A 54,625-nucleotide genomic window follows, 5' to 3' on the forward strand; every position below is an offset into this window, starting at 1 on the left:
CTGCTGCCCCCGCCGAGCCACCCCGATCGTGCAGGCCATCCTCGCCCTCCAAGCCGCCGAGGACGCCCGCTACCCACGATGAAAATGGCTCAATAGACACAGCCTCGGTATCGATTCGCATGTCTGCGGCTGGCAGGTGAAGCGTTTCCTCGACAGGCCCGACGGGGACGGTCGACCTAGACGCCGTTGTTGCGCAGGAGGTGGAGGCGCACATCAGAGAGGTTGGGCCGACCACCGGCCGCGCTGGACGATGGTCGGACCGCAGGAGCCGTCAGAGCCGGACCAGGCCGGACAGCAGCGCCGCGGCCTCACCGGGTCGGACCAGCACCGCGGCGTGGCTGACGTCGAGGGACCGCACGTCGAACGGGTTGTCGGGGGTGAGCGCGTCGGCGTCGGCGATGAACCGGTCCTGCAGCGTGATCGGGACCGCCCGGTCGGCAGTGAGCCGGACGTAGGTGCGGGGGATGCGACCCCAGGTGCCGGCGTCGGCCCGCTCCTCGCCGGCGTCCAGGCTCTCGTCCGGCTCCAGGGTGTTCAGGTAACCGTGGAACTCGTCGTCGGTGCCGTCGGCCAGGACCGCCGCTCGGAGCGTGGCGAGCAGGGTGGGGTCGGCGGTGCGCCAGTTGAAGCGCAGCGCGCCGAGTTCCATCGGGTTCGCGGCCAGCAGGGCGCCGATGTCGTTCAGGGCGCTCGACGCGTTCTCCGCCGACGCCTGGTAGCCGGCCGGGGTGTCGGCGGCGCAGCACCACGCCGAGATGTAGACCAGCCGGTCCAGCAGCTCCGGGGCGGCGTTGGCGACCCCGGTCAGGGTGAGCCCGGCCCGGCTGTGCCCGACCAGGATCACCGGTCCGTGCTCGCGTACCCGCCTCACGACGTCCAGGACGTGCGCCACGTTGTCGGCGTGGCCGATGCCGACCATCGCGCTCGGCGTCGCCGCCAGGGCGGCGAGGTCCTGCGGGGCCTGGTACGCCGCCGGGAACGTCGCGCCGAAGCCGTGCCCGGGCAGGTCGACGGCCAGCGAGCGGTGCCCCCGCAGGGCCAACTCCCGCTGCATGGGCGCCCAGGTGAACGAGTTGCTGCCGGCGCCGTGCACGAGAACGAAGGTGGGAGCTGTCATTCGATCATGATAGGCGCGCCCGGGGCCGGGTCACGACACGGAGGGTCGGCGGGATCCGGCCCAGCCGGGTGCGGTACGAAGGCATCGTGACCGATGCCAGCCTGACGCCCGCCCTGCCCGCCGTCGAGGCGCCCGACCCGGCTCCGTCGCCGACCTGCCTGGACGACGTCCTCTGCAAGAGCGTCTACGACATGACCGGCTCGGTGTGGTTCGCCGAGGGCAGCTACTGGATCCTGCTCAAGCCCCTGCGCATCGTGATGATCCTGCTGCTGGCCGTCGCCGCCCGGTGGCTGGTGCACCGTACGATCCGGCGGCTGGTGCGCACCACCACCGACGCGGGCGTGCCGACCATGCTGCGCCCGCTGCGCGAGCGGATCCCCACCGCCGCCGTCGACCCCGGCGAGTTCGTCCCGGAGCGACGCCGGCAGCGGGCCGAGGCGATCGGTTCGGTGCTGCGCAGCCTGAGCACCGCGTTCATCTTCGGCATCGCGCTGCTGATGATCCTCAAGGAGTTCAGCTTCGACCTGGCCCCGCTGCTGGCCAGCGCCGGCATCGCGGGCGTGGCCCTCGGCTTCGGCGCGCAGAGCCTGGTCAAGGACCTGATCGCCGGCCTGTTCATGCTGATCGAGGACCAGTACGGCGTGGGCGACACCGTGGACCTCGGCGAGGCGACCGGCGTGGTGGAGTCGGTCGGGCTGCGGGTCACCACGGTCCGCGACGGGCGGGGCGTGCTCTGGTACATCCGCAACGGCGAGATCGTCCGGGTGGGCAACAAGAGCCAGGGTTGGGCCCTGGTGGTGGTCGACCTGCCGATCGGCTTCGCCGGCACGGAGGAGGCCACGGCCGTGCTGCGCACCGCCGCCGCCTCGGTGGCGATCGACCCCGACCTGGCGCCGGAGATCGTCGAGGCCCCGGAGGTGCTGGGGGTCGAGCAGATGACGGTCGACGGGGCGGTCATCCGTACGGTGGTCAAGACGACCGCGGACGGGCAGTTCGCCGTCGGCCGGGAGCTGCGTCGCCGGCTCGCCGAGGCGTTGGAGAACTCCGGCATCACCGCGAAGATCGCCGCCGCCCGGTTCTACCCCGGCATGCCGGTCCGCGCCCCCGGCGAGACCGGGCAGGGCGGCGCCACCTGAGGCGCCCGAACGCCGGGCGGCGGGGGTCGCGAGCCGGGCGGCCCCTCGGGTATCGTCCGTTCGTTCAGTCGGGGATGCGACGATCAACCCCTTCGCCCTAGCCAGTCGTCGGACGATCGGGCAAAATCCGGTGCACGCGCTCCCCGGAGCGTGATCACGTCCTCGCTGATCCGCGGATCTGACGACGGTTCCCGGGCCGTCCATCACGAGTGGCCCGCCCAGGGGAACGATGGAGGCGACGGTGCCTGACCAGCGACCATCCCCGGAAGGGCCCGCTACCTTCCGCGAGGTGTTCGCCAATCGCGAGTACGGCGCCGTCTTCACGGCGAGCGCTCTCTCCTGGATCGGCGACTACATCGCCAAGGCCGCGGTGACCCTGCTGGTCTACGAGGAGACCCGCTCCGTCGCGCTCTCGGCCGCCGCCTTCGCGGTGAGCTACCTGCCCTGGCTGGTCGGCGGTCCCCTGCTCGCCACGCTCGCGGAGCGGCACCGCTACCGGCAGGTCATGGTGATCTGCGACGTCGTCCGGATGCTGCTGATGGTGTGCATCGCCATCCCGGGCGTGCCCGTCGCGGCGATCCTGGCCCTGCTCTTCGCCACCACGCTGGCCAACCCACCGAGCCAGGCCGCGAAGTCGGCGCTGATCCCGCTGATCCTCACCGGGGACCGCCTCGTGGTCGGGCTGTCGATGATCAGCAGCGTCGGCCAGGCCGCCCAGGTCGTCGGCTACCTGGCGGGGGCGGCCATCGCCGCGTTCGACCCGACCGCCGCGCTCCTGGTCAACGCCGCGACGTTCGCCCTGTCGGCCACGCTGGTCCGCTTCGGCGTGACCGACCGGCCCACGGCCATGACCGCCGCGCACCGCAGTCACCTGCTGCGGGAGACCGCGCAGGGCTTCCAGATCGTGTTCGGCACCCCGGTGCTGCGGGCCATCGCCGTGCTGGTCTTCGCCGCCATGCTCTTCTCGGTGGTGCCGGAGGGCCTCGCCGCCGCCTGGGCGAGCGAGCATGCCGGCCAACTCGACGCCGGCGCCGCCCAGGCCATCATCATGGCGGCGAACCCCGTCGGTTTCATCCTCGGTGGCCTGATCGTCAGCCGGGCGTTCGGGCCGGACCGCCGGCTGAGCCTGATGCGGCCACTGGCGGTGCTCTCCCCGCTGGCCCTGGTGCCCGCCCTGCTCGACCCGCCGCCGCTGGTGGTGGCGCTGCTCGCCGCCGCCTGCGGGTTCGCCGTCGCCGGCATGCTGCCGGTGGCCAACGGGCTCTTCGTGCGCGCCCTGCCCGCCGGTTTCCGGGCCCGCGCCTTCGGCGTGATGGCGACCGGCGTCCAGGTCATCCAGGGGCTGGCCGTCCTGGTCACCGGGCTGCTGGCCGAGCGGTACTCCATCCCCCTCGTGGTCGGGGTGTGGAGCGCCGTCGGGGTGCTGCTCATGACGCTCGCCGCCCTGCGCTGGCCGAGCCGCGCGACGATCGAGTCGGCCATCGAGGCGGCCGGGCAGGCGGGCGAACCCACCCCCCGGCAACCGGACGTGGCGGCCGAACCCGACGCTCCGGCGAGCGCGTCGGGGCGGTCCGGGCAGGAGGGGCCCGGCGGCCCGGCGGGCCGCTGGGCGGTGGCTCCGGCGAGGCACGACAGCAGCGGCACCCGGTGACCCGACGCACAGCCGGCACCCCCGGGCCGCCCCGGGCGGCACCTGGCAGGATGGAACGGTGAATGCCGCAGGTGAGTCAGACCGTCCCGGTGCGTCGACGACCCTCTTCGAAGCGGTCGGTGGCGAGCCCACCTTCCGCAAGCTCGTGGACGAGTTCTACGCCGGGGTCGCCACCGACCCGCTGCTGCGCCCCATGTATCCCGAGGAGGACCTGGGCCCGGCCGCGGACCGGTTGACCCTGTTCCTCATGCAGTACTGGGGCGGCCCCAACACGTACTCGGCCCAGCGGGGGCACCCGCGGCTGCGGATGCGCCACGCGCCGTACCGGATCGGCGCCGCCGAGCGGGACGCGTGGTTGCTCCACATGCGCCGCGCCGTCGACCGTCTCGACCTGCCGCCGGAGATCGCCACCGCGCTGTGGGACTACCTGGAGCGGGCCGCCTACTTCATGGTCAACGCCATGGAGGACCCGGCGGGGCCGGCCTGACCCGGCTCGCCGGCTGGGCTGCCTGGCTCGCCGGTTGACCTGACCCGCCGGCCTGGCCGCCGCCCGCGGTCCGGGCGGCGGGCGGCTCAGAGCAGGGCACCCTCGTCGTGCAGCCAGTCCACGAAGCTGGTGGCGACCGCGGCGCCACAGTCGAGCATCTCGACCAGCAGCGCGTCGTGTGCCCCGGCACCGAACGGCACCTGCAGCTCCGCGTAGATCGGCAACTGGCCGCGCTCGGTGGGGTCACCGATGTAGGCCTTGCAGAAGCGGCGGGTGTGGTTCCACTCGTTGACCACCCGGTAGGCACGGTCGGCCCAGTCCGGCGGCACGGTCGCGTGTGGACGCGCCCGCATCACCAGGATCTCGTCCTCCGGACCCTCCAGGGTGACCAGCACGGCGTGCCGCTCCCACATGGCCAGCAGGTTGCCGTCGCCGTCGGCCAGATAACGCACGTCGAGCATGTCGAGCGCGTCACGGAGGCGGCGCAGGGTGACCGGCTCGACCGTCGCGGGCATGTCCGCGATCACGGCTCGCTCCGTCGGTGGGCAGTCGTCTCCCGGCTTACGCGGGGTCGGTGGCCCGACCCGGACGGTGCTCTCCACTGTGATCCCGCTCCGCCTTTCCGAGTCTCCGCCGCCGTTGGCGGGACCGGGGCGCCATGACCACCACGGCATCGCTCGCGCACCTCACTCCCCAGCGGATCCAATCGCCTACGGTGCGTTGGACCCGAGGATGGACGGTACCCGGACAGCCGGGTTGAAGCACCCCCCCAACGGCAGCCCCAGGACAGAAGAATGACGACGGGTCATCCGAAAGGATGAACTCAGGCCGGCCGCATGACCAGATCCGTGGCCTTCTGCGACCAGATCGCTCCGTACGGTCCCACCAGACCGACCCATCGGCCGGCCGTTCTCACCTGGACGTCGCCCCCGCCGCCCGTCCCGGTGGGCTCCCCGGCGGCCCCCAGGAAACCCATCCGGACCAACCCCTGGACCATCCGCTGGGTCACCTCGACCGGCTCGCCGGGCGGGTCGTCGGGGGTGACCACCACCGGCACGTGGTCGAGCAGCGCGTCGCGCAGCGCCCGCTGCCCCACCGCGCGCCCGCCGACGCCGTGGGCGCTGGCGTCCCGCAGGGCTCCCGCCGCCGCGGCCGCGATCCGCCGCAGTTCCCCGGCAGGCAGGGTCTCCACCCGGCGGCTCGCCGCGGGCGGCAGCGGCCACCGCCACTGCTCGTCCCGCCGCGTCGGCAACCCCGTGCCGCCGGCCGACAGCTCGGCCAGCAGTTCGCCGGCCGCCACCGTGGCGTCACCGGGCCCGTCGCCGGCCACCGTCCGGACGACCAGCACACCCCACGGCAGACGGCCCCAGAGGGCCGTACGGCCCGCCGCGCCGCTCGACCGGAGGCGGACCGGCGCCGCGCGTTCCAGCCGGACGAGGCGGGCCAGGAAGGCCCCCGCGTCGGCGGCGTCGGAGATCCCGTGCCCGCCACCGGCCCCCGCCGGCGACCCGGGCCCGTCGGTCGCCGTCACGCCACCGGCTCCTGTGGCGCGTACGTCAGCAGGAACGTCCGCTCCTCCGGGGTGATCCGCCGGGGCCGCTGCCGGGTCAGGTCGAAGGGCACCAGCACCGAGCGGGCGCGGCTGGCCAGGACCTCGCCGTCGAAGAGTTCGTAGGCGACGGTGAAGGACGCCCGGCGGATCTCCTCCACCCACAGCTCGATGCGCACCGTGGGGGCGGCCTCCGCGGTGGCCCGGCCGAGGGCGTACTCGACCGGGCGCAGGTAGTCGATCTCGTGCCGACTGATCACGACGCCGTCGGCGAACGAGCCCACCCCCCACGCCCGGCCACCGGCGAACATCAACGCCACCCGCGCCTCCTCGTAGAGGGTGAGGAAGCGCGAGTTGTTGATGTGGCCGTACGCGTCGAGGTCGGACCAGCGCAGGGTGCAGTGGTACACGAAACGATCACTCATGATCGGCAGCGGTCCCCGCTCTCAGTCACGGGTCAGCTTGCGGTAGGTCACCCGGTGCGGGCGGGCCGCCTCCGCGCCGAGGCGGTCGACCTTGTTCTTCTCGTACGCCTCGAAGTTGCCCTCGAACCAGAACCACTTCGCGGGGTCCTCGTCGTCGCCCTCCCAGGCCAGGATGTGCGTGGCGACCCGGTCCAGGAACATCCGGTCGTGGGAGATGACCACGGCGCAGCCGGGGAACTCCAGCAGCGCGTTCTCCAGGCTGGAGAGCGTCTCCACGTCCAGGTCGTTGGTGGGCTCGTCGAGCAGGATCACGTTGCCGCCGATCTTCAGCGTCAGCGCGAGGTTGAGCCGGTTGCGCTCGCCGCCGGAGAGCACCTTGGTCGGCTTCTGCTGGTCCGGCCCCTTGAACCCGAACGCCGCGATGTACGCCCGCGACGGCATCTCGACCTTGCCGACCATCAGGTGGTCGAGCCCGTCGGAGACGACCTCCCACACCGTCTTGTCCCCGGCCAGGCCCTGCCGGTTCTGGTCGACGTACGACAGCGAGACCGTCTCGCCGACCTTGACCTCGCCGCTCGTCGGCTGCTCCAGCCCGACGATGGTCTTGAACAGCGTGGTCTTGCCGACGCCGTTGGGGCCGATGATGCCGACGATGCCGTTGCGCGGCAGCGAGAACGACAGATTGTCGATGAGCACCCGGTCGCCGAAGCCCTTGGTCAGGTTGTGCGCCTCGATCACCGTGTTGCCCAGGCGCGGGCCCGGCGGGATCTGGATCTCCTCGAAGTCCAGCTTGCGGGTCTTCTCCGCCTCGGTGGCCATCTCCTCGTAGCGGTCGAGGCGGGCCTTCGACTTGGTCTGCCGCGCCTTGGCGTTGGAGCGGACCCACTCCAGCTCCTCGGTGAGGCGCTTCTTCATCTTGGCGTCGCGGCGGCCCTCGACGGCCAGCCGGGCGGCCTTCTTCTCCAGGTAGGTGGAGTAGTTGCCCTCGTAGCCGACGGCCCGGCCGCGGTCCAGCTCCAGGATCCAGCCGGCCACGTTGTCGAGGAAGTACCGGTCGTGGGTGATCGCCATGACGGTGCCGGCGTACTTGGCCAGGTGCTGCTCCAGCCAGGAGACGCTCTCCGCGTCCAGGTGGTTGGTGGGCTCGTCGAGCAGCAGCAGGTCGGGGGCCTCCAGCAGCAGCTTGCACAGCGCCACCCGGCGCCGCTCGCCCCCGGAGAGCTGGGTGACGTCGGCGTCCGGCGGCGGGCACCGCAGCGCGTCCATCGCCAGCTCGAGCTTGGAGTCGATGTCCCACGCGTCGGCGTGGTCCAGCTCCTCCTGGAGCTTGCCCATCTCCTCCATCAGCTCGTCGGAGTAGTCGGTGGCCATCTGCTCGGCGATCTTGTTGAACCGCTCCAGCTTGGCCTTGGTCTCGGCCACCGCCTCCTCGACGTTGCCGAGCACGGTCTTGGCGTCGTTGAGCGGGGGCTCCTGGGCGAGCAGGCCGACGGTGTAGCCGGGCATGAGCCGGGCCTCGCCGTTGCTCGGCCGGTCCAGGCCTGCCATGATCTTGAGGAGGCTGGACTTACCGGCGCCGTTGGGGCCGACCACACCGATCTTGGCCCCCGGGAGGAAGCTCAGCGTCACGTTGTCGAGCACGACCTTGTCGCCGTGCGCCTTGCGCGCCTTTTCCAGGACGTAGATGTACTGGGCCACGGTGCGGGCTACCTCCGTAGGTTGCGACTGGGGTCGGCGGGCGCGGGCGCGGGCTGCGGTTTCCGCCCGCCACCGCCGGCCGGCGGCCGGCCGCACGCACGCCGTCGTCAATCCTGACAGGTTCGCGGCGCCGCCCCCACATCACCCCGCCTCCGACGCTCCGCCCGTGCCGCGCCACCCCTGCTTCCGAGCAGGGGTATCGACAAGATCACGCCAGGGGTTGGACCATCGTGGGAAGGGTAGGTGACTCCGGCACGGGGCCCCAGAAGCCGCAGCTACGCTCAGTACGCTCATTCGCGGTTGACCCGTCAGCACCCGGAGGTGGCCGAACGTGACCGTCCGCAGCTCCTTTGTCGTAGTGGCGAACCGGCTACCCGTCGACGAGGTGAGCACCCCCGAAGGACGGCAGTGGCGTCGCAGCCCAGGAGGGCTGGTGACCGCACTGCACCCCGTCCTCGCCGAGCACCAGGGCACCTGGGTCGGCTGGGCCGGCGGCACCGGCGCCGCCCCCGAGCCCTTCGACCTGGAGGGCATCCGGCTGCACCCGGTGCCGCTGAGCGCGGAGGAGCTGGAGCGCTACTACGAGGGCCAGTCCAACGCGACGATCTGGCCGCTCTACCACGACGCGGTGGAGACGCCGGCGTACAAGCGTCGCTGGCGCGAGGCGTACCGCCTGGTCAACGCCCGCTTCGCGGAGGCCGCCGCGGAGGTCGCGGCCGAGGGCGCGACGGTCTGGGTGCAGGACTACCAGCTCCAGCTCGTCCCCGCGATGCTCCGCGAACTGCGGCCCGACCTGCGGATCGGTTTCTTCCTGCACATCCCGTTCCCGCCCATCGAGCTGTTCATGCAGATGCCGTTCCGCACCGAGATCCTGCGCGGCCTGCTCGGCGCCGACCTGGTCGGGTTCCAGCAGCGCCTCGCCGCGCAGAACTTCGTCCGGCTGGCCCGGCACCTGCTCGGGCTGCGCTACGAGGGGCAGATGATCCAGGTCGACGGCCGCCAGGTGAAGGCCGGCGCGTTCCCGATCTCCATCGACACCAAGGAGATGGAGCGGCTGGCCGCCGACCCGGGGATCCAGGCCCGGGCCAAGGAGATCCGCGAGGAGCTCGGCAACCCGAAGACGATCATCCTGGGCGTCGACCGGCTGGATTACACCAAGGGCATCGAGTTGCGGTTGAAGGCCTTCCGCGAACTGCTCGCTGACGGAAAGTTGACAGTTCCCGACGCGGTCATGGTGCAGGTCGCCACGCCCAGCCGCGAGCGCGTGGAGCACTACCAGGCACTACGCGTGAAGGTGGAGCGGGAGGTCGGCCGCATCAACGGCGAGTTCGGCAGGGTCGGCGTGCCGGCGGTGCATTACCTGCATCAGTCGTACAGTCGCACTGAACTGGCCGCGATGTACGCCGCCGCCGACGTGATGATGGTGACCCCGTTGCGAGACGGAATGAATCTGGTAGCCAAGGAGTACGTCGCATCGCGCGCCGACCAGGGCGGTGCACTCGTGCTCAGCGAGTTCGCCGGCGCCGCCACCGAGCTGCGTCAGGCGTTCCTGTGTAACCCGCACGACCCTGACGCGGTCAAGGACGCCCTGCTGAGGGCCGTGCATGTCGAGAAGCCGGAGGCCCGCCGCAGAATGCGGACAATGCAACGCCATCTACGCACCCACGATGTGGGGCACTGGGCGAAGTCCTTTCTCACCGAGCTCGGTGTGCCACAAGCGGAGGTCGCGTGAACGCCGCCAGCGAGATCGTCACCCCGGCGGCCGGCACGATGGACCCGGAACTGCGCGCCGCCATCGGCCGCATCGCCCGGGTGCCCCAGCTTCTGATCGCCTGTGACTACGACGGCACCCTCGCGCCGATCGTGGAGGACCCGAGCAAGGCCGTGCCGCTGCCGGAATCGGTGGCGGCCGTCCGGGCGCTGGCCGCCCTGCCCCAGACCACCGTGGCGGTGGTCTCCGGGCGGGCCCTACGCGACCTGGCCGCGCTCTCCCGGCTGCCCAGCGAGGTCCACCTCGTCGGCAGCCACGGCTCCGAGTTCGACATCGGCTTCGTCGAGCGGCTCTCCCCCGAGCTGATCGCGGTCCGCACCCGGCTGCGCGACGCGCTGCGCGAGATCGCCGCGGCCCACCCGGGCATCCGGCTGGAGCGCAAGCCCGCGAGCGTCGCGGTGCACACCCGCGGGGTCGCCCCCGAGGTCGCGGCCGCCGCCGTCGAGGCGGTCCGCAACGGCCCCGCCACCTGGGACGACGTGACGGTCACCCAGGGCAAGGAGGTCTTCGAGCTGTCGGTGGTCGCCACCCACAAGGGCACGGCCGTCGACCAGCTGCGCACCCAGCTCTCCGCCAGCGCGGTGCTCTTCATCGGCGACGACGTCACCGACGAGAACGCCTTCGGCAACCTGCACGGGCCGGACGTCGGCATCAAGATCGGCCCCGGTGAGACCAGGGCCGGCTACCGGGTCGCCGAGCCGATCGAGGCCGCCCGCGCCCTGGGCCTGCTGCTGGAGACCCGCCGGCACTGGCTCTTCGGCGAGCGGGCCGTGCCGATCGAGCGGCACTCGATGCTGGCCAACGGGCGGACGGTGGCCCTGCTCACCCCCGAGGCCAAGGTCACCTGGCTCTGCCACCCCAAGCCGGACTCGGCGGCGATCTTCGCCGACCTGGTCGGCGGCAGCCCGGCCGGGCACTTCAGCGTGGCGCCGGAGCGCGGCGGCATCCCGCTCGGCCAGCGCTACCGCTCGGGCACGATGACCGTCGAGACCCGGTGGTCGGGACTGACCGTCACCGACTGGCTGGACAAGCCGGCCAGGGAGACCACGCCCGACGGCCCGGCCGTCATCACCGGCGACTCGACCCTGGTCCGGGTGCTGACCGGCTCGGGCCGGGCCCGGCTGGAGTTCGCGCCCCGGCCCGAGTTCGGCCAGGTCGCGGTGCAGTTGCAGCCGATCGGCGACGGCCTGCTGGTGCTCGGCTCCAACGAGCCGGTCGCGCTCTACTCCCCCGGGGTCGAGTGGCAGGTCAGCAACGACGGCGGCTACGAGACGGCCAAGGCCCTCGTCGACCTCTCCGCCGCCGGCGGGCAGGTCGTGCTGGAGCTGCGCTTCGGCACGCACAGCCTGGAACACCACCGGCTGCCGGTCCACGAGCGGCAGGCCCTGGCCGAGCAGCCGTGGAAGGACTGGGTGGCCACCCTGCGGCTGCCGAGCACCGCCCGGGACCTGGTGGTCCGCAGCGCGCTGACCCTGCGCGGGCTCTGCCACGAGGCCACCGGCTCGATCCTGGCCGCCGCGACCACGTCGCTGCCGGAGGAGCTGGGCGGCGTCCGCAACTGGGACTACCGCTACTGCTGGCTGCGGGACGCGGCGATGACCGCGCGGTCCCTGGTCGACCTGGGCTCGATCGAGGAGGCCGAGGCGCTGCTGCGCTGGGTCGACGGGTGCATCGAGCGCACCGGCGGGCACCCGGAGCGGCTGCACCCGCTCTACACGGTGGACGGCTACGAGCTGGGCGCCGAGGCGGTCATCGACACCCTGCCCGGTTACGCCGGCTCCCGGCCGGTGCGGGTCGGCAACCTCGCCAACCACCAGCTCCAGCTCGACGTCTTCGGCCCGATCGCGGACCTGATCGCGGCCGTGGCCGACGCCCGCGGCTCCGTACGCGAGGACGAGTGGCGGGTGCTCGACAACATGGTCGAGGCCGTCCGCCGCCGCTGGCACGAGCCCGACCACGGCATCTGGGAGGCCCGCCTCCCCCCGCGGCACCACATCTTCTCGAAGGTGATGTGCTGGATGACCGTCGACCGGGCGCTGCACGTCATGCGCCAGCACGGCGGCGAGGACCGGCCGGAGTGGGTGGAGCTGCGCGACCGCATCGGCGCCAACGTGCTGGAGTACGGCTGGCACGAGACCGTCGAGGCCTACAGCGTGGCGTACGGGGACGAGGACATGGACGCCTCGTCGCTGTGGATCGGGCTCTCCGGCCTGCTCCCCGGCGACGATCCGCGCTTCCTCTCCACCGTCCTGCGGATCGAGGCGGATCTGCGCAGCGGTCCGGTCGTCTACCGCTACCACTGGGACGACGGCCTGCCCGGGCGCGAGGGCGGCTTCCACATCTGCACGGCGTGGCTCATCGAGGCGTACCTGCGCACCGGGCGGCGTACCGACGCCGAGGAGCTGTTCTCGCAGATGGTGGACACCGCCGGCCCGACGGGTCTGCTGCCCGAGCAGTACGACCCGCTGGCCGAGCGCGGGCTGGGCAACCACCCGCAGGCGTACAGCCACCTCGGTCTGATCCGCTGCGCTCTGCTGCTGGACAACATGCTCAAGCAGTGACCTGACCAGCGAAAGACGGCGGCCGGAGATCCCTTCTCCGGCCGCCGTCGCGTGTGTGGCGGCGACCCCCTACCGACTACTCTCACGACCCCAGTTGCGGCATCTTCCATTGATCGACTTCGGTATTTCTGTTTAGCTGCCACCGATGGCGTCGAATAGACGCAGTCAAATTTGTCTCGGTATTCCGGACGGAGATGTCGTAGTGAACAGAATGACGAGAACCCTGCGCCGGGCGGGCGCGACGATCAGTGCCCTGCTGGTGGCCGTCGGGGTCGTGGTCGTCGCACCGACGCCCGCCTCGGCCGTGGACTACTACTACGAGCTGCCCTATCCGGCAGGCGAGTCCTACCGGGTCACCCAGGGCCCGGAGGGCACCTACTCGCACGTCGGCCCCTACAACGAGTACGCCTGGGACTTCGGGCTCCCGGCCTGGTACGAGGTCTCCGCCGTGCAGGCCGGCACCGTCCTCGTCTCGAACTGGTCGGTGTACCCGGGCAACGGCATCGAGGTGATAATCCGACACTCGAATGGCCAGTGCAGCCACTACATCCACCTGAACCAGGCGATCTACAACACCGGGGACTGGGTCCCGCAGGGCCGGGTCATCGGCTCGTCGGGCGCCACCGGGAACGCCACCGGGGCGCACCTGCACTTCCAGATCATCAACTGCAACACCCGGGTGGGCATCCCCGCCACCCTCCAGGGCTGGACGCCGCACACCGGCTCCTGGCCGCAGAGCGTCAACACGCGCGCCTGACGCCACCGACCCGCCCGTCGGCTCAGCCGTCGAGCGTCCCCACCACGTCGCCGACGACCACCACGGCAGGGGGCCGGATCCCCTCGGCGACCACGTCGGCGGCCACCGCCCCGAGCGTCGACCGGAGCACCCGCTGCCCACCGGTCGTGCCCTCCTGCACCACGGCGGCCGGGGTCTGCGCCGGACGGCCGTGCGCGATCAGCGTCGCGGTGATCGCGGCGAGGTTCTTCAGCCCCATCAGGACGACCAGCGTGCCGCGCAGCCCGGCCAGCGCGTCCCAGCGGACCAGGGAGGCCGGCGAGTCGGGTGCGACGTGCCCGGAGACCACCGTGAACTCGTGGGCCACCCCCCGGTGGGTGACCGGGATGCCCGCCACGGCCGGGGCCGCGATCGAGCTGGTCACGCCGGGCACCACGGTCACCGGCACGCCGGCCGCCGCGCAGGCCAGCAGTTCCTCGCCACCCCGGCCGAAGACGTACGGGTCGCCGCCCTTGAGCCGGACCACGAACCGGCCGGCCAGGGCCCGGTCCACCAGGATCCGGTTGATCTCCTCCTGCGTACGGGACGGACCGTAGGGGATCTTGGAGGCGTCCACGAGTTCGACGTCGGCGCGCAGCTCGTCGAGGAGCAGCCCGGGGGTGAGCCGGTCGGCGACCACCACGTCCGCCTCGGTGAGCAGCCGCCAGCCCCTGACGGTGATCAGCTCCGGGTCGCCCGGCCCGGCGCCGACCAGCGCGACCCGCCCGGGCCGGGTGCCCGGCGGGGTCCCCTCCCGCCCCGTGGGCGCCGACGGGGTGCCCTCCCGCACCTCCAGCAGGGCCCGGACGGCGTCGCGGACGGCCATCGCCCGGCGCGGGTCGCCCCCGCCGAGCACCGCCACGGTCACGGGCCCGTGCCGGGTCACCGCCGGCGTCCAGGCGGTGGCCGCGGCGCGGTCGTCGGCGCGTACGCAGAAGATGCGGCGCTCGGCGGCGGCGGCGCTGACCGACGCGGCGGCGAGCGGGTCGTCGATCGCGACCTGGACCAGCCACGCGCCGTCGAGGTCGTCGGGGGCGAACCGGCGCGGCGCCCAGTGCAGCCGTCCCGCGTCGACGTGCGCGCGCAGCGCCGGGGTCAGCTCCGGCGCGACGAGCAGCACGTGCGCGCCGGCGTCGAGCAGCGCCGGCACCCGCCGGGTCGCCACCACTCCCCCGCCCACCACGACCACCCGTCGGCCGGCGAGCCGCAGGCCGAGCGGGTACGGGCTGCCGCTCACGCCACCGCCCCGCCGCCCGGTGCGCCGGTTCGTCCGCTCACTTCTCGGCCACCCCCGCCGAGTCGAAGGTGGCGACCTCGTGCAGCACCCGGACCGCGCCGGTGACCACCGGCAGCGCGAGCAGCGCGCCGGTGCCCTCGCCCAGGCGCAGCCCGAGGTCGATCAGCGGCTCCAGGCCCAGCCGGCGCAGCGCGACCGTGGCCCCCGGCTCGGCGGAGCGGTGCCCGGCCACCATCGCGGCCACGGCGTGCGGGGCGAAGGCCGCCGCGGCGAGCGCCGCGGCGACCGCGATGACCCCGTCCAGCAGCACCGGCGTGCGGCGGGCGGCGGCGCCCAGGATCAGCCCGGCCAGCGCGGCGTGCTCCAGGCCGCCGACGGCGGCCAGCACGCCCAGCGGGTCGGCCGGGTCGGGGGCGTGCCGGCGCAGCGCGGCCCGCACGACCGCCACCTTGCGGGCGTACGTCGGGTCGTCGACCCCGGTGCCCCGGCCGGTCGTCTCCGCCGGGTCGATGCCGGCGAACGCGGCGATCAGGGCGGCGGCCGGCGTGGTGTTGCCGATGCCCATGTCGCCGGTGAGCAGGATGCCCGCCCCGGCGTCGATCAGCTCGTCGGCCACCCGGATGCCGGTCTCCACCGCCGCGCGGGCCTCGTCCCGGGTGAGCGCGGCGGTCACCGCAAGGTCCCGGGTGCCGGGGCGGACGTTCGCCGCGACCAGCCGGGGCGCGTCGCGGGTCGGCGGGGCGCCGGCGGCCTCCTCGCCCGGCGCGGCGGCCGGGATCGGGGTGGCCACGCCGACGTCGACCACGGTGACCGAGGCGCCGGCCTGCCGGGCGAACGCGTTGACCACCGCGCCGCCGGCCAGGAAGTTGCCGATCATCTGCGCCGTGACCTCCTGCGGCCAGGGCGTCACCCCCTGGGCGTGCACGCCGTGGTCACCGGCGAAGATCGCGACGGCGGCCGGCTCGGGCAGCGGCGGCGGGCAGTGCCCGGCCAGGCCGGCGAGGCGTACGGAGAGTTCCTCCAGGGCGCCGAGGGAGCCGGCGGGCTTGGTGAGCCGGCCCTGCAACTCGCGGGCGGCGGCCATCGCCGACTCGTCCGGCGGTCGGATCGCCGCGATCGTGGTCTGCACCGTCATGCCTCCAGGACCTCCGCCAGTACCTCGGTGAACGCGTCGGTGGTGGCCGGGTCTCGGACGGCGACGCGCAGCCAGTCCGGGCCGAGGCCGGGGAACGTGTCGCCGCGGCGCACCGCCCAGCCGCGCCGCCGCAGGGCGAGCCGCACGTCGGCGGCCCCGGGGACGTGCACCAGCACGAACGCGCTGGCGGGACGGCCGGCGACGCGTACGCCCGGCAGGGCCGACAGGCGGGCGACCAGGTGCTCGCGGTCGGCGGCGAGTCGGGCGGCGATGGCGCGCTCGGCCTCGACCGCGACGGGCGTGGCGCAGGCCGACGCGGCGGCCAGGGCCGGGGTGGAGACGGCCCAGAGCGGCTGGGCGGCGGCCAGCCGCTGAAGCAGCGCGGCCTCGCCGAGCAGGTAGCCGATGCGCAGGCCGGCCAGGCCCCAGGTCTTGGTGAGGCTGCGGACCACCAGCAGGCCGGGCAGGTCCCGCCGGGCGGCCAGCGACTCCGGTTCGCCGGCCACACCGGGGGCCACGGTGGTGTCGGCGAACGCCTCGTCGACCACCAGCACCCGGCCGGGGCGGGCGAGGGCGGCCAGGTCGGCGGCGGGGTGCAGCACCGACGTGGGGTTGGTCGGGTTGCCGATCACCACGAGGTCGGCGTCGTCGGGCACCAGGGCCGGATCCAGCCGGAAGTCGTCGTCCGCGTCGAGCAGCACCCGCTCCACCCGGTGCCCGGCGGCGCGCAACGCGGCCTCGGGCTCGGTGAACTGCGGGTGCACGACCACCGGCCGGCGCACGTCGGTCAGCGCCCGGGCGAGCAGCACGAAGCCCTCGGCCGCGCCGGCGGTCAGCAGCACCTCGGCGGGCGGGCGACCGTGCCGGGCGGCGACCGCCGCGCGCGCCGGCCCCGGGTCGGGGTAGGCGGCGAGGTCGCCGAGCGCGGCGGTGACCGGATCGGCCAGCCAGTCCGGCATCGGGTCGCGGCGCACGTTGACGGCAAGGTCGACCAGGCCCGGCCCCACCTCGGCGTCCCCGTGGTGGGTGAGGTCGGGCCCGGAGGCCTCGGCCCCGGGGCCGGGTTCGGCTTCGGGTCCGGGTTCGGCTTCGGGTTCGGCCCTGGGTCCGGGTCCGGGTTCGGGTTCGGGCCCGGCTCCCGGGAGGCTCTCGGTCGGCTGACCACGCATGTCCGCGATCCTGCCGGGAACGTGGCGCGCGGGACAGCAGATCCCGGCGTGGGCCGCGTCACCACACGGGTGTTCATGAATATTTCTCAGGTGTGAATCGGAAATGTCATAACTTGAGGCAGTGAGCAATCGACCCCTTGCTGCCGCTGGTCGTCTCGTTCCCCTCCTGCGCGCCGGACTCATCGCCGGCATCGTGGTCGCCGCCGTGGCGTACCCGGTCGCCGCCGCCACCGGCCTCGGCGCCAAGGTCACGGCGCACGCCATGGAACACAAGACCAAGATCCTCACCACCGCCCTGCCGGCCGAGACGTCGTACGTCTACGCGCCGGACGGAAAGACGGTGCTGACGATGTTCTACGAGGAGTACCGGCAGTACACGAAGCTGGCCGACATCTCGCCGCACATGCAGCAGGCGATCGTCGCCGCCGAGGACAACCGCTTCCACCAGCACCGCGGCGTCGACCCAAAGGGCGTCGCCCGCGCCTTCGTGGCGAACGCCCGCTCCAGCGGCGTCTCCCAGGGCGCCTCCACGCTCACCATGCAGTACGTGCGGATGGCGCTGCGGGACAGCGCGAAGACGCCGAAGGAGGTGCAGGAGGCCACCCAGCAGACCAGCGTGCGCAAGATCCGGGAGATGCGGATGGCGATGGACCTGGAGAAGGAGCTGAGCAAGGAGCAGATCCTGGAGCGCTACCTCAACTCCGCGTACTTCGGCCACCGCGCGTACGGCATCTACGCGGCCAGCGAGATCTTCTTCTCCAAGGCCCCCAAGGACCTCAGCCCCGTCGAGGCCGCCACCCTCGCCGGGCTGGTCAAGTCCCCGTCCGAGTACGACCCGGCCAGCTCCGACCAGAAGGACGCCACCGGCCGGCGCAACTACGTGCTGGACCGGATGACCGACCTCGGCTACCTCTCGCCGGACGCCGCCGCCCGGGCGAAGACCGAACCGATCCGGCTGAAGCTGACCTATCCGCCCAACGACTGCGCCTCCGTGCCCGAGAAGTGGAACAGCTGGGGCTTCGCCTGCGACTACCTGAAGAACTGGTGGAGCACGCAGCCCGCGTTCGGGGAGAACCGGCTGGAGCGGATGGACAAGCTGCGCCGGGGCGGCTACCGGATCGTGCTCAGCCTGGACCCGAAGATCCAGGAGGCGGCCGAGAAGAACGTCGGCGCCAAGGAGAACACCGGTAGCCCGTTCGCCAACGGCATCGTGGTCTCCGAGCCCGGCACCGGGCGGGTCAAGGCGATGGCGGTGAACCGGACGTACTCACTGAACCTGAGCGAGAACGGGCAGAGCTCCAATCCCGAGGCCGGGCCGAAGGTGAAGGCGAACTACCCGAACACCGTGGCGCCCCTGCTCGGCGGCGGCGACCTGCCGGGCTACCAGGCCGGCTCGACGTTCAAGATGTTCCCGATGCTGGCCGCGCTCAACGCGGGCATGCCGCTGTCCACCTCGTTCAACGCCCCGCACCGGTACCGCTCCGAGGTCTACGACGGCTGGGCGCCGTCCAACGCCAGCGGCGCGATGAGCGGCAACCAGACCATGTGGTCCGGCTTCGGCAAGTCGGTCAACACGTACTTCGTGTGGCTGGAGGAGCAGGTCGGCGCCGACAAGGCGGTCCACCTCGCCGAGCAGCTCGGGCTGCGCTGGCGCACCGACGTCGACAAGGAACAGGCTTCCCCGGCCAAGGTGAAGAAGTGGGGCGCGTTCACCCTCGGCGTCTCCGACGCCACACCCCTGGAGATGGCCAACGCGTACGCCGCGATCGCCGCGGACGGCCGCTACTGCGAGGCGATCCCGGTGCAGGCGATCTACGACCGCGACGGCACGCCGACCACCTGGAAAACCGCCTCCGGGATCGAACGCGAGGTCGCCAAGCCCCGCTGCCGACAGGTGGTGAACGCCGACGCCGCCCGCGCCGCCACCGACGCCGCCCGCTGCCCGACCGGCGACAGGCCGGCGCGCGGGAGCTGCGGCGGCTGGTCGACCGCCGACAGCGTGCGCGGCACCGTCGGCCGCCCCGTCGCGGGCAAGACGGGCACCACCGACAGCACCCGGTCGGCGTGGTTCGTCGGCTACACCCCGGAACTGGCGGCGGCGAGCTTCATCTCCGACCCGGACAACCCGTTCAACGCCGTCGGCGACGGCCAGTCGCAGATCCCGATCAAGGCGGTGGCGCAGACCCTCCGCGACGGCCTCAAGGGCCAGCCCACCCGCCAGTTCACCCCGCCCTCGGACCGCATGGTCGGCTGACCGGTTCCGCGCTGACCGGATGCATCGGCGCGGGCCGGGCGGAGCCAGCGCGGGCCGGGCGGGTCGGGCGGGTCGGGCGGGTCAGCGGAGATCGGCGGAGACCAGGGACCAGACCTCCAGGTCCACCCGGCCGCCCCGCACGAAGCCCGCGTTGCGGAGCAGGCCCTCGTAGCTGAAGCCGGCCTTCTCGGCGACCCGGCGGGAGGCCAGGTTGCCCGGGGCGACCCGCAGCTCGACGCGCTGGAAGCCGTGTTCGAGGATCAGCGCGATGGCGAGCGCGTCGACCGCCTCGGCCGCCAGGCCGAAGCCCCGCGCGTGTGCCGCCATCGCGTAGGAGACCTCGGTGCACCGGGCACCCCAGTCGGTGCGCCGGGTCCACAGGCAGCCCACCACCCGGTCGTCCTCGCGACGCACCACCGCGTAGTGGTCGCCGTCGCCGCTGTCGCGCCGCTGCCGGGCCAGGTCGGTGCACCAGGCGAGCCCGTCGATCTGGCCGGAGGTGTCGGCCAGCGGCAGCCAGCGCCGGGTCTGCCGGTCGGCGAAGACCTCGTCGGCCGCCGCCGCGTCCGCGCGGGTCAGCGCGCGTACCTCGGTGCGGGGAGTGGAGACCGTCAGCGGCGGGAAGCGACGGACCGCCACCTGACCGATCACGCGGGCACCCCGTCGGGCCGGGCGGTCGCGGGATCCGCCGCCACCGCCGCGTCCACGAGGCGGGCCGCGAGCCGCGGGTACGCCGCCCAGTGCAGGGTGAGCTGCGAGGCGTGCACGCCCCGCCAGACGAAGCCCTCGGGCGCCCCGCCGTCCCAGCTCCACGCCGGCCGCGCCCCGGCGCGCGGGGTGAGCACGGCGTGGTGCTCCTTGTGCCCGGCCACCACCGTGCCCACCGGTCCCACGAGGCTCTCGCTCAGCGCGGTCGCCTCCCGGTAGCCCGCCACCAGGCCCTCGCGGCGCGTGCCCACCGCGTCGAGCACGCCGCACATCGGCAGCCCGTCCAGCTCCCGCGCCAGCCAGAGCAGGCCCGCCCCCTCGGCGACGACCGGCCGCCCGGTGCGGGCCAGCTCGGCGACCGCGATGCAGAGCCGGCGGTTGGCGGAGAGCTGCCCGGCGTACGACTCGGGCAGCCCGCCGCCGACGACCAGCGCGCCGGTGCCGGCGGGCAGCGCCTCGTCGTGCAGCGGGTCGACCGTCACCACCTCGGCGCCGGCCGCCCGCAGCAGCTCGGCGGTCTCGGCGTGGCTGTAGCTGCCGCCCGGCGCCCCGGCGACGGCGACCACCGGACGCGGCCCGACGGTCTCCCGGCCGGCCTCCGGCGCCCACGCCGGCGCGGGCAGCGGCGGGGCGGAGCGGGCCAGGGCCAGCAACCGGTCCAGCTCGACGGTGGCGGCGACCGCCTCGCCGAGCCGGCGGACCGCGCGGGTGGCCTCGTCGGTGCGGGCCAGCGCGGGCACCGCCCCGTAGCGGCGGGCCGGCAGCACCGACGGCAGGTCCTGGCGGCGCAGCGCGCCGTAGACCGGCACCCCGATGTCGTCGAGCGCCTCGCGCAGCAGCTCCTCGTGCCGGGCGGAGGCCACCCGGTTGAGGATCACCCCGCCGAGCCAGAGCTGCTCGTCGTACGACCGGAAGCCGTGCACCAGGGCCGCCACCGACTGCCCCGTCGCGGCCACGTCGACCACCAGCACGACCGGGCTGCGCAACGCGGTGGCCACGGCGGCCGTCGACTCGGTCTCGGGGCGGCCGGTGAGGCTGTCGTACAGGCCCATGCTGCCCTGCACCAGCGCGAGCCCGGCGCCGGCCGCGCCGTGCCCGACGAGCGGGGCGACGCGGTCGACGCCGACCAGCCGGGGGTCGAGGGTGCGACCGGGGCGGCCGGCGGCCAGCCCGAGGTACGCGGCGTCGACGCGGTCGGGGCCGACCTTGAACCCGGCGACGTCGACGCCCCGGTCGGCGAACGCGGCGAGCAGCCCGATCGCGAGCGCGTTCTTGCCGTGGCCGGAGGACGGCGCGCTGAGCACCAGGCGCGGCACGACGGTCATCATCGACTCCCTGCGGGGCGGCGTGGGACCTGCGACGGGCCGACGGCGCGGTCCGCCCGCGTGACGATAGCCCAACCGACCGGCGGGTGGCCGCCGCCGAACGGCCCCTGTCGGCGGTGTCGGCGTGCGGCCGGGCGGACCCGACGGCGGTGTCGGCGCGCGGCCGGACGGGCCCGGCGGCGGTCCGTCCGGGACCGGAAGGGGGGTTGTCGAAGCGAGTGCCTCCGGTCACAGGGGTAGCCTCGTGGGCGTGTACCGGTTCCTGCTGACGCCGCGCTGGCTGGGCATTCTCGCGCTGACCCTGGTCGCCGCGGCGGTGATGGTGCTGCTCGGCAACTGGCAGCTGGACCGCTACCGCGGCCGCACGGCGATCAACGAGAGGATCGACGCCGGGCTGCGGATGGACCCGGTGCCGCTGCGTGACGTGCTGCCCGCCCCGACCGGTGGCAGCGGCACGGCCGGCCCCGCCCCCACCGCCGAGAGGGCCTGGACCAAGGTCACCGTGACGGGCCGCTACGACCCGGCGAACGTGGTCCTGGTCCGGGGGCGCTCGGTGGACCGCACGGTCGGCTTCGAGGTCGTCACCCCGCTGGTGCTGGCCGACGGCACGGCCGTGCTCGTGGACCGGGGCTGGATCCCGCCGGCCCGCGGCGGCGACGCGACCGTCCAGCCGGACGTGCCGGCGCTGCCGCCCGGCGAGGTCACCGTGACGGGGCGGGTGCACCTGAGCGAGAGCGGCTCGGTCGCCGTGACCCGGCGCGCCGGCAAGCTGGAGACGCGACGGATCGGCGTGCCCCGGCTGGCCAGGGAGCTGCCCTACCCGGTGCACGGGGCGTACCTGCTGCTGGACGGGCAGAGCCCGGCGGCCGACCCGGTCTTCAAGGACGTGCCGGTCGGATACACCAACAACTGGCAGAACTTCGGCTACGTCGTGCAGTGGTGGATCTTCGCCGTGATGACCCTGTTCGGCTACGGCTGGGTGGCCCGCCGGGAGGCCCGCCGGCTGGCGGGCGTCCAGCCGCGGCGTCCCGTCGACCGGGCCGCCGAGCCCGCCCCGCAGGGCGCCGCCTGACGCTCGGCGCCGGCCGCCCGGCCGACCCGAGGAGTGTGGCGCGGCCGGCTCAGCCGGTCACGCGGCCGGCGTGGATGGCGCGTACGGCGTCGATGGTGTCGGCCTGCGCCGCCGTCTTGTCGTCGCGGTAGCGCACCACCCGGGCGAAGCGCAGCGCCATCCCGCCCGGGTAGCGGGAGCTGGTCTGCACCCCGTCGAACGCGATCTCGACCACCTGCTCGGGACGGACCCGCACCACCCAGTCGCCGCGCTCCACGGCGAGACCGAGGAAACGCTCGGTCTGCCAGCGCAGCAGCTCGTCGGTGAGGCCCTTGAACGTCTTGCCGAGCATGACGAAGTCGCCCGTGCGGGGGTCGCGGGCGCCGAGGTGCAGGTTGGACAGCCATCCCTGGCGCCGCCCACTGCCCCACTCCACGGCCAGCACCACCAGGTCCAGGGTGTGCCGGGGCTTCACCTTCACCCAGGCGGCGCCCCGACGGCCGGCGTCGTAGGGGGCGTCGGGCGCCTTGACCACGACCCCCTCCTGGCCGGCGTCGATCGCGGCGGCGAACGCCTCGCCGGCCCGCTCGGGGCCGTCGGCCTCCATCCGGCCGACCAGCAGCGAGGCGTCGACGGCGGCGTCGAGCGCGGCCCAGCGTTCCCGGCCCGGCCGGTCGACCAGGTCGTCGCCGTCGAGGTGCAGCAGGTCGAAGAAGTAGGGCGTCAGCACCGTCTCGCCGGTGGCCGCGGCGGCGGCGCGCACGGCCGGGGCGACCGGGGGGCGGTCGGTGCCGCTCGCCGTGGCGCGCCGCGCCGCCCGACTCGACGTCTGCTGGAAGGGCAGCGGTCGGCCGGTCTGGTCGAGCCCGATCGCCTCCCCGTCGAGCACCAGCTCGCGGGCGGGCAACGCCCGCACGGCGGCGACCACCTCCGGCACCCGGGCGGTGATGTCGTCCAGGCTGCGGGTGAACACGGCGATGTCGTCACCGGAGCGGTGGACCTGGATCCGGATGCCGTCGAGCTTGACGTCGACCACGGCGGGGACGCCGGTGGCCGCGAGCGCCTCGTCCACCGAGGGCGCGCTCTGGGCGAGCATCGGCGCGAGCGGACGGCCGACCTGGAGGCCGAACGCCGACAGCGCCGCCGCGCCTCCGTCGAGCGCGGCGACCGCGACCGCGCGCAGGTCGCCGGCGAGCAGCAGCGCCCGGCGTACGGCGGCGACCGGCACGTCGGCGGCCCGTGCCACCGCGTCGGCGAGCAGCCCCGCCTGCGCGCCCTGGCGCAGCTCGCCGCTGAACAGCCCGGTCAGCAGCCGTTGCTCCTCGACGGTGGCGGCGGCGAAGAGCGCGCCGAGCAGCTCCCGGCGGCGGGTCTGGGAACCCGGCCCGTGCACGGAGGCGATCTCGTCGATGGCCGCGTCGACGGCGGCCACGGTCAGGGTCGCCTCGGCGGCCGGCGGCGGGAGGTCACGCAGGCTCGCCCAGCCCACCCCGGTCTGCCGCTGGCGCAGCTCGCCGGCCAGCCAGCCGGCACCCGCCGGAACCTCGGGCGGGTCGAGCGCCCGCAACGCGGCGGCGAGCAGCTCCACCTTGGCCTTCCGGGCCCGGGTGGCGCCGACGGCGGCGGAGGTGGCTGCCAGGTCGAGGAACCGCACGGGCTCCATCCTGCCAGCCACCCCCGACACGACCCGGGCATTGCCGTGCCCGGCCGTCGCGAACCGCCCGCCCCGCCCGGGGTGGGCGGGTCAGGCGGAGACGGGTTCCTCGATGCGCAGCCCGCGGGCCCGGATCTCCTCGGCGACCCGGGAGAGCCCTCGGTCGAGCGCGACCAGCGCGGCGGACAGGTCGCCGAGCTGTTCCTTGAGCGTGTCCTCGGACCACGCGGAGACGTCGACGTCCCCCAGTGCGCTGACGGCGGCCTCGAGCCGACCCATCACCTCGTTCGTACGCATGTTCGAGAGGCTATAACAACCCCACCGTCGACACACCGCAAACTCCCACATCGACCGCGAAGTTACGGTTCCGACACCTAACGCCCGTCGACGCCCGCCTCGGCGACCTTCTTCAGCAGCAGCGCCTCCGCCAGGCAGACCCGGGCGAACTCCCCGAGGTGCAGGCTCTCGTTCGGGCCGTGCGCGCGGGCGTGCGGGTCCTCCACGCCGGTGACCAGGATCGCCGCCTGCGGGAACATCTCCTGGAAGGTGGCGATGAACGGGATCGAGCCACCGATGCCGAGGTCCACCGGGTCGGTGCCGTCCCAGGCGGTCCGGAACGCCGAGCGGGCCGCGTCGAACATCGGGCCGGAGGCGTCGATGACGCACGGTTCGCCGTCGTGCTCGAAGGTGACACCCACCCGCGCGCCCCACGGCGCGTGCTTCTCCAGGTGCGCGCGCAGGGCCGCGTACGCCCGCTTCGGGTCGTCGCCCGGCGCCAGCCGTACGCTCAGCTTGGCCTTCGCGGCCGGCACCAGGGCGTTCGGCGCCTCGCCGGTGGCCGGGGCGTCGATCCCCAGCACCGCGAGGGCCGGCTTGGTCCAGAGCCGGTCGGTGATCCGCCCGGTGCCGATCAGGCTCACGCCCTCGGCCAGCCCGGCCTCGGCGCGGAACCGGTCCTGCGGATAGTCGACGCTCGCGCCCTCCCGGGCGACGAGCCCGTCCACCGCCACGTCGCCGGCCTCGGTGTGCAGGGTGGCCAGCAACCGCGCCAGGGCGGTCAGCGCATCCGGCACCGCGCCGCCGTACATGCCGCTGTGCACGGCGTGGTCGAGGGTGCGCACCTCCACGAAGCAGTTGACGATGCCGCGCAGCGAGGTGGTCAGCGCCGGTACGCCGATGTCCCAGTTGGCGGAGTCGGCGATCACGATGACGTCCGAGGCGATCTCGTCGCGGTGTTCGGCGAGCAGCCGCTCCAACGAGTCGGAGCCGTACTCCTCCTCGCCCTCGATGAAGAGCACCACGCCGACCGGCAGCGCGTCACCGAAGGCGCGCAGCGCCGCCACGTGCGCCATGATGCCGGCCTTGTCGTCGGCGGCGCCCCGGCCGTAGAGCCGGCCGTCCCGCTCCACCGGCTCGAACGGATCCGACTCCCACAGCGACAGGTCGCCGACCGGCTGCACGTCGTGGTGGGCGTAGAGCAGCACCGTCGGCGCCCCGGGCGGGGCCGCCCTCCTGCCGATGACCGCCGGCTGGCCACCGGAGCGCACGATCCTCACGTCGAGGCCGCAGCCGCGCAGCAGCTCGGCCACCGCCTCGGCGGAACGCTCCACGTGCGAGTGGTCGAAGCCCTCGAACGCGATGCCGGGGATGCGGACGAGGCGTTCCAGGTCGGCCCGGACCCCGGGCAGTTCCCGCTCGACGGCGGCCCGGACCTCGGACTCGGACATGATCGGTGTGGTCATGACCGGCATCGTATGCCGGCCTTACCGACCGCACCGCCCGAGCCCGCAGCGACGGGTCGGTCCCGGCCGGCCCCGACGGCCCTCAGCGGCGGCGCACGTAGTAACGGTCGGCGTCGTGCGGCAGACCCGGGGCGCCGTCGACCACCAGGTCCGCCCGCGCCTCGGTGCCGTCGGCGGCGAAGTGCGCCCGTTCCCCGAGGTGCCAGCGGCGCAGCTCCGGCAGGATGCCCGGGCCGTCGCGCTCCAGCGCCCGGGCCAGCCGCAACGCCTGCGGGGCGGTGACGAAGACGGCCAGGGTGAGGTCCGCGGCGACGGCGGCCCGCGCGGCGCTCACCCCCTCGACGAGGAGCACCGGCGCGACCGGGACCGGCACCGGGCGCGGCAGGAAGGCCCCACGGACCCAGCTGTACCGGCGGTACGCCCCCGGCCGTCCGGCGCGCAGCGGCCCGAGCACGCACTCCTGCAACCGCGGCCAGAAGGTGAGCTGGTCCTCCCAGCCGTCGAGCAGGTCGTCGGTGTGCACCACCGGCGGCGGGCGGGCGCCGGGCAGGGCGGCGAGGGCGTCCGCGAGTCGCGCCGCGAACGCGCTCTTGCCCGCGCCGCTCGGCCCGTCCACCGCCACCAGCCGGGTCCGCCCCAACCGCGCCGGCCCGGCCAGGACCCGCCGGGCCAGCCGGTCGTACGCCTCGACCACCGCCACCGCCACATGGCCGACCGTAGCCAGGCCGGTCCCCGTCCGTACGCGCGCCCCCGTCTTCCGGCCCGCTCCCACGGGCCGCCCGCCCTGCCGCGGGGGCGGGCCGCGCGGTCGCTCCGATCGGGGGTCGCCCGAACGAGCGGTCGTCGGGCGGGCCGGGGCGTTCGTCGGGCGGAGCCCGGGACGGGACGCGATGATCTGCTGGTGTCCCACAGCGTGATGAGTCCGGGCGTTGACGCCCTCCTGGAACAGGCCCGCGCCGGGGTACGCCGGCTGACCCCGCACCAGACCGTCGAGGCGGTCCGTACCGGGGCGTTGCTGGTGGACACCCGTACCGACGTGCAGCGACGGGAGCAGGGTGACCTCCCCGGCGCCATCGTGATCGATCGTACGGTGCTGGAGTGGCGGCTCGACCCGGCGAGCGCGTGGCGGATCCCGGAGGCGACCGGGTACGACCTGCGGATCGTGGTGGTGTGCCGGCAGGGCTACAGCTCCAGTCTCGCCGTGGCGAGCCTGCGGGCGCTCGGTCTGCACCGCGCGACCGACATGATCGGCGGCGTGCAGGCGTGGCGTGAGGCGGGGCTGCCGATGTCCGACCGCCCCGCCGATGTCCGCCCCTGACCCGCCCCCGACCCACTGCGGGCGCGACGGGGTGGCAGCTCCCTCGGGTGGGGCGCGCGGTCGGTGGGATCAGGGGAGCTTCGGGGCACCGGGTGGGATGAAGGGGAGGCCGGCGGACGGGCCGGACTCGACGAGGCGCCAGAGGGCGTCGGTGTCGAGGTGCTCCTCGACCAGGTCACCGAGCAGGTCCAGGCTGCGCTCGCGCACGGCGGCGAACGCGGTGTCCGGGGCCACCGTGAAGCCGGTCCGGCCGGCGAGCCGGGCCACCTCGGTCAGGAAACGGCGGCGGAACCCGTCGGACTCGAAGGCGCCGTGCCAGTGGGTGCCGTGCACGGCACCGGCCACCGCGCCCTCGCCGCTGCCGTCGGCACAGGTCAGCAGCGGGGCCAGTGCCGGGTCGGCGTGTGAGACGTACCCGTGGTGGATCTCGTAACCGCGGACCGGGACGTCGCCACCGGCGGTGCCGGTCGACTGGCGGACGGTCTTGCGCGGGTCGAAGGTTACCTCGATCGGCAGCAGGCCCAGCCCCGGCACGCTCCCCTGCCGGCTCTCCACCGGGTCGTGGATCGTCCGGGCCAGCATCTGGAAGCCGCCGCAGATGCCGAGCAGCGGCCTGCCCGCCGCCGCGTGCGCCAGGACGGCGTCGGCCAGGCCGGTCTGCCGCAGCCAGGCCAGGTCGGCCACGGTCGACTTCGAGCCGGGCAGTACGACCAGGTCGGCGGCGGCCAGCTCGGCCGGCTCGACGGTCAGCCGGACCCGTACGCCCGGCTCGGTGGCAAGCGCCTCGACGTCGGTGGCGTTGCTGATCCGGGGCAGCCGCACCACGGCCACGTCCAGCCAGTCGGTGCCGCGTGGGGCGGCGGGTCGACCGAGCACCCGGCCGTACGCGAGCGAGTCCTCCGCGTCGAGCCAGAGGTCGAGCGCCCAGGGCAGCACCCCGTACGTGGGGCGGCCGGTGACCTGGCGCAGCATGTCCAGCCCCGGCCGGAGGAGCCCGAGGTCGCCCCGGAACTTGTTGATCACGAAGCCGGCGACCAGCGCTTGGTCGGCCGGGTCCAGCAGGGCGAGGGTGCCGAACATCGAGGCGAAGACCCCGCCCCGGTCGATGTCGCCGACCACGATCGCGGGCAGTCCCGCGTGCCGGGCCAGGCCCATGTTCACGTAGTCGCCGGACCGCAGGTTGATCTCCGCCGGGCTGCCGGCGCCCTCGCAGATCACGACGTCGTACGCGGCCCGCAGTTCGGCGAGCGCCGCGTACGCGGTCTCGGCGAGGCGGGGACGCAGCTCACGGAAGTTGCCCGCGGTGACCGTGTCGACCGCCTCGCCGAGCAGCACCACCTGGCTGGCCAGGTCGCTGCCGGGCTTGAGCAGCACCGGGTTGAACCGCAGGTCGGGGGCGAGACCACAGGCGGCGGCCTGCATCGCCTGCGCCCGCCCGATCTCGCCGCCCCGGCCGTCGGGGCCGACGACGACGGCGGAGTTGTTGGACATGTTCTGCGCCTTGAACGGCGCGACCTTCACGCCCCGGCGGTGCAGCCAGCGGCAGATGCCGGCCGTCAGCACGCTCTTGCCGGCGTCGGAGGTGGTGCCGGCGACCAGCAGGCCGCCGCTCACCGGCGGCTCCCCCGCCCTACCAGGGCCGCGACGCCGCGGTGGACGGCCCGCCGGCCGACGGCGCCCACCAGGCGGCCGAGGGTGAGGGGGTACGCGGCGGCCAACCCGAGCGCGGCCAGCCCGACCGCGCCCGAGATCCGGGCGGCCCGCTTGAGGTGCCGCGCCTCGGGGCGGGGGCCGTCGCCAAGGAACGGACGCACCTCGGACCGCCCGAAGTAGACGTTGCGCCCACCCAGCCGTACGCCGAGGGCGCCGGCCATCGCCGCCTCGCACTGCCCGGCGTTCGGGCTGGGGTGGTCGTTGCGGTCCCGCCGCCACACGTGCAGCGCCCGCTCGCGGTCGCCGTGCGCGACCGGGGCGACGGCGATGGTGAGCAGGCCCGTCAGCCGCGCGGGCACGAGGTTGAGCAGGTCGTCGAGGCGGGCGGCCGGGGTGCCGAACCGGGCGTGCCGGGGGGAGCGGTGGCCCACCATCGCGTCGAGGGTGTTCGCCGCGCGGTAGCCGAGCAGGCCGGGCAGCCCCGCGACGGCGCCCCACAGCAGCGGGGCGACGACCGCGTCCGAGGTGTTCTCGGCGAGCGATTCCACGGTGGCGCGGGCCAGTTCGGGCTCGTCCAGCGCCGACGGGTTCCGGCCGCAGAGGTGGCCGAGCCGCCGCCGGGCGGCCGGGAGGTCGCCGCCGCGCAGCGCGCGCCCCATCACGGTGGCCTCGTGCCGCAGCGTGCGCCCGCCCAGCACCGTCCAGGTGCCGGCGGCGACCAGGGCGGCCCGGGCCACCGGTCGGCGTCGGGTGGCGAGCGTGGCGGCCGCCCCGAGCAGCACCGGCGCACCGACCGCCAGCGCGGTGAACGCCGCTCCGGCAAGCCGGTCCGGGCGGTACGTCCGCCGCTCCAGCGCCCCGGCGACGCGGCCGAAGCCGGCCACGGGGTGGTAGCGGCGGGGGTCACCGAGGAGCGCGTCGAGGGCGTACCCCGCGACCAGTCCCGCCGCGGTCGCCACCGGCGTCGCCTGTCGCACCCGCCACCACCTCCGGCCGGCCAGCCTAGCCGAGCGCCCACCCCCTCCCCGGCCGAACACCCGACCACCCGCGCCCCGGCGACCGTCGTCCCCGATCGCCCGCCCCGCGCCAGCCACTTCACCTCCCCCGATGGCCCGACGGTCCGGCCGCCCGACCGGGCGACCGGGCGGGGGCCGCGCCGCCCGTGATCGTTTGACGTCGCCCCGGGCACAACGACGGTGGACGCCCGGGTGCCGTGCAAATGATCACCCGTACCCCGCCACGGTCGGACAGCACCGCCCGCCGCGACAGCGCCGCTCACCAGAACGACCCCCCGGAGCGTCCCGGGCGACACGCGGGGTGACGACGGCACCGCCGGCGCCACCCCGCCCCCGTCGTGTCACCCGGGCGCGGGCGGTCACGCGGGCTGCGACACCCGCCCCCGGCCCCGGCGGCCACGACCGGCCGGGGAGACGCCCGCCTCGGCCTCCTCCGCCGACGGGCCCGGCTCCCCCGCCGCCGCGTCACGCCGGCCGTCCCGGGCACCCGACGCGTCCTCGGACGGGCCGGGTGCCGGCGTCGGGCCGTCGGGCTGCGGCTCCGGGCCCTCAAACTCCTCGCCGTGGGGATCGTCCGCCGGGTCGTCGAAGGGGTCGAGGGAGTCGGCGGCGTCGTCGGCCGCCGCACCACGGCCGGCGGCGAACGCGCCGAAGTCGGGCGCGAAGTCGTCGTCGAGCGGGCGGTGGTCCGGCAGGACGGGGGCCTCCTCGTCCGGCACCGGCTCGGTCGCCTCGCCGCGCACCCGGTGCTCGGCCTCGGTGTCCTCGACGGTGCTGGTCGTCATCGTCGGCCGGTTGCGCTGGAAGCGGCTGCGGCCCCGGGACAGGTCGTGGCCGACGGCCACCGCCTCCAGCTCATAGAGCGAGCGGTGGTTGCCCGCGTCGTCGGTCCAGTCGCGGGTGTAGAGCCGGCCGCAGACCACCACCGGGTCGCCGACCATCACCGAGGCGGCCACCCCCTCGGCGAGCTTGCGCCAGCAGTTGACCCGTACGCGCAGGCTGTTGCCGTCGACCCAGCGCCCGCTGTCGCGGTCGAGCCGGCGGGCGGTCGAGGCGACCTTGAAGTTGGCCACCAGGGTGTTGCTCTGGGTGGTACGACGCCACTCCGGCGCGGTCAGCACGTTGCCCACGATCGTGACGTAGGTGTCGAACATCGTCCCTCCAGGGGAGATCGGGCTTGCCATCGTGAGTCGACTCGGTGCCGAGCCTGTGCCCTCGGCACGGGCGCCGCCAGCACCGGACGTCGGCCTGTGGACAACCGGACCGTCTGTGGACGACGACCCGATCAAGGTCCCGGTGTGCTAGGGCCGGGCGGCCCTGGGAAGCCCGCACGATCGGCTCGATGATCAGGAGGCCGGACGCGCTCGTGGCGGCGGCCACGGACGGGGCGACATGTCACGTTCCGGGCGGGGCGCGACGGGGTATGGATTCGATCAACCGCACCGCCGACAGCACGACGAACGAGAGGTCAGCGATCATGAAGATGACCAGCACCGCAGTCACCATCGTCCCGGGCCAGGTGCGGCGATGAGCGCCGTCGCCAACCCGGCCACCGTGGCGGAGTGCCTGCGGGTCGGCGCGGGGTTCTCCCAGGGTGACCGGAACTGGATCGCGGAGCAGTTCGCGACGCTCGACTCCCGGCTGGCCGGCTTCCACGCCGACGCCACCGAGCTGGAGGTCTCGGTCAAGGACCGGGAGGCCAGGGGGCAGAAGGTCACCCTGGAGTGCTGGATCGCCGGGCGCCAGAAGATCGTGACCACCTCCGCCGAGGAGGACCTGCACGCGGCGCTCAACGACGTCCGCGACGACCTGCGGCGGCGGCTCAACGACGCGAAGACCAAGCAGGAGCCGCGGCACAACAAGCACCTGCGCGACGTGCCCCCGCCGGCCGCCGACGTCGAGCCCGACACGGACCCCGTCCGCGCCGAGGCCGAGACGGTCTGACGCCCACGCCTGAGACCCCGTCCGCCGGGTGCGGGCGGACGGGGTCGGGCACACCCGGGGGCTACCGCCCGGTAGCTTCCCGGCGTACCGTCGGTGACGTGGAACCGGACGTGCTGGGCCCGCCGTACGAGCGGCAGACCATCGACCTGGGCACCGACGACGAGGGACCGGTGTTCGCCACCCTGGTCCGTCGCCGGGCCGACCGCCCGACGGGGCGGGCCGTGCTCTACGTGCACGGCTTCACCGACTACTTCTTCCAGGGCCACCTCGGCGACTTCTTCGCCGAGCGAGGGTGGGACTTCTACGCCCTCGACCTGCGCAAGTACGGACGCAGCCTGCGGCCCCACCAGACGCCGAACTTCTGCCGGGACCTCAGCGACTACTTCCCCGAGCTGGACGCGGCCGCGAGGATCATCCGCGAGGACGACGGGCACGACACGCTGCTCGCGATGGGCCACTCCACCGGCGGGCTGGTCCTGCCGCTCTGGGCGCACGCCCGCCGCGACGCCGGGATCATCGACGGGCTCTTCCTGAACAGCCCCTTCTTCGACATCAACGCCCCGTGGCTGGTGCGCCGCCCCCTCGTGGCCGCCGCCGGGCGGTTGGGGCGGCGGGCGCCGCGCCGGGTGCTGCCGTTCGGGCTGGGCACGGTCTACAGCCAGAGCATCCACGCCGAGCACCACGGCGAGTGGAACTACGACCTGACCTGGAAGCCGCTCGCCGGGTTCCCCGTACGCGCGGGCTGGCTGAACGCCATCCGCACCGCCCAGCGGCAGCTCCGCGCCGGCCTGGACATCCAGGTGCCGGTGCTGCTCGCCTGCTCGACCCGCTCGTTCAAGGGCACGAAGTGGCACGAGTCGGCCGCCCTCGCCGACGCCGTCCTGGACGTCGAGCACATGGTCCGCTGGGCGCCCCGCCTCGGCCGGCACGTCACCCTGGCGCGCTTCGACGGCGGCATGCACGACCTCACGCTCTCCGGCCCCGCCGTACGCGAAAGGGTCTTCGAGGAGGTCGGCCGCTGGGCCGACGCGTTCTTCGACGCCGGGCCGACGGTGCGCGCCGGGGAGAGCCCGCCCCCGAGCCGACAGCCGGCCGACGAGCCCGACCCGGCGGGCGTCCCCGCACGGAACGGCTGACCGCCACCGGCCGGCCGCGCGCCGCACCGCCGGCCTCACGCCGCGTCGACGGCCTCCCGGATGCGGTCGAAGGTGGCGAGCGGGTGGCCACCGTCGCGCGCCGGCAGCACCAGACCCAGGCACCGCAGCCCCGGCCCGTCGTCGCCGGCCTGCACGCCGAAGACCGGCGCGCCGACGTAGCCGGCAGGCAGCTCCGTCAGGAGGCGTACGGCGCCGTCCACGCGCGCCACCCGCTCGACCGCCACCTCGAGCGGCCGGCCGCCGCCCTCGCCGACGCCGTGGGCGAGCACGACGGCCGAGCCCGGCTCCACGCCGATCCGGGCAATCGCGTCCCGATCGGCCGCGACGGCGTCCGGCACCTGTTGGGTACGCCACCGCCAGCCCTGTCCGGCGGCGTGCTCGTGCAGCGCGACGGCGGGCAGGACGGCGACGCCGAGATCCTCGTGCTGCCGCCACCGGTCAGCGAGGTCGGGCAGGGCCACGGCGTCGGCGGCCACCCCGGCGGGCTCGGTCACGCTCGCCCGCAACCCGATCTCCCCCGCCCCGTCGCGGGTGAGCGCGTCGGCGGTCAGCAGGTACTCGCGCCCCCGCCCGGTGAAGAGGAACGCGGTGCCCTCGCCCCCGGCACCGGCCTGCACCCCGGCGTCGGTGCGACGAAGGGGCAGGATCGCGCGGCCGAGGAGCTGGCACAGCTCGTAGGCGACGTCGTTCTCGGTATCGGGGTCAAGCAGCACCAGCCGAGGGTACGACCCGCCGCTCGCCGCCGTGCGGGCGGCGGAACCGGGGTGACGGCGCCGGGGGACGCATGCGACCCTGGTCTGCGACGTGGAACGCGACCCACCCGTTCCACCGGTCACCCGATGGTCGGCGGTACCCTTCTCGCGCGACACGCACGCGCGCGCCCGTAGCTCAGCGGATAGAGCAGGGGACTTCTAATCCCAAGGCCGCAGGTTCGAATCCTGCCGGGCGCACCACCATCGCAGCAGTCCAGTGGTTTGCCACTCCCTCAGGGAACGAGGCGCGCAGAGGCGCGACGCGCAGCCTCAGGTGGACGAACCGTACGGCGCGTACTGGACGATGCGGGACCGGCGACGCCAGGCGGGCAGCGGGAGGCAGCCCGCCGGGCCCTCGTACCCGATATGGGTCTCGACCGTCCCATCGGGCATCTCCACCTCGATGAGGGAGCGTCCCCGCGCAAGAACCTCCCGGACGCGTCCCGCGGCGATCGAACGAGCAACGTCGTCGAGGAAGGCCAGGTCCTCGGGCACCGGTCGGAGTTCCCATCTGCCGCCGTACTCGCCGACCTGCAGGACGATCTCGTCCCCGAAGTCGGCCCATCCGAAGGCGCGAGCGTGGGGATTCGTCGGCGCGATCACCACAGAGAGGCCCCATTGGAGGTTCTCGATCGTTACCTCTGCTGCGCCGGCCAACTCGTGCGCCCACCGGGTAGCCAGGCCCAGCGTCGCCGCGGCTGCCGAACCAAGTCCGCCAGGCAGGCCCTGCGAGTTGGTGTTGCTCATGCGCGGCGACTGTACAGCCATCCGGACAGCCCGAGTCCGCCTGCGAGCGTCGACGCTGCCCGACGGTGACGGACACCAAGCGCCAGCGCGGCGAGATCGAACCCTTGCCCGGTGGGTCACCGACCCGCGGCGGACGAAAGGCGCTCGACGGGCCGGCGGGAGGCGCCTCCCGCCGTCGGGGTGCGTCCTACCGGACGTGGGTTCGTGGTACCGGGAGAGAACTGACTCGGCCCAGCGACCACGTTGCTGCGATCGCCGTCATCACCAGAGCGGGACCCGCCACGATCTCCGTCACGACGGCCCACGCCGGAAACGAGCCACCGTCGTTCGGAACGCTGACGAGGAGGCAGCCGTACGCCGATCGGACGAGGATCGGGCAGATCCACACATGAAGCAGGGCACGGCCGGGCCTGGGCCGACGACGAACCAGCAGCCCACCGGCGACGAACAGAACGGCCGCGCCGGTCGCCGAGGTGACCACCAGCATCAGCAGCAGGACGGCATCCATTCCGCCGCCGTACATCGCCTCCGCGTCGATCGCGTCGCGCAGGACGATACGGGCTCCACTTGCTGACTGCGCGAGGCTCAACGCGCCACTGGCGAACAGCAGCAGGGAAGGACGCACGGGGCACGGTATCAAGCCGGACCGGGAGCATCGAGAAGCTTCGACTCTCCCTTACGGCCTGGGACGATCCTCGGTGACGGGTCACCGAGGATCACCCGAGCGCGTCACGGACCTTCGTCAGGGCGTGTACGGCGTGTCCGTGTGGCTGACCTCGACGAGCCGGCTGCCGCTGAGCCGGTAGACGGCCGTACGCCGGACGGCGACCTCGGCGGAGGACGCGTCCTCGGGCCGGGTCAGGTAGACGACCGTCGCCTGTCGGGAGCTGATCGAGATCGACTCGACCGGCGTGCGGTCGCCGATGTCGACCATGGTGACGTAGACGGGCTGACCGTCGATGTTGCCGTACATCACGACCTGCCAGAACTTGCCGGTGCCGCCGCCGTCCATCAGCACGGGGGCCAGCGCGTCCGCCGCCTCATCTCCGGTGAGGTCGCCGATCGCGCAGGGCTGTTGCAGGTGGACGACGGTGCCGTCCTCCCCGGACCACATGCCGTCGACCAGCCGGATCGGATCGGCGTAGCCGTTGTAGCGCTCGGTCCCGTTGCCGAGCGGGGCGGTCCTGAGCTGCTCGCAGGTGAGCGCCCGCAGCGTGGCGGGGGCGTCGGTCGGGTCAGCCGCGGCCGGCTTCGCGGGGGTCGGCTCCGCCGTGTCGTCGTCGACGCTGCTGCTGGCCGGTGGCTGTCCGGGGACCGTCGGGTCCACGGCGGTCGGCGGCGCGGTGACGGTGATGCATCCGCTCAGCGTCGCCGCGAGAGCGATTGTCACGACGGGCAGCAGGGGCTTGCGCATTGATGATCCCTTTCGGTCAGGTGGCCCCGGAGCGTAGTGCGCCACCGCCACCGTCACGACCGCCCCACCACCACGACCGCCACCCGCCGTTGCCGTCGGCGACCACCGCCGCCACCGTCACCGACCGCCGCCACCGGCGCCACCCGTCACCGGTGGCCGGGGCACGAGACGGTCAGCGGAGCCGGACGTCGAGGTTCGGGAAGTCGTACCAGCTCAGCTCGAAGGAGGAGCCGGTCTCCGGCACCAGCGGGAACACTGCCCAGCTCTCCACGCGCTCGCCGGGCGCGATGCTGAACGACTCGTCGGGCCGCGTCGTGGCGCACCAGGTGGACTCGGGACGCGCGCTCCGGCCGTCCGACAGGACGACCTCGGAGGAGGTCCGGTCGACCTCCACGGTCGGGCAGCTCACCGGCCACGGCGCCGCCGAGCCGTTACGGTACGTCAGGTTGAGCCTCAGTTTGCCGCCGGTGGTCTCGGCGCTGACGAGCGTGACGGTCAGGTCCGCCTGGCTGTAGACCAACTGGTCGAGCTGGTACGTCCGCCCCGCGGGCTGAGCCTTGGTCGGCGACGCGCCGGTGGCCGGAGAGCCCGGCGACGCGCCGCCGACGGCGCCGGTGGTGGCGGCGACCCGCGCGGACGGCGTGGGGTCGGACGGCCCGGATGCGCCACGGTCGGCCAGGTACCAGCCGCCGAGGGTTCCGACGACGGCGAGACACGCCGTCACGGCGACGACAGCGAGCAGGCCGGCGTTACTTCTCGTCACGGTGGGCTCCCGGCGGCGGTGAGGGGCGGCGACGGCGCGAAGGTAGCATCGCCGTCCAATTTCGTCGGTACGTCGGAGGTGGGGCGTAGCGTCGCGGGCATGGACGTCGACTGGAACGGTGAGCTGTTCGAACAGCTCGACTGGCACTGGCGGCGGCAGGCCCGCCCGCGTCTCGACGGGCTGACCGACGCCGAATACCACTGGGAGCCCGTCCCGGACGCGTGGGGCGTCCGGCCACGCGGGCGCAGCACCGCCCCGATCGCGGTCGGGCAGGGCGACCACGTGATCGAGTTCGCGATGCCGCAGCCCGAGCCCGCGCCCGTCACCACCATCGCCTGGCGACTCGGGCACCTCGTCGTGGGGGTGTTCGGCGCCCGCGTCGCCGCCCACTTCGGCGGGCCCCCGATGGACTACGGCTCCTTCGCGTACGCCGGCACGGCCGACGCGGCGCTGGCGCAGCTCGACGAGGCCTACGACCGGTGGGTCGCCGGGGTGCGCGGCCTCGGCCAGGAGGGCCTGGCCCGGCCGTGCGGCCCGGCGGAGGGACCCTACGCGGACCGCTCGCTGGCGACGCTCGTGCTGCACATCAACCGGGAGGCCATCCACCACCTCGCCGAGATCGCGTTGCTGCGCGACCTGCACCTGCGACTCGGCTGACCCGGCATGCCCGACGCCGCTCCACGCGGCGCGAAGGGCGGGTATCGCGGCCGGGGCCGCCCCGGTCAGGGCCGCACCCACTCCCCCGCAACCCCCGCGGGCATCCTGGTCGATGGCGGGTGCCATATGCTGCGCCGGTTGTCACGGGGGCACGGGGAGGACCACATGCGACGCTGGTTGGGCGTCACGGCTTCGGCTGCGCTGGTCGCGGCGGCGGTGAGCGGGTGCGGCACGCCGGCCGGCACGGACGGGGACCTGACCGACGACTGGCGGCCGGTGGCCGAGGCCCGCCAGTTCGTGCCGCAGGCCGGCGAGTGCCACGTGGTCGCCGAACCGACCGCCTATCTCACGAGCCACCAGCCGGTCGACTGCGCCAAGGCGCACCTGGTCGAGACGTTCCACATCGGCACGTTCACCGGCGACCTGGCCGCCCGTCCGATCCCGCCCCGCGTCGGGTCGGCGGCGATGCGCCCCGCGTTCGCCGAGTGCGACGCCAGGGCCAGGGAGTTCGTCGGCGGCGACTGGCGCGACGCCCGCCTGTCGGTGCAGGTGGCCCCCACGTCGCCGGCCGGCTGGGCGGGCGGCAGCCGGTGGTACCGGTGCGACCTGTTCGAGCTCGACGCCATGGACGGCGTCAACGGCGAGAACGACGCGGCCGTCAACCGGGCGGGCAGCCTGCGGGGGGTGCTGAAGGCGGCCACCCCGCTCAGGTACGGCTGCGCCGAGGCGGACGAGTGGGACCACCTGCTGGCGGTGCCGTGCACGAAGGTCCACCGCTACGAGTACGTCGGCATCTGGACCTCACCCGACGTGTCCTACGCGGACGCGGGGAAGGAAGAGGCCACGATCCACACGAAGTGCCGGGCGGTCATCGCCCGCTACGCGAAGGTGCCGGTTGACGGGATGCTCCGCTACCGCACGGGCAGCGCGTACCGGTTCCCGTCGGCGCAGGCGTGGGCGCGCGGCGACCGGGGGGTCCGCTGCTGGTACTGGTCCAGCGGAAAGAAGCTGACCCGGTCGATCGCCGGCGGTGGGACGAAGGTCCTGCCGATCAACTGACCGGGCTCCCCGCGGGGGCGAACGGGCTGACGGACCGGCAACACGGCGCGTACCGAGGGTGATCGCGGGCGGGTGCTCGTGCTATTCTCCGGCGTCGATCTCGCCGTACGGACCCGGATCGGGTCGTTGTCGCAGAAGGACGCCTCTCCCCCGATGCCGGTCGTCGCCGCCCCGCACACGTCGCCGACCGCGCTGGACACCCCCGCCGGTGGCGCGTTCACCCTCATCTTCACCCGGCTGCCGGCGCTGCTGCGGCTGGCCTGTGGTCTCGTCGGCGCGGTGGTCGCCCTGTCGGTGCGCACCCCGCCCGTCGAGCCGGCGCTGCTGGTTCCGGCCGTCGCGGGCCTGACCGCCTGGTCGATCTGGTACGCGTTCCGCGCGCTGCGCCACGGCATCGGCGGTCCGCTGGTGCTCGGCGACGTGGCCGTGACCACCGCCGCGTGCCTGGCGATGCCGGTGCTGGTGGCTCCGGAAGTGCTGCCCGGCGAGGCGAGCTGGATCGCGGTGCTCGCCAGCACCACGGTCCTCAACGCGCAGGCGAACGCCCCGGTCCGGTGGTCGGTCCCGGCGGGGCTGCTGGTGACCGCCGCCTACGCGGTCGGCGCGCACGCCGCCGGTCAGCCCGACGAGGCCACCGCGCACGCGGCGACGCTGCTGGTGCAGACGGCCTGTGCCGCGCTGATCACCGCCATCATGCGGCAGCGGATCGGCCGGGCCGACGACGCCTTCCTCGCGCACCAGCGGCTCACCCGGGAGTCGCTGGTGGCCCGGACCGCGCGCGACGCGGAGCGGCGGCAGAACCGGGACCTGCACGACACCGTGCTGGCCACGCTGACGATGGTCGGGCTGGGCGCGGTCACCGGTCCGTCCTCCGCGCTGCGCGAACGGTGCGCCGCCGACCTGCGTACCCTCACCGCGCTGGCCGACGCACGGTCGGCCCCCGACGAGGGGCCGGTGCCGCTGGACGCGCGGCTGCGGGCGGTGCGCGACCGGCTGCCCGAGTTGCCGGTCACCACCGACCTGGCCCCCTGCGTCGTGCCGGCGCCGGTGGCGGAGGCGCTCGCCGAGAGCGCGTACGCCGCGCTGTCCAACGTGGCCCGGCACGCTCCGGGCGCGTCCGCCGCGCTGCGGCTGGTCCGGGTCGCGGACACCGTCGTGGTCGAGCTGACCGACGACGGTCCCGGCTTCGACCCGGCGGCCGTCCCCGCGCACCGCTACGGACTGCGCGAGTCGGTACGGGGCCGGATGTCCACCGTCGGCGGGCGCGCGGAGATCGACTCGCGCCCCGGCGCCGGCACCCGGATCAGGTTGGAGTGGCCCGGTGCCGACTGAGACGACGGTCCCGCCCGCGACGGCGGCGCCGGCAGCCCGTACGCCCGACGGAGACCGGCGCCCGGCCGACCCGGCGGCGGCCGTGGCCGACGCCTCCGACCGCGGCGCCCGGATCGTGGCGGTGGTCATCGCGCTGGCCTGGCACGCGGCGATCGCGCTGCCCGCGGCGCTGGCCGCCCGGGCGGAGTTCACCGCGCCGGCGGTGGTCCTCGCCGGCTGGCTGCTCGTGGCGGCGATCGGGGTGCTGGCCGGCCTCCGGCTGCTGCGCGGCGCGCCCCTGCCGGCCTGGCCGCTGGCCGCGTTGCTGCTGGTGGTCGACGGGACGGTGTTCGCGGCGGCCGGTGAGCGGCAGCTCTTCACGGCCGCGAACTGGGTGTGGGGCACCCTCGGCTGGTTCTTCGTGGTGGTGCTGTGGGGCCGGCGGGCCTCCGGACTGGTCGCGTTGCTGGGCGTGCACGCGCTGATCGCGCTGGCCGGGGTGCTCGGTCACGGCGCGACCGCCCCCGCCGACCTCGCCCGCTACGCCATGTATGTCTACGCCACGTCCACGCTGCAGGTGGCGGTCTTCGTGGGCGGCACGGCGATCGCGAGGCTGGCCCGGGAGCGGGCCGGCGCGGCGGCCGCGGCCCACGCGGCGGAGGCCGAACGGGACGCCGCCGAACGGGCCCGGCGGGAGCGGCGCGCCCGCCTCACGCTGGCCAGCGGCGCCGCCGAGGAGGTGCTCGCGGAGCTGGCCGACGGCCGGGCCGACCCGGCCGACCCGGCGGTGCAGCGGCGGGCCGTGCTGGCCGCCGCCCGGCTGCGCCGGCTCATCGCCGAGTCCGACGACGTGCCCGACCCGCTCCTGCACGAGCTGCGGGCCGCCGCCGACCTGGCGGAGCGCAACGGGCTGCCGATCGACCTGGTGACCATCGGCGAGCCGCCGCCGCTGCCGGTGCAGGTGCGCCGCCGGCTGGCCGACCCGCTCACCGCGCTGTTGGCCGACGCCCGGGGCTGGGCCCGGCTGACCGTGGTCGCCCGTCCCGACGAGGTGGTGGTCGGCCTGGTCACGCCCGACCGGGCCGGTCCCGACAGCGCCGGACCGCCGGGTGACGACGGGCGGGTGGAGTACCTCTACGAACGGGACGGGGAGATCAGATGGGCGCAGACCCGGTGGCGGGGGTGACCGGCGGCCGGCCGGTCGGGGTGGCGATCGTCGACGACCACCCGGTCGTCGTCGAGGGGGTCCGCGTCTGGCTGGCCGCCGAGCCTCGGCTGCGGGTGCTGGCGACCGGTGACGATCCCGACACCGTGCTGCGGGCCGCCCCCGACGCCGACGTGGTCCTGCTCGACCTGCGGCTGCACGGTCGGATGGCCCTGGACAAGCTCGCCGAGCTGAGCGCGGCCGGCCGGCGGGTGGTGGTCTACTCGGAGCACACCGACCCCGGCACGATGCTCGCCGCCCTGGACGCCGGGGCGGTCGCGTTCCTGGCCAAGCACGAGGGACGGGAGCACTGCGTGGCCACCGTGCTGGCCGCGGCCAGCGACCGCCCGTACGTGCCGCCGGCGCTCGCCGGGGCGATCGCGGGTGATCCCCGCCCGGACCGGCCCGCCCTGTCGGACAAGGAACGCGAGGCGCTGCTGCTGTGGTTCCAGTCGATGTCGAAGGCGTCGGTGGCCCGTCGGATGCGGATCAGCGAGCACACCGTGAAGCAGTACGTCGACCGTGCGCGGATCAAATACACCCGAGCGGGGCGGCCCGCCGCCACCAAGGCGGCTCTGCTCGCCCGGGCGATCGAGGACGGCCTAGTCCGGCCGGAGGAGATCGGCATCTACCGGTCGCAGGCGTCCTACGACCGGCCGACCCCCTAACGGGCGTCATGACAGCCGACCACAGGTCGGCAACGCTCGTGGTGAGATGGCGTCGGCAGCGGAGGTCATGACGATGCACGATGACGCGTCCCCCTTCTTCATCGCTCCGCACCGCTTCGACGCGGACGACGACGTGGCCCCGGCGCTGGACCGGCGACACGAACTGGTCATCGAGGGCGGCGAGCGGGTGCTCGCCCGACACCGGCTGCACGCGTCGGGGCATCTGCTCGGCCCGACGGAGGCGCGGCAGCGGTGGACGCTGCCCGAGCCGGTGGCGGTGACCGTCACCGACCGGCGGATCGCGTACGTCGGCGGCGGCCCGCAGCTCGCCCTGGTCGACGGGACCGGTGGCGGCGCACGGCACCGCCGGGCCATGCGGCTGCCCGGGCTGGTCAGTGGTCAGATCCGCTGGCAGTGGCCGTCCCGGCTGGAGCTGCTGTCGACGGTCCCCGCGGAGCGGGCCCGCCTGCTGGTGGTCTGCGACGCGTTGCGCACCATCCAGCAGCCGGCCCTCGGCCTCACCGGCCCCGCCGAGGAGATCATCGCGCTGACCCGCCGGGTACGCCGGGCGGTGGCCGGGTTCCGGCTGGCCCACCCCGAGATGGTGGACCTGTCGCCGCCGGAGCGGGACGTGCTGGCGGTGCGGGCCGGTGCCGGGCCGGGCGCCGGCGAGGCCTGGATCACCCTGCCCGGGTCGCTGCCGGTCGAGTTCCACTCGCGGGACGACTACTACCGGGGACACTCCGGGAGTGGTTGGCGCGGGACCGCAGCCGGCGCAGCATCCGGGCATCGGTGAAGCCCACGGTCCGGGCCGCCGCCTCCACCGTGGAGCCGTGCCCGATGAGGTGCTCGGCGCGTTCCACCCGCAGCAGCTGCTGGTAGCCGAGCGGGGTCAGCCCGGTGGCCCGCCGGAACAGCCGGGTCAGCGTCCGCTCGGCCACCCCACCGGCCGCGGCCAGGTCGGCCAGCGGCAGCGGCTCGGCGAACCGGTGGTCGATCAGGTCCTGCACCCGGTGCACGGCGTCCGAGAGGTGGGACCGGTGCCGCATCATGGCTCCGGCCTGCGGCTCGTGACCGTTGCGCCGGGAGTGCACGACGAGGGCGCGGGCGATCCCCGCCGCCGCCGCCGGCCCGTGCCGGGTGGCCACCAGGTGCAGCGCCACGTCGATACCGCTGGCGATACCGGCGGAGGTGACCACCCGCTCGTCGACCACGTAGAGCACGTCGCGGACCACCCGCGCCGCCGGGAACCTGCGGGCCAGTTCGTCCTGCACGTCGTGGTGGGTGGTGCAGCGGCGGCCGTCGAGCAGGCCGGCCCGGCCGAGGGCGTACGCGCCGGCGCAGACGCTGGCCACCGTGCCGCCGCCGGCGTGGTGCTCGGCCAGCCGCCGCAGGTCGTCCGGCCCGACCGGCCCCTGCGGTCCGTGCGCACGCAGCCGCCATCCGGGTACGACCACCAGGTCGTCGCGGCTCAGCTCGGGCCACCGGAGCGCGGCCACCAGCGGTACGCCCTGCACGGTCGGCACGATTTCCCGGTCGGCGACGTAGTGCAGCCGGTAGTCGTACCCGAGGTCGGCGGCGGTGGAGAAGACCTGGGCCGGGCCGGCGAGGTCCAGCAGGTGCACCTGCGGGACGAGCAGGAAGACGACCCGGGCCATCGACTCAGCCCCGCGCGCCGGCCGGCACCGCGCCGGTCAGCTCCGCCACGGTGCGGATGGTGGCGAAGCGGCCGGCGAGGGCGTACTCGGTGCGGGCGGTCATCTCCTCGGTCGACAGGGTGCGCGGGTCGGCGACGATCTCCTCCGCCGTGGCCGTGGCGGGCAGGTCCCGGTGCGGGGTCGGGAAGGTGACCGTCGCGTCCGTCACGAAGGTCACCTGGTAGCCCAGGTCGCAGCCGACCCGGGCGGTCGTCTCGACGCACTGTTCGGTGCGGATGCCGCAGACGACGATCTCGCGGACGCCCGCCGTCGTCAGCACCTGCTGCAGGTTGGTGGTGGTGAAGGCGTTGTGCGACGTCTTCACCAGCGTCGGTTCCCCCGGACCGGCCGACAGCCCTTCGATCAGGCGGACGTGCCCGTTGGCCGGGTCGAACACCCCGCCGGTGCCCGGCTCGGCGTGCAGGACCCAGACGACCAGGTCGCCGCGTCGGCGGGCGGCGTCGACGAGCCGGTCGATCCGGCCGACGATGTCGGGTCGGGAGGCGTACGCCCAGCCGGGGCGCCGACGGAAGGACTCCTGGACGTCGATGACGACGAGTGCCGCTCTGCTCATGGGGGAATCCTCGCCGGTCGCGCGCCGGGGCGGCAGGCACCATCCCGTCCCGCTGCGGAACGATCCGGCCATGCCCGCCCGGTCGGCTCAGGCGTCGGGGTCGGCGGCGGCGGCCCGGCGGCGGACCTCCAGCTCGGCGGCCTCCTCCAGGCTCGGCGCGGTGCCGCCGAGGTGCGCGGGGAGCCACCAGGTGTCGTCCGGGCCGGCGGGCGCGTCGGGGTAGTCCCGCTGGGCCCGGTCCACCAGCACGGTCAGCCGCTCCTTCAGGTCGACCGTCATCGCGTTGGCGTCCGGGTAGTCGGTCGGGTGCATCGGCTCGCCGATGAGGATGGTGATCGGGATGTGCCGGCGGTTGAGGGTGCGCGGCCGGCCCTTGGTCCAGAGCCGCTGGGTGCCCCAGATCGCCACCGGCAGCACCGGCACCCCGGCCTCGGACGCCATCCGGGTTGTCCCGCTCTTGAGTCCCTTGACCGTGAACGACCGGCTGATCGTGGCCTCGGGGAAGACGCCGACCACCTCGCCGCGCTTCAGGGCGCTGACCGCCGTCGCGTACGACCCCGCGCCCGCCCGCCGGTCCACCGGGATGTGCCGCATGCCGCGCATCAGCGGGCCGGACACCTTGTGCGTGAAGACCGACTTCTTGGCCATGAACCGCACCAGCCGCTTCGACTCCTGCGCGCCCAGCCCGCAGAAGATGAAGTCGAGGTAACTGACGTGGTTGCTGGCCAGGACCGCCCCGCCCGTACGCGGCACGTGATGGGCGCCCTCGATCGTGATCTTCAGGTCGAGGACCCGGAACATCGTCTTGGCGGCGGCGATCACGGGCGGGTACACGAGTTCCGGCATGGCGCGAACTTACCCTGCCCGCCTGAGCGCCATGCCGGCCCGCCGCGCCGCCACGGCCGGCCCGGTCCCACCGCCCGGGCCGAACGGTCACGGCCACGGACGGTGGGACCGGTGCGTGACCCCGCGCTAGTCGGTCAGCCGGTGCATGTCGAGACGGCCCCGGGCGAAGGCGTCGACACGGCCCCACCGCCCCGGGATGTCCAGCACCTCGATGCGGCCCATCCCGATCGGCAGCCGGGGTTCCACCGCGAGATGCCCCTCGTGCGGCTCGAGGCCGAGCATCGTGCGCAGCAGCAGCAGCGGCGTGCCGGTCGACCAGGCCTGCGGGCTGCACGCCGTCGGGTACTCCACCGGGAACTTGGTCAGCTCGCGGGGGTAGCCACCGAACGCCTCCGGCAGCCGGCCCTCGAAGTAGGTGGCCGCGTCGAGGATGCCGCTGGCGATGACCGCCGCCTCCTCGGCGAAGCCGTACCGGCGCAGACCCCAGGCGATGAACGAGTTGTCGAACGGCCAGATCGTGCCGTTGTGGTAGCCGATCGGGTTGTAGCGCACCTCGCCCTCGGCCAGCGTGCGTACGCCCCAGCCGGTGAAGAGCCGGGGTCCGACCAGGTGCTGGGCGATCTTCTCGGCCCGGTCGTGGTCGACGATGCCGCTCCAGAGCAGGTGGCCGATGTTGGAGCTCAGCACGTCGCACCGGCGGCCGTCCGGGTCCAGGGCCAGGGCGTAGTACTCGCCGTCGTCCACCCAGAAGTCGTGGTTGAACCGTTCCTTCAGCGCCGCCGCCTCCCGCTCCAACCGGTCGGCGAAGTTCGGGTCGCCCCAGAACTCGCGGGCCAGCCGGGCGGTGCGCACCTTGGCGTCGTACGCGTACCCCTGCACCTCACAGGTGGCCCGGGGAAACGGCGGCAGCGTGCCGTCGCGGTAGGAGATGGAGTCCCAGGAGTCCTTCCAGCACTGGTTCTCCAGGCCGGTGTCGGTGTTGCGCCGCTCGTACCAGATGTAGCCGCTGCCGACCAGGTCGGCGTAGTCGTCGATCCACTTCAGCGCGGCCCGGCACTCCCGCTCCAACTCCATGACCAGCGCGGTGTCCCCGCTCCACTTCTCGTACTCGTCGAGCAGCACCAGGAACAGCGGGGTCGCGTCCACCGACCCGTAGTACGGCGAGTGTGGCTGTTCCTCGAAGGCGGCCGTCTCGCCGTAGCGCATCTCGTGCAGGATCCGGCCCGGGTCCTCGTCCCGGAAGTCGTCGAACCGGGTGCCCTGCAGGGAGGCCAGGATCCGCAGCGTGGTCTTCGACAGCTCCGGCGTGAACGGCAGCGTCTGCAGACAGGTCAGGATGCTGTCCCGGCCGAACATGGTCATGAACCAGGGCAGGCCGGCGGCCGGCAGGGACGCCCCGCCGAGGGAGAGCGGCGAGAAGCGCAGCGCGGCCAGGTCGATCAGGCTGCGCCGGTACGTCGAGGCGACCCGGTTGTGCTGGCTGTTGACCTTGGGCGCCCGGGCGATCCACTCCTCGAGGTCGTGCTGGAGCGCGAGCCGGTCCGTGGTGTGCGCCCGCAGGCCCATCCGCAGGTCCCGCCCGCCCGGGGAGAGCGCCATGGTCTTGACGTCGATCTTGGATTCCCACCGCTCGTTGGGTTGCAGGTGGATGGAGTAGGCGAAGCCCCTGCGGTCGTACCGCGGCGCCGGGGAGGCGGAGATCAACGTCTCCCGGATGAAGTTGCCCCGCCGGTAGCCCAGGCGCAGCCGGTCCGACTCGACCTCCGTGTAGATCTCGCCCTTCTTGTTGAGGATCTCGTCCTTGACCTGGAACAGGTCGGCGAAGTCGGCCGCCGCCTCCATCCTGATCTCCAGGTCGACCGGCTTCTCGTCGTGGTTGAGGATGGTGAGCGTCTCCCGGAAGCTGCCCCCCACCGCCCGCTCCCTGATGATCGACAGCTTTGCGTCGACGTAGTGCGTCGCCATCCCCGGCACCAGGAAGAAGCGGGCCTCGTAGTACTGCAGGTCGTCGTACGACAGGGGGGTGAGCCGGTCCCCGTTGACCGTCAGCACCCACGTCGACAGGTAGCGGGTGTCCAGGGCGAAGAACCCCGTCGGCTCGCTCGGCGTCGCCTCGATGTCGCCGGTGTCCTCCGACACCACGAAGGTGCTGCCGTCCAGGATGCGGACCGTGTTCTGCGCCATCACTGCACCTCCGGGTGGCCGTGGAAGCGCCGGCGCGGGCCGCGCACGTCCGGGTGGCTGGGAAAGAGCCGCTCCATCTGCGTCACCAGTCGCAGGTCGCCGCTCACCGTCATGTCCCCGCGCAGCAACGCCGCCACCCCGTGCTCGCGGCCGGCGGCCAGCTCCTCGAAGAGCTCGGGGCTGGTGCCGACCACCGTGTCGGCCTCCTGGTCCTCCCTGCTCACCTGGAGCCGACCGTGGTCGATCCGCAGCAGCCAGTGCGTCGTGTGCGCCCCCTCGTGCAGGTCCAGGCGCAGGGTCCCGGAGGACTTCGCCAGCAGGGGGTCGTACCCCCGCCGGTCGAGGTCCTCGAAGAACCTCGTCGTCGCGTCCACCATCGGGTCCTCTCCTCCCCGTCGGGTCAATGTCCCGAGCAGGGGGTCCCCGTCCGGTGCCGGGCCAACCTCGCCCGGATGGGGTGAGTGGCCCCCATCCGGCGGCGCACCCCGGCGGACCTGCACCCGCCGGCTCACGCCCGAGAAGGCCGCCACGCCGGCTCCCGCCCGGGAAGCCGGCGCGCCGCGGCGGACGGTCAGTTGTTCGGTTCGTCGGCGCTGATGTCGGCGAGCACCGACTGCGGCTCCCGCTCCACGGCGAGGTCACCCATCGAGACCAGGCCGACCAGTCGCCCGTCGTCGATGACCGGCAACCGGCGGACGGCGTACGTCCGCATCAGGTCGGCGGCGGCCACCGCGTCGTCGTGCTGGCTGACCGTGATCACGTCCTTGCTGGTGATCCGGTTGAGCGGCGTCGAGTTCGGGTCCATGTTCTCGGCCACGCCCCGGACCGTGATGTCCCGGTCCGTCACGATGCCGATGACGTCGTCGCCGTCGGTCACCACCACGTCGCCGATGGCGCTGTCGCGCATCTCCTGCGCCGCGGCGATCAGCGTGTCGTTGCCGTCCATCGTCACCAACCGGGTCGTCATGAACTCTCCGACCGTTGTCATGGTGCTCCCCTCTCGGTGTCGGCACCGCCGTCTACCCGCCGACCGCACGGGGTAACGCGAGCCGCCCGGCCCGGAGGCGAACGCGCCCAGGCCCCCTCCGCAGCGGGGAGGCCGTATTCGCGTGCTCACTTCGACGCGCGTCACATACGCTGCGCGCGCAGTCCGCCTGACGGCCGACTGCGCCGGCCGGACCAGCTGAGCCGCACCGAGGCCGCTCCGGGTGACCTGTTCAACGGCATCAGCGTCGAGGTCACCATCGACGACGTCACGCTCGCTCGGTGACCGGGTTCTCGACCACCATCTACAACTCCCTCGGCCACTCGGTGGGCGGTGCGAGCGGCAGTAGGCAGGTCGGACCCGACGCGCGCGTCTCGCTGCCGGTGTACTTCCGCAACCTGCCGCCGGGGACCTACACGGTGGGCTTCCGGCTCAACACCTCGGCGGGCAACAGCGCAATCTGGGGCTACCCCAACGGCGGTGCTCCGGCACCGTCCGGGCCGCTGGTGTTCACCAGCCTGCCGGCGGCCTGACCTACCACGCAGACGAGGTGCGGCCCTCTCCCCGTTCGGGAGGGGCCGCACCCCTGTCCTCGACGGCTCAGGCGGCGGGTCGGTCAGCGGAGCTCGGCGGCGACCAGCTCGGCGAGCTGCACCGCGTTGAGCGCGGCGCCCTTGCGCAGGTTGTCGTTGGAGCAGAACAGGGCGAGGCCGTGCTCGACGGTCTCGTCGGCGCGGATCCGCCCGACGTAGGTCGGGTCCTGGCCGGCGGCCTGCAACGGGGTCGGCACGTCGGCGAGCGCCACGCCGGGGGCGCCGTCGAGCAGCTCGCGGGCCCGCTGCGGGCTGATCGGGCGGGCGAAGCGGGCGTTGATCTGCAGCGAGTGGCCGGTGAACACGGGCACCCGGACGCAGGTGCCGGATACGCGCAGCCCGGGGATCTCCAGGATGCGGCGGCTCTCGTTGCGCAGCTTCTGCTCCTCGTCGGTCTCGAAGCTGCCGTCGTCGACGATCGAGCCGGCGAGGGGGAGCACGTTGAACGCGATCGGCCGGGCGAACGAGCGGGGGGCCGGGAACTCCACGGCCGCGCCGTCGAAGGCGAGGCCGGTGGCGTGCTCGGCGACCTTGCGGACCTGCTCGTCGAGCTCGGCGACGCCGGCCAGGCCGGCGCCGGAGACCGCCTGGTAGGTCGACACGACCAGGCTGACCAGCTCCGCCTCGGCGTGCAGCGGGCGCAGCACGGGCATCGCGGCCATCGTCGTGCAGTTCGGGTTGGCGATGATCCCCTTGGGGCGTACGGCGGCGGCGTGCGGGTTGACCTCGGCGACGACCAGCGGCACCTCGGGGTCCATGCGGAACGCCGAGGAGTTGTCGATGACGACGGCGCCGGCGGCGGCGACCCGGGGGGCGAGTTCCTTCGCGGTGCCCTTGCCGGCGGAGAAGAGCACGATGTCGAGCCCGGAGTAGTCGGCGGTGGCCGCGTCCTCCACGGTCACCTCGCCGTCGCGCCAGGGCAGGGTGCGCCCGGCCGACCGCGCCGAGGCGAACAACCGCACCTGCTCCGCCGGGAACTCCCGCTCCGCCAGCACCTGCCGCATCACGCCACCGACCTGGCCGGTGGCCCCCACAATGCCGATCCTCATGCCCGCGAGGCTACCCAGCCCGGCGGCCCGACCGGGAACGCTTTCCCACCCACCGGGGCCGGCCCGCGCCCTGCGGGGTCGTCCCGGTGACCGCGCGGGACCACCGCCGCGACGGAACGACACCGCCGGCCGGGCCGGTCGGACCGGAGGATCGTCAGTCCGTGGGCCGGTGCGCCGGAGCATCCACGTCGGCGCCGCCGAGCCGGCACGGGAGCGGCCCGGGGGCGGCGCGAGACAAGTCACACCGCCCCGGGGCGCTCAGGCGGGGTTCTCGACCAGTTCGCCCAGGCCGGCGGCGACGAGGTCGTCGCGGATCGCCGCCGCGTCGCCCTCCACCACGAGGGTGAGCTCCTCCGGGCGCAGGTGCGTGGCGGCCGCCGCGGAGACCTCCGCCACGTCGGCGGCGAGCAGCGACTCGCGCAGCCGGGCGTGGTAGTCGTCCGGCAGGTCGTGCACGACCAGGGTGGTCAGCGCGCCAGCGATCGCCCGGGGGCTCTGCAGCTCGACCGAGAGCTGCCCGGCCCGCCAGGAACGCGCGACCGCCAACTCCTCCTCGGTCACCCCGGTCTGGCGGGTACGGGTGATCTCGCCGACGGCCTCGACGACGGCCGGCGCGGTGACGGCCGTCTGCACGCTGGAGCTGACCCCGAACCGGCCGAACCGGCGCGACGAGGCGAAGTCGCCGCGGATGCCGTACGTGTAGCCGCGCACCTCGCGGATCAGGTGGTTGAGCCGGGAGGTGAAGGCCCCGCCGAGCACCGTGCCGGCGAGCGTCATCGGCACGTGGTCGGGGTGGGCGCGGTGCGGCGACGGGTGGCCCAGCCGCAGCGTGGACTGCACCGAGCCGGGCCGGTCCACCAGGATGATCCGCCGGCCGGATCGCGCCGGCACCTCGATCGGGCCGCCCCGGTCGACCGGCCCGCCGCCGGTGCCGGCGAACACCGTCGCGCCGAGCGCGTCCAGGTCCAGCCGGTCCAGGTCGCCGGCGACGACCAGCGTGCCGGGGCGGATGAACCACTCGGAGTGGAAGACCGTGACGTCCTCGACGTCCAGGGCCGCCACCGATCCGGGGTCGCCGTACATGGGGCGGCCCCAGCGGTTCTCCGCGCCGAACAGGTCGGCGCGCAGCGCCGCGTCGGCGCGCGGGCCCGGGTTCGCCCAGTCCATCCGCAGCGCGGTCGCCTCGTCGTCGCGGACCCGCCGCACGTCCTCCGGGTCGAGCTTCGGGGTACGCACCGCCTCGGCGAGCAGCGCCACGGCGGCGCTCAGCCGCTCCACCGGCACCTGCACGCTGACCTGGAACGAGTCCCAGTCCAGCCCGACCACCAGCTCGGTGCCGAGGCCCTCGATGGCCAGCGCGTACGCCGTCGCGTCGCGCTGCGCGGTCCCCTCTTCCAGGGCCTTGGCGAGCACCGCGCCGAGCCCCTCCTTGCCGGCCGGCTCGCGCCCGGCGCCCGCGTCGAGCAGCAGCAGCGCCACGGCCAGGTTCTGCCCGGGCAGGTGCGCGGCGACGACCTGGCCCCCGGCGACCGTACGGCGGAGCACCTGCGGGAACCGGTACGGGCGGGCGGGACCCGGCCCGGGACGGTCGGCGATCAGCGTCATCAGGGCTTCTCCTCGGGCAGGTAGGTCAGGGTGACCCGGTCGTCGGCGGCGAGCAGCTCGACGGCGGCCTCGGCGATCTGCTCGGCGGTGACCGCGAGCCAGGCCGGCAGCCGCTCCGCGGCCTTCGCCGGGTCGCCGAACTGGGTGGCGTAGCGCCCGAGGGTGTCGGCCCGGCCGTCCACCGTGGACATCTGCCGCCACCACGAGGTGCTCAGCAGGGACTTGGCCCGCTCCAGCTCTGTGGCGGTGACCGGCACGGTGGCCAGCTCGTCGACCACCTCGGCCAGCCCGGCGGCGAGCCGTTCGGCGCTCACCCCGGGGCGGGCAGTGGCGGTGGCGATCAGCGGTGCGGGGGCGTGCGCCAGGTCCACCCCGTACGCCCCGACCAGATCGGGCTGGGCGATCCGCTCCCCGTCGGCGAGACGCTGGTAGAGGCGGCTGCCCCGACCGCTGCCCAGCACGGTGGCGAGCACCGTGACCACGTCGTAGCCGGGGCTGCCGAAGGGGTGGGTGCGGTGCGCGACGTAGACGCGCGGCGCCGGCACGTCGGCGGTGACCGTCTCCACGGCGGGCCGGCCGGTGGCCGGGACGCTGCGGCCGTCCGGCGCGGGCGGGATCTCCCCGCGGGGCGGGATCGCGCCGAAGTACTTGTCGGCCAGCGCGAACACCTCGGCGGCCGAGGCGTCGCCCACCACCGTGAGGACCGCGTTGTTCGGGGCGTAGTACGTCTGGTGGAACGCCTGGAAGGTGGCCAGGTCGGCGGCGTTCAGGTCGGCCATCGACCCGATCGTGGCGTGGTGGTAGGGGTGCCCGGGCGGGTAGAGCAGCGGCAGCAGCCGCAGCCAGGCGTCGCCGTAGGGCACGTTGTCGTAGCGCTGGCGGCGCTCGTTCTTGACCACGTCGCGCTGGTTGTCCAGCGTCTCCTGGGTCAGCGCGGGGACCAGCCCGCCCATCCGGTCCGCCTCCAGCCACAGCGCCAGTTCCAGGTGCTCTGCGGGGACGGTCTCGAAGTAGTTGGTGCGGTCCGGGTTGGTGGTCGCGTTGAGCGAACCGCCCGAGCCCTGCACCAGCTTCATGTGCTCGGTCTTCGCCACGTTCGCCGAGCCCTCGAACATCAGGTGCTCGAAGAGGTGGGCGAAGCCCGTCTGTCCCTCGGGCTCGTGCCGGGAACCGACGTCGTACCAGAGGTTCACGGCGACCGCCGGGGCGGTGCGGTCCTCACTCACCACCACGCGCAGGCCGTTGTCCAGTCGGGTGGTCTCGATGGGCCAGGGGTAACCGCTGTCGGGCATGGCACGACGCTATCCGATCAGGCGCACGGGAAGCGCCGCACACACGCGAGGCATCGACCGGCGGCGGCCGGGTACCGGGGAAGGATGTCGCCTGCCGCCACCGTGACCGACCGGGCCGCCGTCGCCGTCGACCGGGCGACCGCCGCCCTGACCCGGCTGCGCCGGGCCCGCCTGCTGCACCCCGCGGGCCGCTCGTTCGCGGGCGAGGTCGTCGTCTGGGGTACGCCGGGACCACCGACCGGGGTGCCGCTGCTGGACGACCCGGGGCACTTCCGGGCGACCGTCCGGCTCTCCAGGGGCGTGCCCACCCCGCAGGGCTGGCCGGACGTGCTGGGGCTGGCCGTGCGGCTGCACCGGGAGGCGGGCCGGCCGTTCGACCTGCTGGTCAGCTCCAGCGGGGCCGCGCCGCTGCTGCGCAACCTGCCGCTGCCCCGGCGGCGCTTCGCGGGGACGTACAGCACGATCATGCCGCTGCGCGCGGGCCGGCGGCGGCTCTTCCTGGCCGCGCTGGCCGACCCGGAGTCGCCCGACCTGGGCCGCAGCCTGGCCGAGGTCTCGGCCGTCGCCCGGGCGGACGCGCCGCGCCTGGTGCTCGCGGTCGCGTCCGCCGTCGGGCCGTGGCGGCCGTTCGGACAGGTCAGCCTCGGTGCCCAGCTCAGTGCCAGCGAGGACGCGGCGCTGGCCTTCGACCCGATCGGCAACCTCCCACCGGGGCTGCGGGCGGTCGGCCCGATCGCCTGGCTGCGGGAGCAGACCTACCGGGGGTCACGACGGGCCCGGGGTGCCGTGGTTCAGTCGGGGGGTTCGATGGGGGTCACCGTCTGATCGGAGGTACGCCGCTCCAGCACCGTGTCCGGGGCGGCGTTGCGGTCCTCCTCGCGGAGGTCGGACTCGGCGAGGATGGCTTCCGCCTGCGCCTGGGGGTCGTCGCTGCCGGCCGCCGCCTCCTCGGGCAGCAGGTGCGCGCGGGACTCCACCCGTTCCTGGTCGCTCTGCTCGTGACTCATGACCGCCCACATACCCAGCCGCCGGCTCCGGCACGCCGCAGGGGACAGGTCCGCCACGCGAACGCCCCGCCCCGGTGGTCGGGATCTCGGAGTCCGGGACGAGGACCCGATTGGTGCCGTGACGAGCAGGCGCCGCCGCCGGGCGCGTCGTGCCAGGTGCACGACGCGGGAACCACGACGCGGACATCGACGAGGGCGCACACGAGGCGGGTCTTTCCCGACGACCGGGTGGACCTTCCCCCACTCTCGGGTACGCTGGGTCGCGTGACGCGTTCGTATCGATGGTTTAGGCAGCCGGCTCGCACGCCGGTGACTTCTCCATGATCTGACGTCACCACATTCGAGCCGGCCGGGCAGGAGCTTTCGTTCCTGCCCTTTTGCGTACGAGCAGCCGGCTCGACCCGGGCACCGGCCCCGGGGCACGGTCGGCGGAAGGACTCCCACCGTGACGACCCCGGAGACCGATCGGGTCAGCGACCAGCGGATCGACCGTGTCGTGCCGCTGACCACCCCGGCCCTCCTGCACCACGAGCTGCCCCTCGACGACACGCTCGCCTCGGCCGTGCTGGCCGGGCGGCGCGCGGTCGGCCGGGTGCTGGACGGCGCCGACGACCGCCTGCTGGTGGTGGTCGGCCCGTGCTCGGTGCACGACCCGGCCGCCGCCCTCGAGTACGCCCACCGGCTGCGCGACGCCGCCGCCCGGGTGGCCGACGACCTGCTGGTCGTGATGCGGGTCTACTTCGAGAAGCCGCGCTCGACGGTGGGGTGGAAGGGCCTGATCAACGATCCGGGGCTGGACGGCTCCGGCGACGTCAACACCGGCCTGCGCACCGCCCGCGCGCTCCTGCTCGACGTGCTGCGCCTGGGGCTCCCGGTCGGCTGCGAGTTCCTCGACCCGATCACCCCGCAGTACATCGCCGACACGGTGGCGTGGGGAGCGATCGGCGCCCGGACGGTGGAGAGCCAGGTGCACCGGCAGCTCGCCTCCGGCCTGTCGATGCCGATCGGCATGAAGAACCGCCCGGACGGCAGCATCGGCACGGCCGTGGACGCCATCCGGGCCGCCGGCGTACCGCACGTCTTCCCCGGCATCGACGTCTCCGGCACCCCGGCGATCCTGCACACCAGGGGCAACGCCGACGGACACCTGGTGCTGCGCGGCGGGGGCGGACGGCCCAACTACGACGCCGACTCGGTCGCCGGCGCCCTGGCGCTGCTGCGGGCGGCCAACCTGCCGGAGCGCCTGGTGATCGACGCGAGCCACGCCAACAGCGGCAAGGACCACCGCAACCAGCCGAGGGTGGCCGCCGACGTGGCCGCCCAGCTCGACGCCGGCCAGCGCGGCATCGTCGGGATCATGCTGGAGAGCTTCCTGCTCCCGGGCCGCCAGGAACTCGACCCGACCCGCGAGCTGACGTACGGCCAGTCGGTCACCGACGCCTGCATCGGCTGGGACACCACCGAGGAGGTCCTCGCCCACCTGGCCGCCGCCGTCCGCACCCGGCGCCGCACCCCGGCTCCGACCCCGGCCTGACCCCACCCACCCCACCCACCCACGCCCACTCCCGGTGATCATGGGATTGACGGCGAAGTCGATCTCCATTCCCACCGCCAACCTCATGATCACCGGGAGTGACCGGGGCGGGTGGGGGTGGGGGTGGGGGTGGGGGTGGGGGGTGGGGGTG

Annotated in this window: 52 protein-coding genes and 1 tRNA gene; 21 read left to right on the forward strand and 32 right to left on the reverse strand. The window is 74.2% G+C overall.

What is annotated here, in order from left to right:
• Window positions 1-271: 271 nt before the first annotated feature.
• Window positions 272-1,117, reverse strand: coding sequence for an alpha/beta fold hydrolase (locus V6U77_RS20165; protein ID WP_334607916.1), 846 nt, complete (start codon window positions 1,115-1,117; stop codon window positions 272-274).
• A gap of 83 nt (window positions 1,118-1,200) precedes the next feature.
• Here V6U77_RS20165 and V6U77_RS20170 point away from each other — a divergent pair, with 83 nt between their 5' ends.
• The 3 genes from V6U77_RS20170 to V6U77_RS20180 all read left to right on the forward strand — a co-directional run bounded on the left by V6U77_RS20170 (window position 1,201) and on the right by V6U77_RS20180 (window position 4,391).
• Window positions 1,201-2,253, forward strand: a complete 1,053-nt coding sequence (locus V6U77_RS20170; RefSeq protein ID WP_442934469.1) for a mechanosensitive ion channel family protein — start codon at window positions 1,201-1,203, stop codon at window positions 2,251-2,253.
• Between the two features lie 229 nt (window positions 2,254-2,482).
• A complete protein-coding gene (locus V6U77_RS20175; RefSeq protein ID WP_334607917.1) occupies window positions 2,483-3,904 on the forward strand; it encodes an MFS transporter in 1,422 nt (473 codons plus the stop codon).
• 58 nt (window positions 3,905-3,962) lie between these two features.
• A complete protein-coding gene (locus V6U77_RS20180) occupies window positions 3,963-4,391 on the forward strand; it encodes a globin (RefSeq protein ID WP_334607918.1) in 429 nt (142 codons plus the stop codon).
• A gap of 86 nt (window positions 4,392-4,477) precedes the next feature.
• On the opposite strand, the gene V6U77_RS20185 is transcribed toward V6U77_RS20180, so the two are convergent.
• From V6U77_RS20185 to ettA, 4 genes are all read right to left on the reverse strand, one after another.
• Window positions 4,478-5,065 carry a YbjN domain-containing protein gene (locus tag V6U77_RS20185; protein WP_334607919.1) on the reverse strand — a complete coding sequence of 196 codons (588 nt, stop codon included), beginning with the start codon at window positions 5,063-5,065 and terminating at the stop codon, window positions 4,478-4,480.
• A gap of 149 nt (window positions 5,066-5,214) precedes the next feature.
• A complete protein-coding gene (locus V6U77_RS20190; protein WP_334607920.1) occupies window positions 5,215-5,922 on the reverse strand; it encodes a hypothetical protein in 708 nt (235 codons plus the stop codon).
• Window positions 5,919-6,365, reverse strand: a complete 447-nt coding sequence (locus V6U77_RS20195) for an acyl-CoA thioesterase (RefSeq protein ID WP_334607921.1) — start codon at window positions 6,363-6,365, stop codon at window positions 5,919-5,921. Before V6U77_RS20195 ends, V6U77_RS20190 begins: the two co-directional genes overlap by 4 nt.
• A gap of 21 nt (window positions 6,366-6,386) precedes the next feature.
• Window positions 6,387-8,063, reverse strand: a complete 1,677-nt coding sequence (gene ettA, locus V6U77_RS20200; RefSeq protein WP_334607923.1) for an energy-dependent translational throttle protein EttA — start codon at window positions 8,061-8,063, stop codon at window positions 6,387-6,389.
• Between the two features lie 331 nt (window positions 8,064-8,394).
• Here ettA and V6U77_RS20205 point away from each other — a divergent pair, with 331 nt between their 5' ends.
• The 3 genes from V6U77_RS20205 to V6U77_RS20215 all read left to right on the forward strand — a co-directional run bounded on the left by V6U77_RS20205 (window position 8,395) and on the right by V6U77_RS20215 (window position 13,152).
• Window positions 8,395-9,795, forward strand: a complete 1,401-nt coding sequence (locus tag V6U77_RS20205) for an alpha,alpha-trehalose-phosphate synthase (UDP-forming) (protein ID WP_334607924.1) — start codon at window positions 8,395-8,397, stop codon at window positions 9,793-9,795.
• Window positions 9,796-9,833: 38 nt separating this feature from the next.
• Window positions 9,834-12,395 (forward strand): trehalose-phosphatase, encoded by a 2,562-nt coding sequence (gene otsB / locus V6U77_RS20210; protein ID WP_442934470.1) that lies wholly within the window; start codon window positions 9,834-9,836, stop codon window positions 12,393-12,395.
• Between the two features lie 211 nt (window positions 12,396-12,606).
• Window positions 12,607-13,152: a M23 family metallopeptidase gene (locus tag V6U77_RS20215; protein ID WP_334607926.1), complete on the forward strand. Its 546-nt coding sequence runs from the start codon at window positions 12,607-12,609 to the stop codon at window positions 13,150-13,152.
• A 22-nt stretch (window positions 13,153-13,174) separates the two neighbouring features.
• Here the strand turns inward: V6U77_RS20215 and cobA are convergent, their stop codons facing one another.
• Genes cobA through cobC form a run of 3 tightly spaced genes read right to left on the reverse strand, consistent with a single transcriptional unit; the run spans window position 13,175 to window position 16,801 of the window.
• Window positions 13,175-14,407 (reverse strand): uroporphyrinogen-III C-methyltransferase, encoded by a 1,233-nt coding sequence (cobA, locus tag V6U77_RS20220; RefSeq protein WP_334607927.1) that lies wholly within the window; start codon window positions 14,405-14,407, stop codon window positions 13,175-13,177.
• 37 nt (window positions 14,408-14,444) lie between these two features.
• On the reverse strand, window positions 14,445-15,542 hold the full coding sequence (gene cobT, locus V6U77_RS20225; protein ID WP_334607928.1) for a nicotinate-nucleotide--dimethylbenzimidazole phosphoribosyltransferase: 1,098 nt from the start codon (window positions 15,540-15,542) through the stop codon (window positions 14,445-14,447).
• Complete coding sequence (gene cobC, locus V6U77_RS20230; protein ID WP_334607979.1) at window positions 15,539-16,801, reverse strand: Rv2231c family pyridoxal phosphate-dependent protein CobC; 1,263 nt, start codon at window positions 16,799-16,801, stop codon at window positions 15,539-15,541. The genes cobT and cobC overlap by 4 nt, the downstream gene beginning before the upstream one ends.
• Before the next feature lie 31 nt (window positions 16,802-16,832).
• Here cobC and V6U77_RS20235 point away from each other — a divergent pair, with 31 nt between their 5' ends.
• On the forward strand, window positions 16,833-18,965 hold the full coding sequence (locus V6U77_RS20235) for a transglycosylase domain-containing protein (protein WP_334607930.1): 2,133 nt from the start codon (window positions 16,833-16,835) through the stop codon (window positions 18,963-18,965).
• Between the two features lie 81 nt (window positions 18,966-19,046).
• Here the strand turns inward: V6U77_RS20235 and V6U77_RS20240 are convergent, their stop codons facing one another.
• Window positions 19,047-19,616: a GNAT family N-acetyltransferase gene (locus V6U77_RS20240; protein ID WP_334607934.1), complete on the reverse strand. Its 570-nt coding sequence runs from the start codon at window positions 19,614-19,616 to the stop codon at window positions 19,047-19,049.
• A complete protein-coding gene (locus V6U77_RS20245; protein WP_334607936.1) occupies window positions 19,613-20,998 on the reverse strand; it encodes a cobyrinate a,c-diamide synthase in 1,386 nt (461 codons plus the stop codon). The genes V6U77_RS20240 and V6U77_RS20245 overlap by 4 nt, the downstream gene beginning before the upstream one ends.
• A 244-nt stretch (window positions 20,999-21,242) precedes the next feature.
• On the opposite strand from V6U77_RS20245, the gene V6U77_RS20250 reads away from it, so the two are divergent.
• The gene (locus V6U77_RS20250) at window positions 21,243-22,070 is read left to right on the forward strand and encodes an SURF1 family cytochrome oxidase biogenesis protein (RefSeq protein WP_334607938.1); all 828 of its coding nucleotides are present in this window, start codon (window positions 21,243-21,245) and stop codon (window positions 22,068-22,070) included.
• A 49-nt stretch (window positions 22,071-22,119) separates the two neighbouring features.
• Here the strand turns inward: V6U77_RS20250 and V6U77_RS20255 are convergent, their stop codons facing one another.
• The 4 genes from V6U77_RS20255 to V6U77_RS20270 form a co-directional block, all read right to left on the reverse strand.
• Window positions 22,120-23,703, reverse strand: coding sequence for an ATP-dependent DNA ligase (locus V6U77_RS20255; protein WP_442934471.1), 1,584 nt, complete (start codon window positions 23,701-23,703; stop codon window positions 22,120-22,122).
• Window positions 23,704-23,793: 90 nt separating this feature from the next.
• Window positions 23,794-24,000 carry a hypothetical protein gene (locus V6U77_RS20260; protein WP_334607940.1) on the reverse strand — a complete coding sequence of 69 codons (207 nt, stop codon included), beginning with the start codon at window positions 23,998-24,000 and terminating at the stop codon, window positions 23,794-23,796.
• Window positions 24,001-24,077: 77 nt separating this feature from the next.
• Window positions 24,078-25,430 (reverse strand): dipeptidase, encoded by a 1,353-nt coding sequence (locus tag V6U77_RS20265; RefSeq protein WP_334607981.1) that lies wholly within the window; start codon window positions 25,428-25,430, stop codon window positions 24,078-24,080.
• 97 nt (window positions 25,431-25,527) lie between these two features.
• On the reverse strand, window positions 25,528-26,151 hold the full coding sequence (locus V6U77_RS20270; RefSeq protein ID WP_334607942.1) for a uridine kinase family protein: 624 nt from the start codon (window positions 26,149-26,151) through the stop codon (window positions 25,528-25,530).
• A gap of 210 nt (window positions 26,152-26,361) precedes the next feature.
• On the opposite strand from V6U77_RS20270, the gene V6U77_RS20275 reads away from it, so the two are divergent.
• Window positions 26,362-26,763, forward strand: a complete 402-nt coding sequence (locus tag V6U77_RS20275) for a rhodanese-like domain-containing protein (protein ID WP_334607944.1) — start codon at window positions 26,362-26,364, stop codon at window positions 26,761-26,763.
• A gap of 69 nt (window positions 26,764-26,832) precedes the next feature.
• On the opposite strand, the gene V6U77_RS20280 is transcribed toward V6U77_RS20275, so the two are convergent.
• The 3 genes from V6U77_RS20280 to ssb form a co-directional block, all read right to left on the reverse strand.
• Entirely contained in the window at window positions 26,833-28,377 is a 1,545-nt protein-coding gene (locus V6U77_RS20280; protein ID WP_334607945.1) for a cobyric acid synthase, read from the reverse strand.
• Complete coding sequence (locus tag V6U77_RS20285) at window positions 28,374-29,393, reverse strand: cobalamin biosynthesis protein (RefSeq protein WP_334607946.1); 1,020 nt, start codon at window positions 29,391-29,393, stop codon at window positions 28,374-28,376. The genes V6U77_RS20280 and V6U77_RS20285 overlap by 4 nt, the downstream gene beginning before the upstream one ends.
• Window positions 29,394-29,791: 398 nt before the next feature.
• Entirely contained in the window at window positions 29,792-30,586 is a 795-nt protein-coding gene (gene ssb / locus V6U77_RS20290) for a single-stranded DNA-binding protein (RefSeq protein WP_334607947.1), read from the reverse strand.
• A gap of 373 nt (window positions 30,587-30,959) precedes the next feature.
• Here ssb and V6U77_RS20295 point away from each other — a divergent pair, with 373 nt between their 5' ends.
• Window positions 30,960-31,376, forward strand: coding sequence for an HPF/RaiA family ribosome-associated protein (locus V6U77_RS20295; protein WP_334607948.1), 417 nt, complete (start codon window positions 30,960-30,962; stop codon window positions 31,374-31,376).
• A gap of 98 nt (window positions 31,377-31,474) precedes the next feature.
• Complete coding sequence (locus V6U77_RS20300) at window positions 31,475-32,512, forward strand: alpha/beta hydrolase (protein ID WP_334607949.1); 1,038 nt, start codon at window positions 31,475-31,477, stop codon at window positions 32,510-32,512.
• A gap of 35 nt (window positions 32,513-32,547) precedes the next feature.
• Here the strand turns inward: V6U77_RS20300 and V6U77_RS20305 are convergent, their stop codons facing one another.
• Complete coding sequence (locus tag V6U77_RS20305; RefSeq protein WP_334607951.1) at window positions 32,548-33,246, reverse strand: hypothetical protein; 699 nt, start codon at window positions 33,244-33,246, stop codon at window positions 32,548-32,550.
• 164 nt (window positions 33,247-33,410) lie between these two features.
• Between V6U77_RS20305 and V6U77_RS20310 the strand changes: the two genes are divergently transcribed.
• Window positions 33,411-33,486: transfer RNA gene (locus V6U77_RS20310), tRNA-Arg, on the forward strand.
• A 69-nt stretch (window positions 33,487-33,555) separates the two neighbouring features.
• Here V6U77_RS20310 and V6U77_RS20315 read toward each other — a convergent pair.
• The 4 genes from V6U77_RS20315 to V6U77_RS20330 form a co-directional block, all read right to left on the reverse strand.
• Window positions 33,556-34,032, reverse strand: a complete 477-nt coding sequence (locus V6U77_RS20315) for a hypothetical protein (RefSeq protein ID WP_334607952.1) — start codon at window positions 34,030-34,032, stop codon at window positions 33,556-33,558.
• A 187-nt stretch (window positions 34,033-34,219) separates the two neighbouring features.
• Window positions 34,220-34,657, reverse strand: a complete 438-nt coding sequence (locus tag V6U77_RS20320; RefSeq protein ID WP_334607953.1) for a hypothetical protein — start codon at window positions 34,655-34,657, stop codon at window positions 34,220-34,222.
• A gap of 117 nt (window positions 34,658-34,774) precedes the next feature.
• Window positions 34,775-35,446 (reverse strand): hypothetical protein, encoded by a 672-nt coding sequence (locus tag V6U77_RS20325; protein WP_334607954.1) that lies wholly within the window; start codon window positions 35,444-35,446, stop codon window positions 34,775-34,777.
• A 172-nt stretch (window positions 35,447-35,618) separates the two neighbouring features.
• Window positions 35,619-36,209 (reverse strand): hypothetical protein, encoded by a 591-nt coding sequence (locus V6U77_RS20330; RefSeq protein ID WP_334607955.1) that lies wholly within the window; start codon window positions 36,207-36,209, stop codon window positions 35,619-35,621.
• 99 nt (window positions 36,210-36,308) lie between these two features.
• Between V6U77_RS20330 and V6U77_RS20335 the strand changes: the two genes are divergently transcribed.
• From V6U77_RS20335 to V6U77_RS20360, 6 genes are all read left to right on the forward strand, one after another.
• A complete protein-coding gene (locus V6U77_RS20335) occupies window positions 36,309-36,866 on the forward strand; it encodes a DinB family protein (RefSeq protein ID WP_334607956.1) in 558 nt (185 codons plus the stop codon).
• 165 nt (window positions 36,867-37,031) lie between these two features.
• A complete protein-coding gene (locus V6U77_RS20340; RefSeq protein ID WP_334607958.1) occupies window positions 37,032-37,925 on the forward strand; it encodes a septum formation family protein in 894 nt (297 codons plus the stop codon).
• A 153-nt stretch (window positions 37,926-38,078) separates the two neighbouring features.
• Entirely contained in the window at window positions 38,079-39,257 is a 1,179-nt protein-coding gene (locus V6U77_RS20345; protein WP_334607982.1) for a sensor histidine kinase, read from the forward strand.
• Window positions 39,247-40,422 (forward strand): hypothetical protein, encoded by a 1,176-nt coding sequence (locus tag V6U77_RS20350; RefSeq protein ID WP_334607959.1) that lies wholly within the window; start codon window positions 39,247-39,249, stop codon window positions 40,420-40,422. Before V6U77_RS20345 ends, V6U77_RS20350 begins: the two co-directional genes overlap by 11 nt.
• A complete protein-coding gene (locus V6U77_RS20355; RefSeq protein WP_334607961.1) occupies window positions 40,395-41,108 on the forward strand; it encodes a response regulator transcription factor in 714 nt (237 codons plus the stop codon). The genes V6U77_RS20350 and V6U77_RS20355 overlap by 28 nt, the downstream gene beginning before the upstream one ends.
• A gap of 73 nt (window positions 41,109-41,181) precedes the next feature.
• The gene (locus V6U77_RS20360; protein ID WP_334607962.1) at window positions 41,182-41,904 is read left to right on the forward strand and encodes a hypothetical protein; all 723 of its coding nucleotides are present in this window, start codon (window positions 41,182-41,184) and stop codon (window positions 41,902-41,904) included.
• Here the strand turns inward: V6U77_RS20360 and V6U77_RS20365 are convergent.
• The 6 genes from V6U77_RS20365 to V6U77_RS20390 all read right to left on the reverse strand — a co-directional run bounded on the left by V6U77_RS20365 (window position 41,789) and on the right by V6U77_RS20390 (window position 47,397).
• Window positions 41,789-42,766 carry a GlxA family transcriptional regulator gene (locus tag V6U77_RS20365; RefSeq protein ID WP_334607963.1) on the reverse strand — a complete coding sequence of 326 codons (978 nt, stop codon included), beginning with the start codon at window positions 42,764-42,766 and terminating at the stop codon, window positions 41,789-41,791. The genes V6U77_RS20360 and V6U77_RS20365 overlap by 116 nt on opposite strands.
• Window positions 42,767-42,770: 4 nt before the next feature.
• Window positions 42,771-43,379: an isochorismatase family protein gene (locus tag V6U77_RS20370; protein WP_334607964.1), complete on the reverse strand. Its 609-nt coding sequence runs from the start codon at window positions 43,377-43,379 to the stop codon at window positions 42,771-42,773.
• A gap of 87 nt (window positions 43,380-43,466) precedes the next feature.
• Window positions 43,467-44,225, reverse strand: coding sequence for a lysophospholipid acyltransferase family protein (locus tag V6U77_RS20375; RefSeq protein WP_334607965.1), 759 nt, complete (start codon window positions 44,223-44,225; stop codon window positions 43,467-43,469).
• Between the two features lie 126 nt (window positions 44,226-44,351).
• Window positions 44,352-46,409, reverse strand: coding sequence for an amylo-alpha-1,6-glucosidase (locus V6U77_RS20380; RefSeq protein WP_334607966.1), 2,058 nt, complete (start codon window positions 46,407-46,409; stop codon window positions 44,352-44,354).
• Complete coding sequence (locus V6U77_RS20385) at window positions 46,409-46,786, reverse strand: SCP2 sterol-binding domain-containing protein (protein ID WP_334607967.1); 378 nt, start codon at window positions 46,784-46,786, stop codon at window positions 46,409-46,411. The genes V6U77_RS20380 and V6U77_RS20385 overlap by 1 nt, the downstream gene beginning before the upstream one ends.
• Before the next feature lie 194 nt (window positions 46,787-46,980).
• A complete protein-coding gene (locus V6U77_RS20390) occupies window positions 46,981-47,397 on the reverse strand; it encodes a CBS domain-containing protein (RefSeq protein ID WP_334607969.1) in 417 nt (138 codons plus the stop codon).
• Between the two features lie 278 nt (window positions 47,398-47,675).
• Between V6U77_RS20390 and V6U77_RS20395 the strand changes: the two genes are divergently transcribed.
• Window positions 47,676-47,927 carry a hypothetical protein gene (locus tag V6U77_RS20395; protein WP_334607970.1) on the forward strand — a complete coding sequence of 84 codons (252 nt, stop codon included), beginning with the start codon at window positions 47,676-47,678 and terminating at the stop codon, window positions 47,925-47,927.
• Window positions 47,928-48,010: 83 nt separating this feature from the next.
• Here V6U77_RS20395 and V6U77_RS20400 read toward each other — a convergent pair whose 3' ends face one another.
• From V6U77_RS20400 to V6U77_RS20410, 3 genes are all read right to left on the reverse strand, one after another.
• Window positions 48,011-49,036: an aspartate-semialdehyde dehydrogenase gene (locus V6U77_RS20400; protein ID WP_334607971.1), complete on the reverse strand. Its 1,026-nt coding sequence runs from the start codon at window positions 49,034-49,036 to the stop codon at window positions 48,011-48,013.
• Window positions 49,037-49,294: 258 nt separating this feature from the next.
• Window positions 49,295-50,641 carry a M16 family metallopeptidase gene (locus V6U77_RS20405; RefSeq protein WP_334607972.1) on the reverse strand — a complete coding sequence of 449 codons (1,347 nt, stop codon included), beginning with the start codon at window positions 50,639-50,641 and terminating at the stop codon, window positions 49,295-49,297.
• The gene (locus V6U77_RS20410; protein ID WP_334607973.1) at window positions 50,641-51,933 is read right to left on the reverse strand and encodes a M16 family metallopeptidase; all 1,293 of its coding nucleotides are present in this window, start codon (window positions 51,931-51,933) and stop codon (window positions 50,641-50,643) included. Before V6U77_RS20410 ends, V6U77_RS20405 begins: the two co-directional genes overlap by 1 nt.
• Before the next feature lie 84 nt (window positions 51,934-52,017).
• Between V6U77_RS20410 and V6U77_RS20415 the strand changes: the two genes are divergently transcribed.
• Entirely contained in the window at window positions 52,018-52,758 is a 741-nt protein-coding gene (locus tag V6U77_RS20415) for a phosphodiesterase (protein WP_334607975.1), read from the forward strand.
• Here V6U77_RS20415 and V6U77_RS20420 read toward each other — a convergent pair.
• Window positions 52,725-52,940, reverse strand: coding sequence for a hypothetical protein (locus tag V6U77_RS20420; protein WP_334607976.1), 216 nt, complete (start codon window positions 52,938-52,940; stop codon window positions 52,725-52,727). The genes V6U77_RS20415 and V6U77_RS20420 overlap by 34 nt on opposite strands.
• 445 nt (window positions 52,941-53,385) lie before the next feature.
• Here V6U77_RS20420 and V6U77_RS20425 point away from each other — a divergent pair, with 445 nt between their 5' ends.
• Window positions 53,386-54,474 carry a 3-deoxy-7-phosphoheptulonate synthase gene (locus V6U77_RS20425; protein WP_334607977.1) on the forward strand — a complete coding sequence of 363 codons (1,089 nt, stop codon included), beginning with the start codon at window positions 53,386-53,388 and terminating at the stop codon, window positions 54,472-54,474.
• Window positions 54,475-54,625 lie beyond the last annotated feature (151 nt).

The organism is Micromonospora sp. CPCC 205546 (genome assembly GCF_036902715.1).
Classification (GTDB): Bacteria; Actinomycetota; Actinomycetes; order Mycobacteriales; family Micromonosporaceae; genus Micromonospora.

What these genes read in the sequence shown, in the direction of transcription:
- V6U77_RS20165 (WP_334607916.1), bottom strand. Translation starts at nt 1,117, where the DNA reads ATGACAGCTCCCACCTTCGTTCTCGTGCACGGCGCCGGCAGCAACTCG.
- V6U77_RS20175 (WP_334607917.1), top strand. Translation starts at nt 2,483, where the DNA reads ATGGAGGCGACGGTGCCTGACCAGCGACCATCCCCGGAAGGGCCCGCT.
- V6U77_RS20185 (WP_334607919.1), bottom strand. Translation starts at nt 5,065, where the DNA reads ATGCCGTGGTGGTCATGGCGCCCCGGTCCCGCCAACGGCGGCGGAGAC.
- V6U77_RS20195 (WP_334607921.1), bottom strand. Translation starts at nt 6,365, where the DNA reads ATGAGTGATCGTTTCGTGTACCACTGCACCCTGCGCTGGTCCGACCTC.
- otsB (WP_442934470.1), top strand. Translation starts at nt 9,834, where the DNA reads ATGGACCCGGAACTGCGCGCCGCCATCGGCCGCATCGCCCGGGTGCCC.
- V6U77_RS20215 (WP_334607926.1), top strand. Translation starts at nt 12,607, where the DNA reads ATGACGAGAACCCTGCGCCGGGCGGGCGCGACGATCAGTGCCCTGCTG.
- cobT (WP_334607928.1), bottom strand. Translation starts at nt 15,542, where the DNA reads ATGACGGTGCAGACCACGATCGCGGCGATCCGACCGCCGGACGAGTCG.
- V6U77_RS20245 (WP_334607936.1), bottom strand. Translation starts at nt 20,998, where the DNA reads ATGACCGTCGTGCCGCGCCTGGTGCTCAGCGCGCCGTCCTCCGGCCAC.
- V6U77_RS20260 (WP_334607940.1), bottom strand. Translation starts at nt 24,000, where the DNA reads ATGCGTACGAACGAGGTGATGGGTCGGCTCGAGGCCGCCGTCAGCGCA.
- V6U77_RS20265 (WP_334607981.1), bottom strand. Translation starts at nt 25,430, where the DNA reads ATGTCCGAGTCCGAGGTCCGGGCCGCCGTCGAGCGGGAACTGCCCGGG.
- V6U77_RS20275 (WP_334607944.1), top strand. Translation starts at nt 26,362, where the DNA reads ATGAGTCCGGGCGTTGACGCCCTCCTGGAACAGGCCCGCGCCGGGGTA.
- ssb (WP_334607947.1), bottom strand. Translation starts at nt 30,586, where the DNA reads ATGTTCGACACCTACGTCACGATCGTGGGCAACGTGCTGACCGCGCCG.
- V6U77_RS20295 (WP_334607948.1), top strand. Translation starts at nt 30,960, where the DNA reads ATGAGCGCCGTCGCCAACCCGGCCACCGTGGCGGAGTGCCTGCGGGTC.
- V6U77_RS20315 (WP_334607952.1), bottom strand. Translation starts at nt 34,032, where the DNA reads ATGAGCAACACCAACTCGCAGGGCCTGCCTGGCGGACTTGGTTCGGCA.
- V6U77_RS20325 (WP_334607954.1), bottom strand. Translation starts at nt 35,446, where the DNA reads ATGCGCAAGCCCCTGCTGCCCGTCGTGACAATCGCTCTCGCGGCGACG.
- V6U77_RS20335 (WP_334607956.1), top strand. Translation starts at nt 36,309, where the DNA reads ATGGACGTCGACTGGAACGGTGAGCTGTTCGAACAGCTCGACTGGCAC.
- V6U77_RS20340 (WP_334607958.1), top strand. Translation starts at nt 37,032, where the DNA reads ATGCGACGCTGGTTGGGCGTCACGGCTTCGGCTGCGCTGGTCGCGGCG.
- V6U77_RS20345 (WP_334607982.1), top strand. Translation starts at nt 38,079, where the DNA reads ATGCCGGTCGTCGCCGCCCCGCACACGTCGCCGACCGCGCTGGACACC.
- V6U77_RS20355 (WP_334607961.1), top strand. Translation starts at nt 40,395, where the DNA reads ATGGGCGCAGACCCGGTGGCGGGGGTGACCGGCGGCCGGCCGGTCGGG.
- V6U77_RS20360 (WP_334607962.1), top strand. Translation starts at nt 41,182, where the DNA reads ATGCACGATGACGCGTCCCCCTTCTTCATCGCTCCGCACCGCTTCGAC.
- V6U77_RS20365 (WP_334607963.1), bottom strand. Translation starts at nt 42,766, where the DNA reads ATGGCCCGGGTCGTCTTCCTGCTCGTCCCGCAGGTGCACCTGCTGGAC.
- V6U77_RS20370 (WP_334607964.1), bottom strand. Translation starts at nt 43,379, where the DNA reads ATGAGCAGAGCGGCACTCGTCGTCATCGACGTCCAGGAGTCCTTCCGT.
- V6U77_RS20375 (WP_334607965.1), bottom strand. Translation starts at nt 44,225, where the DNA reads ATGCCGGAACTCGTGTACCCGCCCGTGATCGCCGCCGCCAAGACGATG.
- V6U77_RS20380 (WP_334607966.1), bottom strand. Translation starts at nt 46,409, where the DNA reads ATGGCGCAGAACACGGTCCGCATCCTGGACGGCAGCACCTTCGTGGTG.
- V6U77_RS20385 (WP_334607967.1), bottom strand. Translation starts at nt 46,786, where the DNA reads ATGGTGGACGCGACGACGAGGTTCTTCGAGGACCTCGACCGGCGGGGG.
- V6U77_RS20390 (WP_334607969.1), bottom strand. Translation starts at nt 47,397, where the DNA reads ATGACAACGGTCGGAGAGTTCATGACGACCCGGTTGGTGACGATGGAC.
- V6U77_RS20400 (WP_334607971.1), bottom strand. Translation starts at nt 49,036, where the DNA reads ATGAGGATCGGCATTGTGGGGGCCACCGGCCAGGTCGGTGGCGTGATG.
- V6U77_RS20405 (WP_334607972.1), bottom strand. Translation starts at nt 50,641, where the DNA reads ATGACGCTGATCGCCGACCGTCCCGGGCCGGGTCCCGCCCGCCCGTAC.
- V6U77_RS20410 (WP_334607973.1), bottom strand. Translation starts at nt 51,933, where the DNA reads ATGCCCGACAGCGGTTACCCCTGGCCCATCGAGACCACCCGACTGGAC.
- V6U77_RS20415 (WP_334607975.1), top strand. Translation starts at nt 52,018, where the DNA reads ATGTCGCCTGCCGCCACCGTGACCGACCGGGCCGCCGTCGCCGTCGAC.
- V6U77_RS20420 (WP_334607976.1), bottom strand. Translation starts at nt 52,940, where the DNA reads ATGAGTCACGAGCAGAGCGACCAGGAACGGGTGGAGTCCCGCGCGCAC.